This window comes from Celeribacter halophilus (assembly GCF_900114135.1).
GTDB classification, from domain to species: Bacteria; Pseudomonadota; Alphaproteobacteria; order Rhodobacterales; family Rhodobacteraceae; genus Celeribacter; species Celeribacter halophilus.
In genome coordinates this window covers 57,061-112,352 of record NZ_FORY01000002.1, presented here as the reverse complement: position 1 = coordinate 112,352, position 55,292 = coordinate 57,061, and the positions used below count along the sequence as shown (strand labels likewise).

Below are 55,292 nucleotides of genomic sequence, written 5' to 3'. Positions count from 1 at the left end.
TAAAAGCCGCCTGCGACCAAGGCTCCCGCAGCGGCGATCTTCTTGATCGGCCACGTGAGTGCCGCGCCGGGGATCATCGCCAGCATCAACCGCAGCGCATAGAACACCGCCCCCGTCAGCAGCCCCATATGCAGACCGGAAATAGCCAGAAGATGCGACAGGTTGGCCCCGCGCAGCGCCTCGGAGGTGTCAAAGGAAATGGCCGAGCGGTCCCCTGTCAGAATGGCGGCCGAAAAGGCACCGGTCTGGCCGGAAAGACGGGATTGCAAGGCTGTCGAGAGGCTTTGGCGCAACTGGTGCACCCAGAGCAAGGGCGTGGGATCGCTCTCCGCCACGCGCAGCACAGGCACTCGCGTGTAACCCACCGCGCCCAGCCGGTCGAACCACGCCATGCGCTGGAAATCGAAGCCCCCCGGCTCCGTGGGCCCCGGCGGCGGGGAGAGATGTGCGGTCATGGCCAGACGCATACCGGGAGCGGGGCTAACGAAATCCTGCCGCCCGTGCAGGGACACACGCACCCGAGCAGGCACCCGTTCCGGTGAGACATCACGCAGCACCACCTCGTCCAGCGTCAACCGCAGCGCATCTGAGGCGGAGCGGTCGATCTTGATGACCCGCCCCTCGACAGGGCCATAGTAGCGAAATCCGAGCACAGGTTCGGCCACCAGATGCGTGCGCAGACCGGCGTTCACAAATCCGCAGATCACAGCCACCACCGCGATCAACAGTGGGGCCGCGCGGGGCGGCATCCGGCGCAAGGCCAGAAGCGCCAGCGCCCCCGCCCCTGCAAGCGCCCAAAGCAGAACACGGGACGGTTCAAGTGATTGCGCAAAGAAAAGACCGATGCCCACGGCAAAACAGACCGGCAGCCAGAGGAACAACCGCCCATGCTGTCGGTCGACGATGTCGAGGGGGAGCTGTAGCAATGACGTGAGGGCGCGCACCCTTGTTTCCCCTTCCACCTTCGCTTATGCCGAGTGACGAAAATCATCCGCCAACATGGTTACCAAAAGGTTAATTCTCCCATGTCCCCAGCCCAGTCCGAAACCGCCTCCCATACGCCTGTCGTCACTCGCATCGCCCCTTCGCCCACAGGGGACATGCACATCGGCACCGCCCGCACCGCCCTGTTCTCATGGCTTTATGCGCGCGGGCGTGGCGGCAAGTTCCTGCTGCGGATCGAGGACACGGATCGCGCGCGCTCGACGCCCGAGGCGACGCAGGGCATTCTCGACGGCATGGCATGGCTCGGACTGGACTATGACGGCGAGGCGGTGAGCCAGTTCGAACGCGCCGAGCGTCACGCCGAAGTCGCCCGCGAGATGCTGGCGATGGGCAAGGCCTACAAATGTTTCGCCACCCAAGAGGAAATCGCCGCCTTCCGCGAAGAGGCCCGCGCGAAAAAGGAAAGCACCCTGTTCCGCTCGCCGTGGCGTGATGTGCCCGAATCCGACCATCCCGATGCGCCCTATGTAATCCGCGTGAAAGCCCCGCGCGAAGGTGTCACCGTGGTCAAGGACAAGGTGCAAGGCGATGTGACCTTCAAGAACGACCAGCTTGATGACATGATCCTGTTACGCTCGGACGGTACACCGACCTATATGCTGGCTGTTGTTGTCGATGACCACGATATGGGCGTGACCCATGTGATCCGCGGGGACGACCACCTCGCCAATGCCGCACGGCAAATGACGATCTACGACGCAATGGGTTGGCCGCTACCGGTCTATGCACATATCCCGCTGATTTTCGGGCCGGACGGCAAGAAAATGTCGAAACGTCATGGCGCAGTCGGCGTGAAGGAATATCAGGCTATTGGCTATCCGGCTTCGGGCATGCGCAACTACCTCGCACGGTTGGGCTGGTCGCACGGGGATGACGAGTTTTTCACAGACGAACAGGCGATGGAATGGTTCGATCTCGATGGAATCAACAAGGCACCTGCCCGCTTTGACACCAAGAAGCTGGAGAATATCTGCGGACAGCATATCGCGATCCTGCCGGATGCCGAAATCTTGAGCGAAATTGACGGCTATCTGGCAGCCTCTGGCGCACAGGCCCTCTCGGCAGAACAAAAACAGCGACTTTCCGAGGCGCTGTCCTGCTTGAAAGGTTCCGCGAAGACCTACCCGCAACTTATTGAAAAAGCGCGGTTTGCGCTTGTGTCGCGTCCGGTCGACATGGATGAGAAAGCACAAAAACAGGTCAATTCAGTATCCAACGGTATACTGGAAGAATTGACGCCGCACCTGCAAAATGCTAGCTGGAACCGCAACGCATTGGAGGAGGCGATTGGCCGCGTGATGGAGACGATGGAGCTTGGGTTCGGGAAGATTGCCGGACCTTTGAGATCCGCTCTCGCAGGCCGGGCTGTCACCCCAAGTGTTCTTGACATGATGTTGGTCCTAGGACGCGAGGAAACTCTGGCGCGGATCAACGATTTCCGGGAGTTTGTATCGGAAAACATGACATCGGAATAAGCGACCGGATCCTTCGGAATTGGGATCGGGTCACGCGGGTGACCGGATCAAAACGGTCACGGCAAGAGTTGAACCGGAGCGCCTGCTTCGGAACGGGCCGAGAGGCTCAGGGAATTGCGACGTTTGAAACACGGCACGCCCCTGATCCGTACCGGCCACAGACGGACCCGCGTGAGGGTCCACGCCCATAGGATGTCCGGGAAAACGCCCGGGCGCCCGCCAGACCACCAGCGGCCTCTCGGCCCATCTGATAAGGACGACGAGAGGACCGCTGCCAACCGAAGGAATGACGATGGCAGACACTCAGAAAACCGCGACCCTGACGCTCGACGGGCAATCTTACGATCTTCCTGTTTACTCTCCCACTGCGGGCCCGGATGTCGTTGATATCCGTAAACTCTACGCGCAAGCCGGCGTGTTCACCTATGATCCGGGTTTTACCTCCACCGCGTCTTGTGAAAGTGCGATCACCTTCATCGACGGCGGCGAAGGCGTGCTCTTGCACCGTGGCTACACGATCGGCGATCTGGCCGAGAAATCCCACTTCCTCGAAGTGTGTTACCTGTTGCTTTACGGGGAACTGCCGACCGCGGCACAGATGGAAAAATTCGAGAACACCGTGACCCATCACACGATGGTGCACGAGCAGATGCTCAAATTCTTCTCCGGTTTCCGCCGCGACGCCCACCCGATGGCCATCATGGTCGGTGTGGTCGGGGCCATGTCCGCCTTCTACCACGACTCCATCGACATCGCAGATCCGCACCAGCGCGAAGTGGCCACCATCCGCCTGATCGCCAAAATGCCGACCATCGCGGCGATGGCCTATAAATACACGATCGGTCAGCCCTTTGTGTATCCGCGCAACGATCTCGACTACGCGTCGAACTTCCTCAACATGTGTTTCTCGGTTCCGGCCCAGACCTATGAGGTCAACCCGATCCTGTCGCGCGCAATGGACCGTATCTTTACGCTTCATGCCGATCACGAGCAGAACGCCTCGACCTCGACCGTGCGTCTGGCCTCTTCTTCGGGTGCCAACCCGTTTGCCTGTATCGCTGCCGGGATCGCCTGCCTCTGGGGGCCGGCGCATGGTGGTGCGAACCAGGCCTGCCTCGAAATGCTGCGTGAAATCGGCACTGTGGACCGTATCCCCGAGTTCATCGCCCGCGCCAAAGACAAGAACGATCCGTTCCGCCTCATGGGCTTCGGGCACCGCGTCTACAAGAACTTCGACCCGCGTGCGACGGTGATGAAACAGTCTGCCGACGAGGTTCTCGAACTTCTGGGCGTCGAAAACAACCCGACGCTTCAGGTCGCCAAAGAGCTTGAAAAAGCCGCTCTGGCTGATCCGTATTTCGCGGAGAAGAAACTCTTCCCGAACGTCGATTTCTATTCCGGCATTATTCTGGAGGCCATGGGCTTCCCGACCGAGATGTTCACCCCGATCTTCGCGCTCTCGCGCACCGTCGGCTGGATTTCCCAGTGGAAAGAACAGATTGAGGATCCGGCCATGAAAATCGGTCGTCCGCGTCAGCTCTACACCGGCGCCACCCAGCGCCCCTATGTGAATGTCGAAGATCGCGACTAAAGCTCTCTCGACATGTTGAAATAGCAAAACCCGCCTCTTTCGAGGCGGGTTTTCTTTTGAGTATTTAAGGCACAAAGGAAACAAAACCCTCTGTCGCCGTGCGCCTATGGGCGGATTAGCGCCCCTCGTAGCGGGGGTTACGCTTTTCAAGAAAGGCCATGACACCCTCTTTGAAATCACGGGTCTGGCCGCAGCGGTTTTGCAACTTGGCCTCCAGCGCCAGTTGTTCCTTGAGCGTATTGTCATAGGAGGCGTGCATGGCGTCTTTGAGGTAGCGGTAGGAGGCGGTCGGACCTTTGGCGAGGTAAGCGGCGCGGGCCTGCCAATGGGCCTCAAAATCGGCATCCGCGACGGCCTCGTAAATCATCCCCCAATTCATGGCTTGCGTGGCGGTGATCTCGTCGGCGAAAAGCGCCGCTCCCATAGCGCGGGCCAGCCCGGCAAGGCGCGGCAGCATATAGGTGCCGCCTGCGTCGGGGATAAGGCCGATACGCGAAAAGGCTTGCAGGAAGACTGCGGAATGTGTGGCGATCACCACATCGCAGGACAGTGCGAGAGAGGCCCCTGCCCCCGCCGCAGTGCCGTTCACAGCAGCGATGGTGGGCACAGGGCTGTCGTGGATGGCATGGACCATAGGCTCATACTCATCGCGCAGCGTGCGTTCGAGATCGGCCGTGGCGGCATCCACGCCATCGCCCAGATCCTGACCGGAGCAAAAGGCGCGCCCCTCTCCCGTCAGCACGATCACGCGGGCGGTTTTGGCCGCATCGCGCACCGCATAGGTGATCTCGGCGCGCATCTGGGTGTTGAGCGCATTGAGCACCTCGGGGCGGTTGAGCGTCACCACGGCAATGTTGTTGTCCTCGGTGTAGCGGATGGTTTCATATTGCATGGTGCGTCTCTCTCCCGTTGCTTGCGTTCAAGATAGCGAAGCACCGGACAAAAGGAAGAGAAACGCCCCGTCACGACACTGTAGACTTACAATGCAGGTTGACGGTGCAGAGTGTTTGATACGCGCTTTACTCCTGAAGCAGACTTTCGAGGCGGCGCTTTTCCTCATCCGTCAATTCCGCAACCTCGGGTTCTTTGCCGCGGCGGCGAATGAACCCGATGCCAATGCCCAGAGCGAGGATCAACATGGCGGGCCCCGCGACCCAGAGCAGTTTGTTGGCCCCTGTCAGCGTCGGCTTCAACAGCACATATTCGCCGTAGCGGTCCACAACATAGTCCACGACCTCTTCATCGCTATCCCCCGCGACCAGACGTTCACGCACCAGAAGGCGCAGGTCGCGGGCCAGTTCCGCGTTGCTTTCGTCAATATTTTCGTTGCGGCAGACGAGGCAGCGCAGCCCTTGGGAAATGTCGCGGGCGCGAGACTCCATGACAGGATCGGGCAGCACTTCGTCCGGCTGCACGGCAAGGACCGGCGCGGCTGTCAAAAGCGCGATGACAAGGAGCAGATGTTTCATTCGGCAGGCACTCCTTTGGCCGTGACCTTGCGCGGGGTTTGCGCCTTGCGCGCCCCTGCAGCCACACGGTAGCGGCGGTCTGTGAGCGACAGGAAGCCGCCAAGCGCCATAATGATCGTCCCGCCCCAGATCCAGTTGGCCAGAGGCTTGATATAGGTGCGCACGGCCCAGCCACCATTGGACTGGATGTCCCCGATCACCAGATAGATGTCACGCAGGAAACCGTTGTCGATCCCCGCTTCGGTCGTGGGCATCTGGGCCACCGGATAAGAGCGTTTTTCGGGATGCAATGTGGCGATGTGCTTGGCGTCTTTGAACACCTCCATCGTGGCCATTGTGGTGATGTAGTTCGGCCCCTGCTGACGTTCGACCGCCTCCAGCGCGATAGTATAGCCCGCCACATCAAAGGACTCGCCGATCTGCACCACGCGAATGTCCTCGACGGTCCATGCGGTCAGCCCGGAGATGCCGGCCATAGTGATGCCAAGCCCGCCATGGGCCAGAAGCCGCCCCCAGTCCGCGCGCGGCAGACGAGAGAGACGCGACAGGTTCACGCTCTTGCCGGTGCGCAGCAGGATATCTTGCACCGCTCCGGCCACAAGCCATGTGCCAAGCGCAAGGCCAATGGGGCCAAGCAGGGTTTTCTGTGTCTGGATCGACCAGATGAGGCCAAGCACCGCAAACGCCAGAATGAGCGACGGGAGGAGCTTTTTGACGCTCGCGCCCAGCTTGGCACGTTTCCACGGCAAGATCGCCCCGATCGGCAGAAGGATCGCCAGAGCCACGAAGAAAGGCGTGAATGCCGCGTCAAAGAACGGCGCCCCGACGGAGAGTTTACGCGCCCAGAGAGCTTCGGCCACCAGCGGCCAGATCGTGCCGATAAAGACGACGAGCGAAGAGACCGCGAGCAATATGTTGTTCATGACCAGCGCGCTTTCGCGGGAGACCAGAGCGAAGACGCCCTTGGCCTGCATGACACCGGCGCGCAGGGTGAAAAGCGCCAGTGCCCCGCCCATGAACACAGCAAGGATCAACAGGATAAAGACGCCACGTTCGGGATCATTGGCAAAGGCATGCACCGAAGTGATCACGCCCGAGCGCACGAGAAAGGTGCCGATGAGCGAAAAGCCGAACGCCATGATCGCCAACAGGATGGTCCAGCTTTTGAGCGTCTCGCGTTTCTCGACCACGATAGCGGAATGCAACAGCGCGGCGGCAAAGAGCCACGGCATGAGCGAGGCGTTTTCCACCGGATCCCAGAACCAGAACCCGCCCCAGCCCAGCTCGTAATAGGCCCACCACGAGCCAAGGCCGATGCCGATGGTCAGAAAGACCCAAGCCGCCAGCGTCCAGGGCCGCACCCAGCGCCCCCAAGCGGCGTCCACACGGCCTTCGAGCAAGGCCGCCACAGCAAAGGAAAAGGTCATGGAAAGACCGACATAGCCGAGATAGAGAAACGGCGGGTGAAAGGCGAGACCGGGGTCTTGCAGAAGCGGGTTCAGGTCCTGCCCGTTCATCGGCGGTATGGCGAGGCGCACAAACGGGTTGGAGGTAAAGAGGATGAAGGCCAAAAACGCCACGCCGATAGAGCCCTGAATGCCGATGACCCGCGCGCGCAACGTGGCCGGAATATTACCGCCGAACAGCGCCGCCGTGGCTCCGAACAGGGCAAGGATCAAAACCCAGAGCAGCATGGAGCCCTCGTGGTTGCCCCAAACGCCGGAGACCTTGTAGAGCATCGGTTTGAGCGTGTGGGAGTTTTCCATCACAACCTTGAGCGAGAAATCCGAGGTCACAAAGGCATAGGTCAGCACGCCAAAGGAAAAGGTCACCAGCACGAACTGGATCATCGCCGCAGGTTCCCCTACGGCCATAAGCGCCGGATTGCGGGTCTGCGCCCCCCAAAGCGGAAGAACAGTCTGTGCCAAGGCCACAGCAAAGGCCAGCACGAGGGCGAAATGTCCGAGTTCAACGAGCATGGTGGCTTCCTCTTTTGCCTCGTTCTATCCCAGCGCGACGCCTCCGCCAATGGGCTGTGCGCCAATGTCGCAAGCAAAGTGCGCCCTCAATCCTACCTGCCGTCAAAACGCAGCCGGAAACGCCATGAAGAAAAGGGGCCAAACCGCCCCCTTCCCCGTCTCTTCCCACCACCCATGCGCCTCAAAGCGCCAAAAGGACCCCGAAAGAGACAAGCACCGCACCGAACACCGGCCAGAGAAACGACAGACCCGACAGGCCGAAACTGCCCTGAATCACCGAAAAGTGAATCACGGCACCGCAGATCAGGAGCGAGAGGAACACAAACAGCACTGCGGCCTCCAGCCCCCAAAGCGGATTCTGTGCGATCTGCATCGCCCACCAGCACCCGATGGTCAGCCCCGATCCCGCCCATGAGAGCGACATGCCCAAGGCCAGAGGCGTGGCACGCAACTGCCATAGCCACAGAAACGTGGCCGAGATCGTCAGCGCCATGAGCGCAATCGCCCCGTAGGCCAGCAAAAGCGCCTGCTCCAGCCCCAATGAGCCCGCCGCAAGACAACCCGCGCCCAGAACGAGGCCATACAGTGTCATCACCTGTTTCATTGTTCCAACATCTCCTTGACGACCGCGTCCAATGCCTCCGCCGCAGCCCTGTTGCGCGCCACAGCCCTGCTCAGCGCCTCGCCCAGCCAGAGGCTGTGCAATCTCTGCCAGATCCAGCACATATGATGCGTCATATCCGTCCCCCTCTCGGCAGCCGTTCGCGGATCATCGTGGTCATCTCCACAAGGATCTGCGTGTTCTTGTCGAGCACCGCGCGGGTCGCCTGATCCTTTTGCAAGTCACGGTAGAGCAGAAAGAACACCATGAGCGCCCAAGGCCCGTGGTCGGACAGCGCACGGATCAAAACGTCACTCATCATGCCCTGCCCTCCATGCCGTGAGCGCGGGGTTGGGTGCTTCGCTGCCCGGCACCGAAGGCGGTTCGGACTGCGACCTGTCCACGGAGCCGATGCTTGCGGGCATCCCGACCCCGCTGGCCCCCGCATCCAGCGCCTTGAGGGCCGCGATATTGGCTCTGACTTGTGGAACCTGCGCCACGGAAGCGGCGACAGAGCGTTGAAATTCCTGCGATTTCACTTGATAGCGGGCGCCGAAATAGAAAGAGACGATAGTGCCCAATAGCCACCAAAGCGGCTCGGGGACCAGCGCGATGCCCTGCATCCGTGAGGCGAACCAGACCGGATCAACCATGGCCGAGATGCAAAGCCCGATGGTGCCAAATGCCATCAACGGGCGCGGCACGCGGTTGAGCCCGTCCATGAACCGGTCGAAATGGCCTTTGCGCTCCATGGCAAATTCTGAGGCGAATTGTTCCAGAGCCGCAGCACGGCTTTTGGCCTCACGGGCTGCGGAGTTTTCCGAGTTTTCGAAAAATACCTCCGCCGTTTCCTTGAGCACATTGCGCCCTTCGCCAAAAAGCAGGTCGAAGGCTTTGCCCATCATCCCCATGAGGCCACCCGCGCAGCATGTTCGGCATCTGTCAGATGATAGCGCGGCGAGATGAAATCTTCCGCACGGGTGATCCAACCACCCTTGCCGCCATCAAGCCGCCGCGCATATTTGCGCGAACTGGGGCGTTTGTCCGCCAACGCATAATAATAATTCCGCCGTGCAATCCCGTAGGCATCCGCCAGATGATGCGGTGCCGGAGATTGTGCCAGAAACGCCGCCTCGATGGTCTGTGGCCCGATCACCCCGTCAATGGCGATACGCTGCCCCATATCATTGAGAAGTCTCTGTAAAATCCGCACCGCATTACTGCCCGCGTTCACATACATGTCGAAAACACTCGCCTGCAAACAGGGGGGCAATTCGTCGATACGCGGGCGGTGGAAATAATGCTCCACGAAAATGTCGCGGGCTTTCACACGGGTCAGCCGCTTGACATCACGCGCAGTCACTTGTCCGTCGCCATCGAGATCAATCCCGAGCCGTTGCAGCGTGCCCAGCGTGACCCCGTATTTGGTCGCCCCGCCCGGATCATCCGGATCGTTGACATAGCCACCCTCGCGGGCGACGATTTCCATCGCGATTTGCTGTACTGTTTTCATATGCCTCAATCCCACCAATTGACGGGATCAGGCTGACGCAAAAAAGTTAATACCGGCGGAAACCACCGCACGCCTGCGGATTTACGGTTTGGTTACATTTACGGTTTGGTTTCCATGTCCCCCATCAGGGAAGCGCCACCACTGAGGCTTCAGGCGTTCTCTTGTCGCTCTTTCTGCTTGGCATCGTATTTGTCCCAAATGTGCATCCGGCCCTTTTGACGGGCATCCGCCAGCCAGAGCTTCTTGCGCACATCAGGCACTTCCAACGGTTTATACACGCCATCGGAAAATTTCGGCCAGTCTATCGCAAGACCGAGTTTCACCATTTCCGCAGAGAGGTCACGCCCGTCCGGCAAATAACATTTGGCCACCGTGCGCCCATGCGCATCCACATCCGTGACCTCGGCCTTGACCTCCTGACCCTTGCAGAGTTTCACCAAGGCCCATTTCGCCTTTTTCCCGTAGGGGTGGTTCATTTCGGGGGCATCCACGCCAAAGAGCCGGATTTGCGTTTTCCTGATCACAACCGTATCGCCATCCACGACATAGGCCCGCCCCCGAATGACAGGCTTTTCGACCGCGTCCCGTGCTGTTTTCTCATTGAACGGGCTGGGCGTTGGTGGCGCATAATATGTTGGGCGGTTCTCGGATGGAGGCTTCTTGGGGAATGGGATCACAGACGGCGGGTTTTCTTCTCGCTCGGAGCGTATTGGATCCTTTTTCTCCCACAGGAAGAAAAATAGGCCCGCGATAACCGCAATAAAAATAAGTCCCTCAATCAAAATCCCGCCTCCCCTGAAATCAGGAGATATAAAACGCGGGCTTTATTTGAATTTCAAGGAAAACATCGATTTTTATGAGGGCCGTCGTGCGCCCCCTTAGCTCTCCGGCTCCACATAAACGCCGGTTTCCTTGAGCGAATCCATCACCTCTTTGGGCATGTAGGTCTCGTCATGTTTGGCCAGAATTTCGCTCGCCACAAAGACCCCGTCCACCATGGAACCGGTGCCGATCATGCCTTGGTTCTCGCCGAAGAGATCCGGCAGGACGCCCTCAAAGGACACAGGGACGGTCTCTGCCCCGTCGGTGACGGTAAAGGTCACATGCGTGCCCTCGCCACGGACCAGAGAGCCCTCTTCGACCAGCCCGCCCAAGCGGAAAATCTCGCCTTCGCGGGGCGGCTCTGAGACGACTTTCGACGGGTCACGGTAGAGGTTGATCCCGTCGCGGAAGGCGTAGCCAATGAGCGACACCGAGACGAGCAGAGCCAGAGCCGCGATGAAAACCACCTGAATACGGCGTTTCTTTTTCAAGTTTTTCAAGCCTGCCATGGTGTCTCTCCTCAGCCCCGCTCGGGGTGCGATCAAGGGTGGATTATGGATACACGGGCGCGTTCATGAGACCGGTGGTCTCGTCGAGGCCCAGCATCAGGTTGGCGTTCTGGATGGCCTGACCGGACGAGCCTTTGGTCAGGTTGTCGAGCGTGCCGATCACAATGGTGCGGCCAGAAATCCTGTCCGCGACCACGCCGATATGACAGAAGTTCGAGCCGCGCACCTGTTTCATCGCGGGCGTCTGACCGAAGGGCAGCACCTGAATGAAAGGTTCGTTCATATAGGCCTCGGCCAAGGCGTAATGCACGGCACCGGCTTCGCCCTGCACATAGGCGGTGGCGAGGATGCCGCGTGTGGCGGGCACGAGATGCGGGGTGAACTGGATACGCACATCCCGTCCGGCAATCTTGGAGAACTCCTGATCGAACTCGCCCAGATGGCGGTGCTTGCCCCCGACCGCATAGCCGAAGGCATTGTCTTCCAACTCTCCGAAGAGCAGGTGTTCTTTCAGGGAGCGGCCCGCGCCGGACACCGCGACCTTGAGATCAAGGATGATCTGGTCGAGGTCAATCACACCGGCAGCGATGAGCGGGCGCAAGACGAATTGCCCCGTGGCCGCGTTGCAGCCTGTGCCGGCCACAAGCCGCGCGGTCTTGATCTCGTCGCGGTAGAATTCGGTGAGACCATAGACCGCCTCGCCTTGCAGATCGGTGGCGGAATGCGGTTTGCCATACCATTTCTCATATTCTTCCGGATCACGCAGACGGAAATCTGCCGAGAGATCAACGACTTTCGTGGTGGCGGGAAGATCCTTGATCACCGCTTGCGATGTGGCATGGGGCAAGGCGCAGAAGGCCAGATCAACCTGCGAAAAGTCGATGTCAGAAATCTTGCACAGTGCGGGCAGGTCCATGTGGCGCAGATGCGGGTAGACCTCCGCCATCTCCATGCCCGCCTTGCGGTCACCGGAGAGCGCCACAATCTCCATCATCGGATGGGTCGCGATCAGGCGGACAAGTTCGGCACCGGTGTATCCGGAAGCTCCAAGAATGGCGATTTTATAAGTCATGTCTGTCGTCTCTCACATCGGCCCAGCCTGTCCCTTGACCGTGATCAAGTCGGGCCCTCAATTTAGAAGGATTCTGAATTCGGCGCAATTGCGACCCGTGGGCGCAGGCTCCTAGCCATGCGAGGTCAGCGGCCATACGGGGTCACGCTTTGGTAAACTCGACTTTTCGTCGCAAAAACTGCGTCGCTCCGCGCGATACTTTGGCCGGATCACCTGTGGTCAGAAACAGGCTCTCTGTCCCCTCGCCCAGCATCTTCGGGTGCCGCGCCAGATAGTCGGCAAGGCTTTCGGCCACCAGATTGGCCTGACTGAACACACGCACGTCCTCGCCAAGCGCCTCCTGAAAGGCCGTTTCCATGATCGGGTAATGGGTGCAGCCCAAAATCGCCGCATCCGGTGTCGGCATCTTACGTTTGAGCGCATCGACATGGGAGCGCACCAGCGCATCGGCAAGGATCATATCGCCCTCCTCGATGGCGTCCACCACACCGCCACAGGCCTGCGCCTCGACATCGACACCGATGGCGCGGAAGGCCAGCTCCCGCTGAAAGGCGCGCGAGGCCACCGTCGCGGGCGTGGCAAAAAGCGCGATATGTTTGACTGCCACCTCACGCGGCGGGGAATTGTCGCCCCACTGGCGTTCGGTAAGCGCCTCGATCAGCGGCACAAAGACGCCCAGCACACGTTTCTCCGGCGGAATCCAGCTTTCCTGCATCCGGCGCAGCGCGGCGGCCGAGGCTGTGTTACAGGCCAGGATCACAAGATCACAGCCCGCTTCCCATAAACGTTCGACGGCAGAGGTGGTCAGGTTGTAGATGTCATCGGCCGTGCGCACACCGTAAGGCGCATGGGCATTGTCCCCGAAATAGACCAAAGGCACATCGGGAAGACGTTTCGAGACCGCGTCATAGACCGTCAACCCACCCAGTCCGCTGTCAAAAATGCCCACTGCCATATCAATACCGATCCTTCAGACCCTTGCGAGGCTTGGCCCCATGTTCCGCCTTGCGGTCCGTTCTGTGTTTCGCTTCGAACTCAAAGCCAAGCCCGGCATCCGCCAAGGGCTTTTGAGATAGTGAATAGGTCTCGGCACGCAGAAAATCCATCAACTTTTTCGGGTCTCCGCGAAATTCGGCCAAACGCTCCGGCCCGATGGGCTCGCCGATCGCCACGCGCACCGGTGTGCCGATCCGCGCGCGGAACTCGCGGATCAACAACCCCATGCGCAGGGTCGAGTGAAGGTGGCTGGCCAACTGGAACAGGCGTGAATTGGCCCCGTCGAAATAGACCGGCACCACAGTCGCACCGGATTTCGCCACCATTTTCGCGGTAAACGCCCGCCAGTTCGGGTCCATCGGACGCCCCAGTGGCTTGGCCGCCGTGGACACCGTGCCGCCCGGAAAGATGCCAATACAGCCGCCCTCGGAGAGATAGCGCAGCGCCTCCTTGCGGGTCTCCAGATTGAGCGCCACGGCGTCTTTGCTCTCCTCGAAAGAAATCGGCAGGATCACGCGGTCGATATCTTCGGCCTTCTTGAACACCCGATGGGCCAGAATGCGAAAGTCTCCCCGCGTGACCGAAAGCATATGACCCAGCATCAACCCGTCCAGAATACCGTAAGGATGATTGGCCACCACGATCAGCGGCCCCTCTGCGGGAATATCCGTCAATGCGCCGCGCACGACGTCAAGGCTCAACCCGTAGCGCTCCGCCATCACGGCCCAGAAATCACGCCCTGCCGCGACCTCCTCATCATAGCCTTCTGCGCGCCGGATCAATCCGATCCGCCCCGTGGCATTCTCCATCAAACGGATCAACGTCCGCCCGACGCCGGTCGCCGCCGAACTCGCATAGGAAATGTCGCGGGCAACCTGCCGCATATCCAGCTTTGCTCCGGCACCGACCTGCGCCGGCTCGGCGTCCGCCTCACGGTCTTCGACTTGCGTCATCTGTCACCCTTCCCCGATCGTCCGGCGAAGATAGGCAAACATATACACAATGCCAAGACACGGACACCGCCGCCCTACGCCCGAAAAACTTGCATTTGCCCAACATGTCTGCGGCAATTTGTGTGACCTAACTGCAATTTGCTTGCGATTTATGCAAAAACATCGAAATAAGCGGCCAAAACACATCGTCGTTCCTATGTCCTATGATTATATGAATGACGTTGTATGAGAACAGGTGACGGGTATGGACTGGGACAAGCTGAGAATTTTTCACGCGGTGGCGGATGCGGGGTCTTTGACTCACGCAGGCGACACGCTGCATTTGAGCCAGTCCGCCGTCTCGCGTCAGATCCGTGCGCTCGAAGAATCGCTGTCCACCACCCTGTTCCACCGCCACGCCCGTGGCCTGATCCTGACGGAGCAAGGCGAATTGCTTTTCGAGGCGACCCGCGCCATGGCGAAACGCCTCGACGCCGCCGCTGCACGTATTCGTGACAGCGAAGAAGAAGTCTATGGCGAGCTGCGTGTCACCTCGGCCACTGGTTTCGGCACGCTCTGGCTCGCGCCGCGCCTGTCGAAACTCTATGACAAATACCCTGAACTCAAAATCGACCTGATGCTCGAAGAACGCGTGCTTGATTTGCCCATGCGCGAGGCGGATGTGGCCATTCGGATGAAAGAGCCGAGTCAGGCCGATCTGATCCGCAAGCGCCTGATGAACATCCGCATGCGTCTTTTTGCGACTCAGGAATATCTCGACAAACACGGGATGCCCGAAAGCGTGGACGATCTCTCGTCGCATCGCCTGATCTGTCAGAACCCGAATGCCCATCAGGTCGCCGCAGGCGCCCGCCTTGTCGAAGAGCTGAACGAACATGACATCCGCTCCAAGCTCTTTGTGAACAATTATTTCGGTGTGCTTCAGGCCGTGCTCAACCATCTGGGGGTCGGGGTTCTGCCCGACTACCTCGTGGAAAGCGCGCCGCATCTGGTGCGTGTGCTGCCCGATCTGGAAAGCGGCGAAGTGCCTGTTTTCCTCGCCTATCCCGAAGAGCTTCGCCATTCGAAACGGATCGAGGTTTTCCGCGACTTCATCACCGAGGAAATCAACGCCCACCGCCGCAACATGCGGGACGAAGATGAGGCCAAAGCCTGACGCATCTCCTGCCGCATCCCACATGCGACACTGGCGGATAACGCAGAACGCGCCGATGGGGACGTGCCTGCGCCCTGAGCGCCTCCATCTCGCCCCGACAGGCTCAGAGAAATGACCCTCACAACAACCGCTCCGCAGCCTGCCCGTCAGGCTATGCGATTTCTGCATGGCGGCATTGCGCCGCATGCGCAGAAATTTCCTTGAACGATTCACAAACTGCCCCTAAATGCAGCATTGAGGCCGCCAATTGAGGAAACTCGCGGCGGTTTTACCTCCCTGTTGGACTTGGGCCGAGCTTTGCTCGGCCTTTTTTTTGCTCTCGAGTATAAACGGCGGGTTTTACCATGCCTACTACCGTTCAAACGCGGTTCCAACGCCTTTGCCCCTTCCCCAAAGCCGCCAAACATCTTATGAGGACGCCAAAGACGACGCTTCCGCTTAGGGGACCCCAATGACCGAACCAGCCATCACCGAGGACATTATCGCCGCTCATGGTCTCAAGCCGGAGGAATACGCAGAAATCCTGCGCATTCTGAACCGCGAGCCGACCTTCACGGAGCTGGGCGTCTTTTCGGCGATGTGGAACGAGCATTGCTCCTACAAATCCTCCAAGAAACACCTGCGCGGCCTACCCACATCCGGCCCGCAAGTGATCTGCGGTCCCGGCGAGAACGCCGGCATTGTCGATATTGGTGACGGGCAATGTGTGGTGTTCAAGATGGAAAGCCACAACCACCCCTCCTACATCGAACCCTATCAGGGCGCGGCCACGGGTGTTGGCGGCATTCTGCGCGACGTGTTCACCATGGGCGCGCGTCCGATTGCGGCGATGAACTCGCTCTCCTTCGGCGTCAAGGATCACAAGAAGACCAAACAGCTTGTGCATGGCGTGGTTGAAGGCGTTGGCGGCTACGGCAACTGTTTCGGTGTGCCGACAGTCGGGGGCGAGGTGCGCTTCCATGAGGCCTATAACGGTAACTGCCTTGTGAACGCCTTTGCCGCTGGCCTCGCCGATACGGACAAGATTTTCTACTCCGCCGCCTCCGGTGTCGGGATGCCCGTGGTCTATCTCGGCGCGAAAACCGGCCGTGATGGCGTTGGTGGTGCGACAATGGCCTCTGCCGAATTCGACGACACCATCGAGGACAAACGCCCCACCGTGCAGGTGGGCGACCCGTTCACCGAGAAATGCCTGATGGAAGCCACGCTCGAACTCATGGCCACAGGGGCTGTTATTTCTATTCAGGACATGGGGGCCGCAGGCCTGACCTGTTCGGCGGTGGAAATGGGGGACAAGGGCAAGCTGGGCATCCGTCTTGATCTCGAAAACGTGCCGCAGCGCGAAGAGAACATGACCGCCTACGAGATGATGCTCTCCGAGTCTCAGGAACGGATGCTCATGGTGCTCAAGCCGGAAAAAGAGGCCGAGGCCCGCGCCGTGTTCGAGAAATGGGATCTGGATTTCGCCATCGTCGGCGAAACAATCGCAGAAGATCGTTTCCTCATCATGCACAATGGCAAATGTATGGGCGATCTGCCGCTGTCCACACTGGCTTCCTCCGCTCCCGAATACGACCGCCCGTGGGAACCGACCCCCGCCGCCGCCCCCGTCGAGGACGTGCCGCAAATCGATCCGGTCGACGGCCTCAAAGGACTGATTTCCTCGCCCAACTACACGTCGAAAGCATGGGTCTACGAGCAATACGACACACAAGTCATGGCCGACACGGTCCGCGCCCCCGGCCTTGGTGCTGGCGTTGTCCGCGTGCATGACACCGGCAAGATGCTGGCCTTCACCTCCGATGTGACCCCGCGCTACGTCAAGGCCAACCCCGTCGAAGGCGGCAAACAGGCCGTCGCCGAAGCCTTCCGCAATCTCTGCGCCGTGGGGGCAAAACCGCTGGCAACCACAGACAACCTGAATTTCGGCAACCCCGAAAAGCCCGAGATCATGGGCCAGTTCGTCGGCGCGCTGGACGGGATCGCCCAGGCGGTCTCCTTCCTCGACATGCCGATCGTATCGGGCAACGTCTCGCTCTATAACGAAACTGACGGCGAAGGCATTCTGCCCACCCCCACCATTGGCGCAGTGGGGCTGATCTCCTCGGAAGAAGACCTCATCTCCGGTCTGGCACAAGATGGCGATGTGGCCATTCTCGTTGGCGAGACCGAAGGCTGCCTCGGTCAATCGGCCCTGCTCTACGAAGTCTTCAACCGTCAGGACGGCGATGCGCCACATGTGAATCTGGCTGATGAAAAGCGCAATGGCGACTTCATCCGCGCCAACGGGGCGCTCTTCCATGCCGTGACCGACCTCTCTGATGGCGGGCTGGCACTGGCCGCGTTTGAACTGGCCGATGAAGCGGGCCTCGGCGTCCACCTCGACAGCGATGACACAGCAACGCTCTTCGGCGAAGATCAGGCGCGCTACCTGATCGCCTGTTCCTTTGATCAGGCCGAAGCCCTCATGGTCGCCGCAGCCCAAGCGGGCGTGCCCGTGGCCTCCGTCGGCAAGTTCTCCGGCGACACGGTAAGCTTCGGCGCCTCCAGCGCACCGCTTGTTGAGTTGAGCGCGATCTATCGCAACAGCTTCGGCGAGATCTTCGGCTAAGTTTCCTTTGTGCCAAAATACTCAAAAAAGGCCCGTTCGCGGGCCTTTTGCTTTATGAGACCGCTATGATCCACCTGCCCGAGCTCACCTCCGATTGTGCAAACTGCGCGGCCCTGTGCTGCGTGGGGTTGACGCTCGACAAAGGCGCATTGTTTTCTTTCGACAAGGCAGCGGGCACCCCCTGCCCCAATCTGCGCGGGCATCTGTGTTCCTGCCATGAGACGCTCGAAGAAATCGGCAATCGCGGCTGTGTGCTCTATGACTGCGCGGGCGCTGGTCAAAGGGTCACACAAATGCGGTTCAACGGCGAAAGCTGGCGGGATGATCCGACGCTTTTGCCCGCGATGATCCGTGATTTCGAGCAACTCAAACCCCTGCACGAGCGGATGAAGCAACTGCGGGAGGCCGGACAGGTTCCTCTGCCCGCAGATCTCGAAACCGAACGCCAGCGGCTCCTGAGCAAATGCGCGCGGCTTTGGGCCGACACGCCGGCACTGGCCGCAGATTACGACCGGTTCCTGAGCGCGCTTGCACAGCATCACACCGCCTGAACGCTTGCAGCGCCGCCTGACAGTGCTTACATTTCACAACGACGACCAACGAAGGAGCGCCCTACATGGCCATCACCGCCGCCGATATCGAAAACCTGATCCGCGCTGGATTTCCGGACGCCAAAATCATTGTTCAGGGAGATGACGGTCAGCATTTCGCCGCAGAGGTGGTAGATGCCTCCTTTGCGACAATGAACCGGGTGCAGCAACAACGCGCCGTCAATGCGACGCTGAAAGAAAAGCTCGCAAGCGGCGAGTTGCATGCGCTGGCGCTCACCACCCGCGCCCCCGATTAAACGTCCCTCTGGCCGAAGCGCGGGAAACGCCCTATATACTGCACAAAATGGCACCGAAACGCCCGCGCCGGCCTCGATAAATTCCGACTTCGCGGACACCGTGGAGATCATCCAAAGGACATTGACCATGACTGCTCAAGAAACCATCCAGAAAACCGTCTCCGACAATGATGTCGTTTTGTTCATGAAAGGCACCTCGCAGATGCCGCAATGCGGTTTCTCGTCGAAAGTGGCCGGAATTCTGAATTTCATGGGGGTCGACTATACCGATGTGAATGTGCTGGCCGATCAGGACATCCGTCAAGGGATCAAGGATTTCTCCGACTGGCCCACCATCCCGCAGCTTTACGTCAAAGGCGAATTTGTCGGCGGCTGTGACATCGTGATCGAAATGACGCTTTCGGGTGAACTCGACCAGATGTTCGCAGACAAAGGCATCAATTTCGACACGGAAAAAGCCGAACAGATCCGCGCCGCCAACAGCTGATTGGCTGCAAGTCGAAGCACATAGAAAAGGCCTGCGGTCACACCGGCAGGCCTTTTTTACATCTTTGCTCTGTCGAGAAGATCAGTCCTCGAAGGTGTCCGTCACGCCCAGACGTTCTTCGAAAGCCGCCGCCATGCTTTCGGCCCGTGCGGCCATTTCCGCCAGACTGTCCATGACTTCGCCCGGCACCACCGGCACCTCGATCTTTTGCGGTTCGGGTTCGGGACGCGCGCGCATTTCTTCGATCAGCGCCTCTTGTGCGCCAAGTTTGCTTTCGAGATTGCGCATCTGTTCTTCCATGCCCGCGGTCTTGTCCGCCAGCATCAGCCCCGCCATCAAAAGCATCCGCTCGGCGGGCAAACGCCCGATCTGGCTCGACAGGACCGAAGCCTCATTGTCGAGAAGCTGCGCCGCCGCTTTGAGGAAATGTTCTTCGCCCGCCTGACAGGCCACTTCAAACTCGCGTCCGCCGATGGAAATTTTCACTTCGGGCATGATTTAAACCTCCTCATCCGGGGTGATCTGCGCAGCGGCGGGTTTGGGGGCGGCTTCGAATACAGGAGTTGAGGTGTTGGGCGCCGGCGATGCGGGCGCGGTCTCTGACCCCTCTTCCGGCGCAACCTCAGAGGCCGACTCGTCAGACACGGTCTCCGTATCCTGCTGCTGACGCGCCATGACGACTCGCAGCTCGGTCAGGATCGCGTCCAGTTCCGTCACATCCGCCGCGCGCGTCACCTTGAGCGCCTCAAGCTCTGCCCGCATCCCGCTGTCGATCAGATCGGCATTGCCAAGCCCTTCGGCATTGGCCTCGCGCAGGGCCGTGTTGTTCTCGCGCAGCTGCGTGTTCACAAGGCGCAGTTTCTGCATCTCTCGGTCATGATCCGCCAGTTGCCGCCGGAGTGTCTCCACCTCGGTCTCAAGCGCGGCCACATGGGTCTCCTGACGCTCGTGAATGGCTTTCACGCGGGTCTCCAACTGGCTGTTGGCCGCTTTTTCCTCGTCCAGCGCGTCACGCAAGCGGGCAATCTCCGCTTCAAGTTCCTCACTGGCGATTCCCCCCGCCGCCTCTGCGGCGATGGTCTCGGCGCGCTCTTCAGCCACCGCAACAGCCCGCCCGATCCGCTCAAGCGCTGCTGTAATCCGGGCTTCGAAATCGGAAATCTCGCTCATTGCCGTCCACTCATACTCTGCTCAATCGGCCCTCTCGCGTCCTTTTGACGCCCTGTTCGGAGCCATGAAAGCCGAAACTTCCTTTGTCCTCAAGGGCGAAGCGCGCGGGCTTCATCCGTTTTCTCTTGATTCGCGAGCCTAGCCTATAGGACCGGAATTACCAATATGCGACCGCAAAACCGGCGAAAACCAACCGCACCCCCTGTTTCCTTTGGTCTCACAGGCCGCTGGCGGCTTGCACTTTGACGCTACATCGGTAACAGAGGGCGCAGAGGCCGGAATACGCAGATTTGCTGCGGTTTTGGCACTGTTGGAGCCAAAAGGAGATCCGCCCGTGGATATCGCAAAGCTGCGCGAGGCGCACCCCGATCACTGGATGCGTGCTGCCGCCATCCGCACCCTGACGCTCGATGCCGTCGCTGGTGCCAATTCCGGTCACTCCGGCATGCCGATGGGCATGGCTGATGTGGCCACCGTGTTGTTCGGCAAGCATCTCAAATTTGACGCCGCCGCCCCCACATGGCCGGACCGCGACCGGTTCATCCTGTCGGCGGGCCACGGCTCCATGCTGATCTATTCCCTGCTCTATCTGACCGGCTACAAGGAAATGCCGATCGAAGAGATCAAGAACTTCCGCCAGATGGGTGCGAAAACCGCAGGCCATCCGGAGAACTTCCTTCTCGATGGCGTCGAAACCACCACCGGCCCGCTGGGTCAGGGCATTTCCAATGCCGTGGGTTTTGCTATGGCCGAAGAGGCCCTGCGCGCGCGTTTTGGCAAGAAGCTTCAGGATCACTACACCTATGTGATGGCCGGTGACGGCTGCCTCATGGAAGGCGTGTCCCAAGAAGCCATCGCGCTGGCCGGTCGTCAGAAACTCGGCAAGCTCGTTGTGTTCTGGGACAACAACAACATCACCATCGACGGCACCGTGGACATCGCGGACCGCACCAACCAGCCGATGCGCTTCAAAGCCGCCGGTTGGCATGTGCAGGAAATCGACGGGCACGATCCGGAACAAATCGACGCAGCCATTGAGGCCGCGAAGAAATCCAAGAAGCCGTCGATGATTGCCTGCAAAACCCACATCGCTCTGGGTCACGCGGCACAAGACACCTCCAAAGGCCACGGCGCTCTGACCGATGCGGACCAGCTTGCCGCTGCCAAAGCCGCCTATGGCGTGGACTGGGGCCCCTATCAGGTCGCCGCAGACGTCAAGGCCCAGTGGGAAGAGATCGGGGCCCGCGGTCGCGAAGAACGCACCGCTTGGGAAGCCCGTTTTGCCGAGCAAAGCGAGCGCCGTCAGGCCGAATTCAACCGCGTTTTCGCAGGTGAAGCGCCGAAAAAGCTCTCCGCCACGATCAAGGCGTTCAAGAAGCAGATTTCCGAAGAACAGCCGAAAATGGCCACCCGCGCCTCGTCGCAAAAGGTGCTCGAAGTGGTCAACCCGATCATGCCCGAGACCATCGGCGGCTCTGCGGATCTGACCGGTTCGAACAACACGCTCACCGGCGATATGGGGGTCTTTGACGAGACCAACCGCAAAGGCCGTTACGTCTATTACGGAATCCGCGAACACGGCATGGCGGCTGCGATGAACGGCATGGCGCTGCATGGTGGTATCCGTCCTTACGCGGGCACGTTCTTCTGCTTCACCGATTACGCCCGCCCCGCGATGCGTCTGTCGGCCTTGATGCAGATTCCGGTGACCTATGTGATGACGCATGACTCCATCGGTCTTGGCGAAGACGGTCCGACCCACCAGCCGGTCGAACATCTCGCCATCTGCCGCGCAACGCCCAACACGATGACGATCCGTCCGGCCGATACGGTCGAGACGGCGGAAGCATGGGAAATCGCGCTCACCTCGCAAAAGACGCCCTCTGTTCTGGTGCTGACCCGTCAAGGCGTTCCGACGCTGCGCACGGAGCACAAGAACACCAACCTCGTCTCTAAAGGCGCCTATGTGCTGGCCGAGGCCGAAGGCAAACGCGAGGCGATCCTGATCGCTACCGGTTCCGAAGTGGCCATCGCAATGGAAGCGCGCAAGATGCTGCAAGACAACGGCATCGGCACCCGCGTGGTCTCCATGCCCTGTATGGAACTGTTTGCCGAACAGGACGAAGCCTACCGTCGCAAGGTTCTGCCCGCAGGTCCGGTGCGCGTCGGCGTCGAAGCCGCTGTGCGTGCTGGTGGCTGGGATCGCTGGCTTCTGGGCGAGCGTGGCCGCGAAGCGAAACAAGCCTTCGTGGGCATGACCCGCTTCGGGGCCTCTGCCCCTGCCGGTGAGCTTTACGAGAAATTCGGCATCACCGCCGACAATATCGTGGCGCAGGTGAAAGCCCTTCTCGGCTGATCGCCTCACAGGGTTCGGATCCTTTGGTTCCACCCAGCCCTTTTTCAGGAAACGCCCGCCGATTCGGTGGGCGTTTTTTGTGGCATATGATCCAGATCATCGCCGCAAAGCCTCTGCGGCAGGACACTCCCTCCATTCAATCGCCTCAAAGACCACAGGGGTTTCAAGGCGATCTATCAAAAGGGAGGCTTCTCATGCGTTATCTTCTTATTCTTCTGAGCTTCGGAGTGCTGGTCGGCTGTATGGAAAAAGAGCCGGAGGTTTACCCGGTGACCCACGAAACCTGCGGGCCTGAAGATCCGGTCAAAGATGTTGATGTGATCGATTGCGTTCCGGCGGCCATTTAACCTCCGCCGAGCCTTCGAACCACCGCTGCAAGCGTTACCTGCGCTTGTGGCGGGAATGTTTGCGATAACACGCATGTTTGCGCCAACATGTTGGCGTTAAACACTTTTCCGAGACCGCACACCTTTGTATACGGCGTTTATCGCCTGCAAAACCTCGGAGACGCATCATGACCATCAAACTCGGTATCAATGGCTTTGGCCGCATCGGACGCTGCACGCTGGCGCACATCGCGGAAGCTGGCCTGAACGAGGTGGAAGTGGTCAAGATCAACGCCACCGGCCCCATCGAAACCAATGCGCATCTGCTGAAATATGACTCGGTGCACGGACGCTTTAACGGATCGGTCAAAGTGGCTGGCAACACGATGGATCTGGGTCAGGGTCCGATTGAAGTCATGTCCACTTACAATCCCGAAGAGCTGGATTGGGAAGGTGTCGATGTCGTGCTGGAATGTAGCGGCAAGTTCAATGATGGACACAAGTCGGATGTCCACTTGCGCCGTGGCGCCAAGAAAGTGCTGATCTCTGCGCCCGCGACCAATGTGGCGCGCACCGTGGTCTTTGGCGTGAACCACCGTGATATTCTGGCCGAGGACAAAATCATCTCCAACGGCTCCTGCACGACCAACTGCCTAGCTCCGTTGGCCAAAGTGCTCAACGACGGGATCGGCATTGAAAGCGGGATCATGACGACGATCCACAGCTACACCGGCGACCAATCCACCCATGACCGCCGCCACAAGGATCTCTACCGCGCACGCGCGGCAGCCATGGCGATGATCCCGACCTCCACAGGCGCGGCCAAGGCACTGGGTCTGGTGCTGCCGGAGCTTCAAGGCAAGCTTGACGGGTCCGCCATCCGCGTCCCGACCCCCAACGTCTCCTGCGTGGACCTGACGTTCCAGGCTGGCAAGGATGTGACAGTCGAAGATGTCAACGAAATCGTGCGCGAGGCCGCCGCCGGTCACATGGGCGCGGTGCTGGGCTATGACGAGGAGCCGAAAGTCTCCATCGACTTCAACCACACCACCGAATCTTCCATCTTTGCGCCCGACCAGACCAAAGTCGTGGGCCGCACCGTGCGCGTTCTGGCATGGTATGACAACGAATGGGGCTTCTCCGCCCGCATGGCGGATGTTGCCGCGGCTATGGGCCGCCTGTCCTAAGCGCTGGCCCAAACGGGGCGGAGGAAGAGGAGCCTCCGTCCTGTCTTAACCCGCACACTGCGCAGGACTGGGTGCGGGACTCATTTTTCTCACGACCTCCCTCACTATGAAGGGCCGAAGGAAAACCTTGGGCTCTTATCGCATCTGTCACGGCTTGCGGACCCAGTTCTCAAACACAGCCCCTCATCCGAAGTCATGCCCCCTGTCGAAAAACGCGGCATGTTCCGGCTCTTACGCAGGCGGGTTTCACGAAACCCGCGACAGATTTGACGAAAAATACTTTAGCCCCTTTTTTTCTCCCGCCCTCTGACGCATTGTGCCCTCAAGACAGATACAAAGCGTGGAACATGACCAACCCTATTGCCGTCGGGCTTGCCATCGTCATCTTGATTGCGCTCGCCCTTGATTTCGGGATCAACGCAGGCGCCGGATCGCTCTTTCTGGCGCGTGAATTTCTCCGATTGATCCATTGGGTCGCGTTCTGGCGCTGAGTCTCTGATTTCCCGTGGTGTTTCCGCTAACATCGCGCTAAAACTACGGGGACACATAAGGACCGCGAGGCCACGGTGGTCTCCGGTTTTCGTTAGCGAGGGAACATCCTCCCGTTCCCTCTCCTGCCAAAGCGTCAAGGAGGTGCTGTTATGGCCGTGAAAGTCGCAATCAATGGATTTGGACGTATCGGACGCAACGTGTTGCGTGCCATCATCGAATCGGGTCGGACCGATATCGAAGTTGTGGCGATCAACGATCTGGGTCCGGTGGAAACCAATGCCCACCTGTTGCAGTTCGATTCCGTACATGGCCGGTTTCCGGTCGAGGTGAAATTCACCGAGGACACGATCGACGCCGGTCGCGGCCCGATCAAAGTGACCGCCATCCGCAATCCCGAAGACCTGCCTTGGGGTGACGTGGATATCGCGCTGGAATGCACCGGTATCTTCACCGCCCGAGAAAAAGCCGCGCTGCACCTGAAAAACGGGTCCAAACGCGTTCTGATCTCTGCTCCGGGTGCCGGTGCCGACAAAACCATCGTCTATGGCGTGAACGACAGCGAACTGACCGCCGATGATATCGTCGTGTCCAACGCGTCCTGCACCACCAACTGTCTTGCCCCTGTTGTCAAAGTGCTCAACGACAACATCGGCATCGTCAAAGGCTTTATGACCACGATCCACTCCTACACGGGGGATCAGCCGACACTCGACACGATGCACAAGGATCTCTACCGCGCCCGTGCTGCCGCCTTGTCGATGATCCCGACTTCCACAGGGGCCGCGAAAGCCGTGGGCCTGGTGCTGCCGGAACTGGCAGGCAAGCTCGACGGTGTGGCCATTCGCGTGCCGACACCGAATGTCTCCGTCGTGGACCTGACCTTTGAAGCGCCGCGTGAGACCTCGGTCGAGGAAATCAACGATCTGATCCGCAAAGCCGCTGATGGCCCGTTCAAAGGCGTTCTGGGCTATACGGACCGCAAGCTCGTCTCCACGGACTTCAACCACGATCCGCACAGCTCGATCTTCCACACCGACCAGACCAAGGTCATGGAAGGCACAATGGTGCGTATCCTGACTTGGTATGACAACGAGTGGGGCTTCTCGAATCGTATGAGCGATACCGCAGTCGCCATGAGCAAGTTTCTCTGAAGCCACTGTATCGGAGGGGTGGAAGCCCCGCCAGAGCCTTTCCCGCGCGAACGGGAGCGCCCCGAAGCATAGCTTCGGGGCTTTTTTCTATGCTGTTTCCATACAGGGCACCTTCCAGCCCTCCCCGTGAGCCGCGACACAGCGGCATTTCACGACGCCTCTATCCCACGGTTTTGACAAGAGTTTTCAATCTCCGCGCTGAAAACATATGCAAAATGTGAACAACCCATGCACAAATCGCATATCGAACTTGGTGATCCGGCATTGGTGTTAGCGCTAAATCAGGCGCATATAAAAGGCAGAAAGAAACACACCAAACCCGAAAGGACCGGTACGATGAAAACTCTCTCCTCCCTCGCCTCGGCCGCCCGCAAACGGGCCGCCTATCGCCGCACACTTGCCGAACTGAACGGCCTGCCGAGCAAAGTCAAAGCCGACCTCGACATTGACGAAGCCCGCGCATGTGAACTGGCCCGCACCGCCATCTACGGCTAAGGCACAAAAGTTTCATTACGCACAGACGCAAGAAAAAGCCCCGGACGGGGCTTTTCTCATGTTCAGGGCTGAGGCTCCGGCCTCAATTCCCGAACTTTTCCCGAATCCGCGTTTCGACCTCGGGGGCGACGAATTTGGAAATATCCCCGTCGAGACGGGCGATCTCTTTCACCAGTTTCGAGGCAATCGCCTGATGCCGCGCGTCGGCCATGAGGAACACCGTTTCGATCTTGCTGTCGAGGGCGCGGTTCATCCCCACCATCTGATATTCATATTCGAAATCCGCCACAGCGCGCAGACCACGCACGATGATTGATGCATTCACGTCGCGCGCGCATTGGATCAGAAGGTTCTCGAACGGATGCACCACGATCTCGCAGCCGGTCTCACGAGACAGCCCCGCCGTGTATTCGGTCAGCATCTCCACCCGTTCCTCCAACGAGAACAGCGGCCCCTTGTCACGGTTAATAGCAACACCGATCACCAGTCGATCAACCAAAGCACAGGCGCGACGAATGATGTCGCCGTGTCCGTGGGTCACTGGGTCAAACGTGCCTGGGTACAATGCAATGCGCCTTGGGCCGGTTGGCATGGGGGATCCTCCTCTTTTCTGCAGCGCACGCAACAATATTGCAGGTGCGAAATCAAGAGGATTGACGCACGAACGTTTCGTTACATGTCATAAACTTGTCGCATCCTGCGCCCCGAATGGGGTCAGTGGCCCATGATCATGCCTTCGAGCGCATTGTTCTCCATCGCAAGCTCTTCGAGCCGAGCTTTGACCACATCACCGATCGAAACAACGCCGAGCATATCGCCATCATCCATCACCGGCATGTGGCGGAAGCGCCCTGTGCTCATCTTTTCCAACACCGCAAGCGCCGTTTCATCGGGACGGCAGGACACGAGCTTTCGGGTCATGAAGTCCGACACTTTATGCGTCAGGATTTCACTGCCTGTCTTGCCCAGTTCGCGCACGATGTCGCGTTCCGACAGGATGCCTTCGGGATGTTTGGGGTCTGTTGCCACGATCAACGCGCCGATCTTGCGGCTGGACAACAGTTTGGCCGCCTCTGCGACCGTCGAGTCCGGACGGACCGTGATGGCTTCCCCAATGGCTTTCGTTTTTAGAATCTGACCTACGAGCATAACACCTCCCTGAATTTTAATATGCTGATTTCCCAGCGGCTTTCCCTCTGTCTCCCTACCCTCAGCGTCCAACGCCTGCGCCATTCTGTCAAGCTTCACGTTCGAGCTTGTCCACTTCGTCGCGCATCCGGCGACAAAATACATCGGCAAAGCGCGACAAACGCTCCACCTTCCGGTCATCTGCGTGGCGCACCAGATAGAATGCCCGTTTCAGCCGCAACTCCTGTGGCAGAACGCGGATCATCTCGGGCACGAAGGGCAGGCAGAAATCATGCACAACGCCAAGCCCCAGCCCTGCGCGGATCATATTGAGCTGCACCGAGACCGAGTTCGACGTGTAATCCGCCTCGCTCGCGCCAGTTTCCTCCAAGTAATCCAGTTCCTTGTCGAAAATCAGGTCGGAGACATAGCCCACGAGCTTGTGCTCCTGTAAATCCCCCAACCCCGCGATCTCTGCGTGCTGTTCGAGATACCAGCGCATCGCCGCCAGTGAGAGATGGTAGTCAGTGATCTTTTGCACCAGAAGACGGCCCGAGGTGGGAGGGGAGACGCTGACGAATAGATCGACTTCGCGTTTCGACATGTTGAACAGCCGCGGCTGGGCGATGATTTGCATCTCCAGATCGGGATGGTCCTCGGCGATTCGGGCCATGACCCGTGGCAGAACATAGTTCGCACAGCCGTCAGGGGCACCGATGCGGATCACCCCTTTGAGCCGCTCGTCCCCGTCGCCGGACAGATCATCCTGCCCCAAAGACACCGCCTGCTCCGCCGCCTCCGCATGGGCCAGAAGCCGTCCTCCGTCGCGGGTCAACTCGTAGCCCTGCGGAGATTTCGCAAACAGAGACACGCCCAGCCCCTCCTCCAGCCGCGCGATGCGCCGGCCGACCGTGGCCGGATCAATCTTGAGCTGCCGCCCCGCGCCGGAGAGGCTTTCGGTGCGTGCAACGGCCAGAAACACCCGCAAATCATCCCAGTTCATCGACATATCCCGCCCGCGCCTCCCGCATTGCGTCTTAGCACCTACGCCAGACATTTGTCGTAGATGATCACAGATCATTGCAAAAATGCAAAATGTTTTTGAAATCTTCTCTCTTTTGAAGCCAAAAACGCAAAGTTAAGCTGTCACCAACAGATCAGGAGGATCCTATGGAAGAACTCAAACATTTCATCAACGGCACATATGTCGCCGGCACATCCGGCCGCTTCTCCGAGGTGCGCAATCCGGCAACGGGCGAAGTCATCGCCAAAGTCCCGCTGGCCACCCCTGCCGAGCTTGACGCCGCCGTAGAAAAAGCCGCCGCCGCGCAAAAGGAATGGGCCAAGGTCAACCCGCAGCGTCGGGCACGGATTTTCATGAAATTCGGCGCGCTGCTCAACGAGAACATGGACCGCCTTGCCGAATGTATGTCGCGCGAACACGGCAAGACTCTTCCCGATGCGCGTGGCGATGTCCAGCGCGGTCTGGAAGTGGTCGAGGTCTGCATGGGCGTGCCCTCGCTCATCAAAGGCGAATACACCGCAGATGCGGGCACCGGCATTGACCTCTATTCCATGCGTCAGCCCTTGGGCGTTGTCGCAGGCATCACACCGTTCAACTTCCCCGCGATGATCCCGCTTTGGAAAATGTCCCCTGCGATTGCCTCCGGCAATGCGATGATCCTGAAACCCTCCGAGCGCACACCGATGACCTCGCTGATGCTGGCCGAGATTTTCAAGGAAGCCGGTCTGCCCGACGGTGTGTTGCAGGTTGTGCATGGCGACAAGGAAGCCGTGGATGCCATTCTCGACAACGAGACAATTCAGGCCGTGGGCTTTGTCGGTTCTACCCCGATTGCGCAATATATCTACGGGCGTGCAGCGACCAACGGCAAGCGCGCGCAGTGTTTCGGCGGCGCGAAAAACCACATGATCATCATGCCGGACGCGGATATGGACAAGGCCGCCGATGCGCTGATCGGAGCCGGTTTCGGGGCCGCAGGCGAACGCTGCATGGCGATTTCTGTGGCTGTTCCTGTAGGCAAGGAAACCGCCGATGCGCTGATCGAACGCCTTGTGCCGAAGATCGAAAAACTCAAGGTCGGCCCTTACACCGCAGGCGATGACGTGGACTACGGCCCAGTCATCACCGCGCAGGCCAAAGAGCGGATCGAGGGGCTGATTGCCTCCGGTGTGGAGCAAGGGGCGAAACTCGTCACCGACGGGCGCGACCTGAACATTCAAGGCTATGAGAACGGCTATTTCGTCGGCCCTACCCTGTTTGACGAGGTGACGCCGGAGATGGAGATCTACAAGGAAGAGGTCTTCGGCCCTGTGCTCTCTATGGTGCGCAAGGACAGCTATGAAGATGCGCTTGGTCTGATCCTCGACAACCAATATGGCAACGGCACCGCGATCTACACCGCCGATGGCGATGTGGCGCGTGACTTTGTCAACAAGGTCGAAGTGGGCATGGTCGGCGTGAACTTCCCGATCCCCGTGCCGCTGTCCTATTACTCCTTCGGCGGCTGGAAGAAATCGGCCTTTGGTGATCTGGACCAATACGGGCCGGATGCGTTCAAATTCTACACGAAGACCAAGAAAGTCTCCGCCCGCTGGTTCTCCGGCATCAAGGATGGCGCGGCGATGAATTTCAAATCGATCGACTAAAATTGTCCAAATCGAACATTTCTGGCGGGGCCTCAAAGGAGGTCCCGCTTTTATTTGCGAAAATCTGATATTTCCGCCACGCCCTTGCCTCTGTCGGCAATGTTATAAATCCCTGCCCTGATAACCTTGCGGGGGTGAGTTTGTCACAGACAGAACGCCGCGCGAGGCGTAGACTCTTTTCAAGATTCATGAGTCACATAGGAGAGTTCCATGAAAAAGAATGTTGGCAACCTCGACCGTATCCTGCGCATTGTCGTAGGCCTTGCTCTTTTGCTGGGCTTCTTCCTGACCCCCGGCGCCTCATTGCGCTGGCTCTATCTCATCGGGATCATCCCGCTGGTCACCGGATTGATGTCGAGCTGCCCGCTCTATTCAATCTTCGGGATCAACACCTGCAAAAAATAAAACGTTTCGCAATCGACTTGAAACACAGGTCGGTTGCGAAAACTCTACAGTATCAATACGTCGTGCTGCGCGTCTTGAGGTCCTGTGCTACAGGGGCTTCGTGAAGGGCTTGTGTCATCCGGAATTCGCAAGCGCGTCGAGCGCCTCGCGATCAATGAGTCGGACCTCACCGCGGGCGGTTTGCACCCACCCGCGACGCTGGAATTCCTGCAACTGACGTGAAATCACCTCGCGCGCCGAGCCAAGCTCTGCGGCAAGTTGCGCATGTGTCACCTTCAACACAGGCTCCCCGTTCGTCAGTTCCAGAAGCTTTTGCGCCAACCGGATATCGACCTTTTGAAAGGCGATCTCTTCGATCACATGGAACAGGTCGGTGATCCTGCGTGAATAGGCCGAAAAGACGAAATCCCGAAAACTCTGGGAATGCGCGATCAGATCATCAAAGACCCGACGCGGAATGGCCACCGCATCCACATCCGTCTCCGCGATACCCTCGGCAGTGTAATCCTCATAGGCCAAAAGGCAGGCGGTGGTCATCACACAGCTTTCGCCGCCATGAACACGGTAAAGCACGATCTCGCGCCCGCCTTCGGTGGTCTGTTGCACCCGCGCCGTGCCCTCGGTCAAAAGAAGCAGGTTTTCAGGGCGCTTCCCCGGACCAAAAAGCACCGTGCCAGCAGGCAGATGGACGATCTGGGATTGGGCCACAAGGCGCGCGCGCAGCCTTGGTTCCAATGTCGAGAGCCCCGCAAACCGGTCGATCCAATCCATCATTTACCCCTTGTCCGTGAAAGCCCTTCTTCGAAAGGCGTTAAGGGGTCTTAAAAGCTTATTGCCTCCTGGACAATCTCTGTCAGCAAACCTTCGCCCGCGCATTGATTGCAGAGGGACAGGACTGGCGTCAGATGCAGTCGCAGCACTTAACCAATGGCGATCTCTTGGGCCATCTCATAGACAGAGCCATCGTCGGCATACCACGTGAAGTTGAACACACCGGCCTCAGGCACAGTGGCGGCAAATTCGAAATCCGGATTGGCCGACACCGACGGCTCAAGCCGCACGTCAATCACGCTTTCGCCGTTAAACTCACAGGTAAACCGGTTGATGATTGAGCGCGGGATGGTGTTGCCATCGCTGTCCTTGCGCTGTCCGGATTCCATCGGATGCGGAATCAGGGTCTTGATCGTGATCTCCGCGCCCGCCGCAGCGGAGACGGGCATTTTCACACGCGGTTTGTCACCTGATATCATGGGGCGCCTCCTGAAATTAAGCCGTTCAGCTTCCGTTGATCACTTTGACCATCACAGAGGTTCTCACAAACGCACCGTCAGCCAGCTTCGCAACCGCCACCACGTCTTGCGTCGCGGTAAGCCGAATACGAGTGGAAGCAAAACGGCGACCGGCCATTGGACCAAAGTTAAAGGTCGCCACCTCCGGCGTCGGATTGCCCGTGGCAAAAACCGCAATGGCCATCGCGCCGGGAGCTTCGACCGAAATCGGCACCCTGTTGCCATTCTCGACGGTCTCGGGAGTGGTCAGGGTTATATCCCCTGCTCCTGCCTCTACCCCTCCGGTAAAGACCGCGATGGCGTCTTCGGCAGCGGCAGTTGCGCTCATCGGCAAAAGCGCGGCTGCGGTTGCACCAAGACCCAGTGTCAGAGCGTCACGTCGTGTCAGTTTCATGTTCAACTCCTCCGTACCATCGATCTAATCCGCAGTATCAGCACATCAGCGTCCCCGAACAGGAACCACATCCCCGACCTTCTACGCCTTTTGTTTTCACTATACCAGAATTGCACCGCGCGCATAGCGTCGCGCATCATTATGGCGCAGGGCAAGAAACAAATTCAAAAAATCCGATTATTCTGCCCTTCAACACTCTCAACCCATCCCATGCTCTCAGGGGCAGTCTTGTGGTTGACGCCGCAAGAGCTATAGTGGCCGGCATCGGTGTTTCCCCGGCTAAAATGCAGACTGTGCCTGAACAGGCATTGACGCCAACATGGATGACATCGCGTTTTGAACCAGAGCAACTCTTCGAGGACATACAAGGTGGACAAAGTGACTTCGCCTGCCCCCATCACCTCCGGCACCATGTCAGAGACAGAACTGGACGTGATGATGTCAAATGCCTGCGAAGCCTCGCAGCTTTTGAAAGCCCTCTCCCATGAAGGCCGCCTGATGATCCTGTGTCACCTTGTGACCGGTGAAAAATCCGTCACGGAGCTGGAAGAACTGCTGTCGGCACGGCAGGCGGCGGTGAGCCAGCAACTTGCCCGACTGCGCCTTGAAGGTCTGGTGACACCGCGACGTGAAGGCAAGGCGATCTATTATTCCCTGACAGATGATCGCCCGAAACGCATCCTCGAAGTGATCCACGACATGTACTGTTCGACTGACGGGACGAAACAGGCGCAAGGCGACTAAACCCTTTTTCAGGCCCGCGCGCCGGAACACGGGAATATGCTCGTCATGCTGGAAGTGGAGAAACTGCACTGCTTGAGCTGCGGCAGTTGATCTATGGGTTTGCTTTCGCGCACTGAGGCTTGCGTGTTTTGCAACAAAGAAACTTACAAAGCGCTTATTTGCGGATCAGCACCTGAAGATCGGCGACATTGGTGCCCGTCGCACCGATTTGCAGCAAGTCGCCCGCCGCCTCAAGCCCGTGATAGCTGTCGTTACGCGTGAGAACTTCTATGGGATCGAGCCCTGCGGCCCGCATCCGGTCCAGAGTGCCGGAATCGACCAGACCGCCCGCCGCATCGGTCGGCCCGTCACGTCCATCTGTGCCGCCAGACAGGAACACATAGTCATTCAGTCCCGCCTCTTCGGCCAGCACAGCCACACGCAGCGCCAGTTCCTGATTGCGACCGCCTAAACCATCTCCTGCGAGCTTTACCGTCGTCTCGCCTCCGAAGAGGATCACGCTTGGCGCCCCCGTTTCAACAGCCGTATCGACGACAAGACGCGCGGCCTCGGAGACGTCGCCTTCGAGCGGCGTCGGGATCACATGCACATTCTCCCCCTCCCCCGCCACACGCGCCATCGCCGCAACAGAAATCCGGTTCGAGCCGATCAATGCCACCTCGCTGTCGGGCAAGGCACCGAGATCAGGCTGCGGACGGCTGAGATAGGCGGAGACTGAGGCCGGAAGTTTCTCCCAAAGCCCCAGATCCCGCAACACTTGTGCGGCGTCTTCGCGCGTCCCGATGGGAGAGACGGTCGGACCGGACGCGATGGCGCGCAGATCGTCCGACACCACATCAGAGAGCAAAAGCGCAGTCACCTTCGCGGGGGCCGCCGCACGCAACAGCCCGCCGCCCTTGAGCCGCGACAATTGCTGGCGCACGAGATTCATGGTGACAATATCGGCCCCGGAGGCCAGCAAAAGCCGGTTGACCTCGGCCTTGTCCTCCAAGGAGACCCCCATCACCGGCGCGGGCAGAAGCGCCGAGCCGCCGCCGGAAATCAGCGCGATCACATCGCCCTTGGCGTAGGAGAGCGCCTCCTCCACCCGAAGCGCGGCCCGTGCGCCTTCGGCATCGGGCACAGGATGGCCTGCGGCGCGGATTTCCGCACCGTCCAGCGGCTTGGCATTTTCGTAATTCGTGACCACGATCACCGTGTCAGCCGACACATGTTTCATCGCCGCTTGCGCCATCGTGCGCGCGGCCTTGCCCACTGCAATGATCAGCGGATCCTTGAAGCTTCGGCCCTTCAAAGCCGCCTCGACCGCATGGGCCGGATCGGCAGCCTCGACACCTTCGAGGAAAATTTCACGCGCCTTGGCACGCATCGACTCAAACGGAGAAGCATCGTATGTCATGGCGCGATGTTGACACGCCCGCCGCGCCGCGTCCAGCACCCTTGCCAAGCAGATCACTTAACGTCAGTTTTACGCCACAAACAGGCCCGTACAAGCTGCGACAGATTGGACCGCCGATGACCGCCCACCTAGCGCCACGAAACCTCGTCCTGATCGGCGGCGGACACAGCCATGCGTTGATCCTCAAACGCTGGGGGCTGTCGCCGCTTCCCGATGTGCGGGTGACGGTGATCAATCCCGGCGCTGCTGCGGCCTATTCGGGGATGTTGCCCGGATTTGTCGCCGGACATTACCCGCGCGAGGCGTTGGAGCTTGATATTCTCCGGCTGGCCGAATTCGCAGGCGGGTGCGCGGTGATGGGACGCGCCACGGCCATTGATCGCGAAAACCGTCTCGTGCATATCGAAGGCCAGCCGCCGATCCCCTATGACATCGCCTCTGTCGACATCGGCATCACCTCCGCCATGCCGGACCTTACAGGCTTTGCCACCCATGGCATCCCCGCCAAACCACTGGAAGCCTTTGCCACCCGCTGGGACAGATTCAGACATAAGGTCCATGCCGGAGAGATCACGCCGGAGGTTGCCATCATCGGCGGCGGAGTTGCGGGCGCAGAGCTTGCCTTGGCGATGGCCTATGCGCTCCGATCTGTCAAAAACACGCAGGTTTCCCTGATTGATCACTCGGACATTCTGAGCGAGATGCGACCAGCAACGCGGGGCGCTGTCTTGAAAGCGCTGGCAAAAGCCGGGGTCCAACTGCGCCCGCAGTCTCGCGTTGCGGAGGTCCGTGCTGATGAAGTGGTTTTCGCCGATGGCAGCACACTTGCGGCGCAGTTCACCTTAGGCGCGGCAGGTGCGCGGCCCTATGGCTGGCTCACCCAGACGGGGCTGGCGCTACAGGACGGATTCATCAAGGTTGGCCCGACGTTGCAATCTTCGGACCCACGTATCTTTGCCTGTGGCGACTGCGCCCATCTCACCCACGCCCCGCGCCCGAAGGCCGGTGTGTTTGCGGTCCGGGAAGCGCCCGTGCTCTTCGCCAATCTACAGGCCGCGTTGCGCGACGGGAGCGAGGCCAGACTGCGCCCGTATCATCCGCAAAAGGATTATCTCAAACTCGTTTCCTTGGGCCGCAAATCCGCTCTGGCCGACAAATCCGGCCTGCGCGTCTCGGGCCCGTTGATCTGGCGCTGGAAAAACCACATCGACCGGACCTTCATGAATCAAGTTAAAGATCTTCCGCAAATGACTGATAAAATGAATTAATTCATAAATCCATCAGACGTAACTATAGCCAAAGCTGATCTCGAAACTGTCCGTCGGGACAGGCCGGTTTCCGAGTTGCGCCTGCTTGAGCCAAAGACGACCATGCACCAGCATGTCGCCCGTCTCGATGGAGGAAAACCGCGTGTGATCAAGCCAAAGCCCGCCGAACCACTCGGAGCGGGCAAGCTGTGTCTCGCCTGCGATCTCTGCGTTTTCCAAGGAGCAGTTGCCAAAGCCCTGCACCGCAGAGAGGCCCAACGTGCCACCGATACGCGCGCTGTCGAACTGGCTCACACCACGGAATTCGGCCTTGGTGAAATCGGCGTCTCCCGCGATCTGCACCCTGTCAAAACGGGCATCGTTGTGAAACAGCGCATCCGTAAAATCCACGTCCCGCGCTGTGATCTCGTGAAACCAACTCAGACCGAGAAACTCGGTGCCGAGAGCGCTGATCCCCTCGGGGAAATGCGCGCCGGTGAAATCCACCCCCGTGATCCGCGCACCGTCCAGCACGAGACGCCCCTCACAGGTGATCCCGCGCAGATCGACACAGGCGCCAAATTCATACGGGATGGTGATGCGGCTCAGGATGTCTTCCGGTGTCATGCGTCCGCTCCCACAGCTTCGACCACAGCCTCCGCCCACGGCAGGGCGACATCTTCAGCCATATCATCGCCGGAGGCATCATGGGTCACGCGCTCGCCGATCCGTTCGGCCCCTGCTGCCACGAGCATCTCTTCGATCTGTTGCGAGCCCATGTTGAAGGTCTCATATTCGCTGTCGCCCAGTCCGAAAATGCCAAAGCGCAAGCCGCTCAGATCCGGCGCATCTTTCATTGCCTCGCCGAAAGGCTGCGCGGAGGCAGGCAATTCGCCATCACCATAAGTCGAACAGACCACAAGATGCAGGCGCGACACGTCCAGATCGGCAGGCGCAACATCGGAGAGGTTCTCTACCAAAACCTCATGCCCCGCATCTTCGAGCGCGGACTGGACGTCCTCGGCCAGCATCTCGGCATTGCCCGTTTCGGTGCCATACAGAATAGTAATGTCCATCACTTCAACTCCTCAATCTTCTGCGCCAGACGCAGCATGTCCGACCGCGTCGGGATTTTTGTTCTGCACCGTCCGGCCATCGCCTGTGCTTTTTCGATCGCGTCAAGCCGCTGCCAGCCCGCATGATCCACGGTTTCACAGGTCAGGCCAAGCCCGTCATGCCCTGCGCGTGACGTCTCAGGCGTGGCCTCCAGATCGCCCACGATCTTGGCCGCAAGCGCTAGACTGTCAGCGCGGTTTTCCGGAATAGTGCCACGCGGACCACGCCGGAACCAGCCCGCAGCGTAAAGCCCCTCTGCGATCCGGCCAGCCTCGGCATCTTCGGCCCCTGACATCACAGCATCCCGCCCGAGGCGACCATCGCAGCAAAAACCGATAGCTGTCACCAACGCATTACAGGGAAGATGTTCACTCTCTGCACCGTCTCGACCAGCGACAAGACCCGTCACTTTTCCATCTTTTGTTTCAATACTTTGCAATGGCATATTAAAGCGGAAGGTGATTGGCAGAGGCCCTGTCGACAGGCCGTCAATTTCGCACAGGGCAGAGAGCAGCTTCTCTTGGCCAGCATCCGTCATCTCTCCCTCCGGCAAATCCGCCACACGGATCGTCACCGCCTGAAGCTTGGCCAGTTCGCGGATCATCACCGGATCGAACTTTGCCAGTTCCGCCGCAGAGCGCCCGACAATCGTAAGGCTGTCGATCCGGCGCGACGTCAACCACTTTGTTGCACGCGGCGAAAGGTCGGAGCCTTCCAACTCGCTTTCGCTTTTCGCCAGCAGACGCAGCAGATCCACAGAGACATTGCCATTGCCGAGGATCACCACATGCCCGCCTATATCGGGCAAATCCCCCGCATCGGGATGGTCATAAAGCGCGCGCGTCAATGCGCCTGCGCCGATCATCCCCTCCGGCGTGGCTCCATCGTCCACCAGCTCGGGCACACGGTCGCCTGCAAGCCCTGTGGCCAGCACAACCGCGTCATAGGCCGCACGCATCTGCTCCAGCGTCACTTCACGGCCCAGCGTCACATTGCCAAAGAACCGCGCGCCCTGCCGCTCGAACACCCGTTCGAACTGCCGCGCGATGCCCTTTGTCCCCTGATGGTCGGCGGCCACACCGTAGCGCACCAAACCATAGGGCACCGGCAGGCTGTCATAGACATCCACCTGCCAGTCCGGTCGTGCCTTGAGCAGGCCCTGCGCGGTGAAACAGCCCGAAGGCCCTGCTCCGATGATCGCCACTTTGCGCATGTCAGACCTCCGCAACCGTTGCCGCGGCCCAAGGGTGCGGCTCTCCTGTCAAATCGACATAGACCGCCTTTTGCACCATATAGGCCCGCAGACCGTCGCGGCCCTTTTCGCGGGCCATGCCGCTGTCTTTCTCGCCGCCAAACGGGGTCGAGACCGAGAATTGTTTGTAGGTGTTGATCCAGACCGTGCCCGTGGTGATCGCCCGACCGATACGCAGGCTGCGCGGGAAATCGCGGCTCCAGATGCCACAGGCCAAGGCGTAGTCATTGTCGTTGGACTTGGCGATGACCTCGTCCTCGTCGTCGAAAGGCATGACCACAAGCACAGGACCAAAGACCTCTTCGCGACAGATTTTATCGGTATTGGACACATCCGCCAGAATTGTCGGCAGGTAGTAAGCCCCCGAGGCCAGTTCCGGATCATCAGGGCGTTTACCACCGGCAAGCACGCGCGCCCCTGCGGCGACGGCCTCTTCGACATATCCTTCGACCGAGACGCGATGATCGGGATGCACGAGACAGGACACCTGCGTCGCGGGATCATGGGGGTGGCCGACCTTCAGCCGCTTGGTGGCCGCCACGAGACGCGCCACGAAACTGTCATAGATCGAGCGCTGCACAAACAGCCGCGCCCCCGCGATACAGCTTTGCCCCGTCGACGAGAAAATGCCAAAGAGGATGCCGGAGAGCGCCAGATCCTGATCCGCATCCTCAAAAACGATGGTCGGAGATTTGCCACCCAGTTCGAGCGAGACCGGCATCAACTTGTCCGCCGCCTGAGCCGCCAGCCGCCGCCCTGTGGAGGTGCCGCCGGTGAAAGAGACGCGCCCGATATCGGGGTGTTCGACCAGAAGGTTGCCAATCTCGCGCCCAGCTCCCGGCAGGACGGAGAACAACCCTTCGGGCAGGCCGGAGGCCTCGACAATCCGCGCCAGTTCCAGCGAGACCAGAGGTGACCAGCTTGCCGGTTTCAAAAGCACCGCATTGCCCGCCGCAAGGGCCGGCGCGACCTTTTGCGCGTCCGAGGCAATCGGCGAGTTCCAAGGCGTGATCGCCGCCACAAGCCCGATGGGTTCCCACACCGACATGGTCAGCGCCGTGCCGCGCTGCGTGGTCAGCGCCTCGTCCGAAGTCTCAAGCACCGCGCCGAAATAGCGAAATGTCCCCGCCGCAGAGGCGGCCAGTGCGCGCGTCTCGGTCAGGGTCTTGCCCGTGTCCCGCGTCTGGATCCGCGCGATCCGTTCGATATTCTCTTCGATCCCGTCGGCGATGCGGTAGAGATAGCGCGCCCGTTCATGGGGTTTGAGGTTGCGCCACGCCGGATCGGCCTGTGCCGCCTTTGCCCGCGCAATGGCCCGTTCCCCATCGGCGCGCGAGGCGCCCTTGAGCACGCAGTTGACAGAGCCGTCTGCGGGAAAGATCGAGGTGATCTCCGCCCCCGTGCCCTCTTCCCATTGCCCGCCAACAAACAGTTTGCCATCGGGCAGGTCGATTTTGATCTCGTCTTTCATCTCGCTCTCCTCACATTACCCGTATCCCAACAGGACCCGCGCACATATGCGTTCTTCAAATGGCGATCGGCCCAAGCCGGTTACGGATTTCGCGCAGCACCGAATAAACGGTTGCCAGCGAGGTTTTCACATTGCCACCACTGGCCTTGTTGGCGATCTCGACCGACACGCTGGCCAGCGGGGATGTCAACTCGTAGCGGTGGGCGTTTCCGGTGGCTTCGGGATCGGCCACCAGCGTCACCTGCGTGGTCTCGAAACCGCCGCCCGCCAGCGCCAGCGCCGCTGCCACATTGGCATTTTTCGGATAGGCCAGCGCCGCTTCCCGTGCCGTGCCGTGGAAAAACTCCAAGGCATGATCCAGAGCATCCAGATCAACCGTCTCCGCCACGGGCGTGCCCGCCCATGCTTTTGGCGGTTTGGTCCCGAAATAGCGCAGGGTCATATCCCCTGCGGGAGCAAGACCGGCCAGAATGTCCAGCCCCCCGACCGCCCCCGAAGGCAGGATCAGACGAGCCTGCCCCGCTTTGGCAGCCGCAAGAAGCGTGTCATGCAGGCTCTGGTCGGACAGCGCACCGATGGACACCACCACCAGATCAGTGCCCGTTTCCAACACCTTCGCGGCATAAGCCTCAACGGCATTGTAACCGGCCACTTCCACCACGAAATCGGGGGCGGCTGCGAAGAAATCCGCGTCCTGTTCCACAAACGTGGTGCGTGCGACCAAGTCCGGCGCGATCTGTTGAAGCGCCTCTGAGCTTGTCTCGGCACGTCCCGCACGGACCAGCACCGTGATCCTTGCAATGTCCAGACCTCCGAGCAAGCCGAACAATTCGCGGCCGATGCTCCCGAAACCGATCACTCCCAGATGCATGGCTTACTCCGTCTTCCCTGCGGCACCGGCAGGCGGGCCTGCAAAGCTTTGCGCAAAGGGCCCGATGGCGCACATATCCACCTCGACCACATGCGGACCGTCCTTGGCCATCGCCGCCTCGAACACAGCTTCAAAATCCCCAATGGCGCTTACCTTGCTGTGCGGCATACCGATGGAGCCGCAGAAGGCCTCGAAATTCGGGGTGTGAAGCGCACTGTAGTGGTGGCGCGAGTCATATTGGGCGTCCTGAATGTTCTTGATCACACCGTAGGCCTGATCGTTCATCAGGATATAGACAAGCGGCGCGTTTTCTTCGACTGCGGTGATCATCTCCGCAATGCCGAGCATCGTGCCCCCGTCGCCCAGAAGCGTCACCGTTTTGGCAGATTTACAGGCCAGCGCGGCACCGATCCCCATGGCAACACCTTGGCCGATGCCACCGCCCAGAGCGTGAACCCCGTGACGCGGATCAGCGATGCGGACATGGCGGTTGCCAAAGGTCGAGTTGGAAATCGTCACATCACGCACCCACGGATGCCCGCCAGCCGGAACCCGTTCGGCAAGGAAATCCGCCAGTTGGCGATACGGCCCAAGCTGGTCGCGCAACACGCCTTCGCTCTGCGCCCGCGCCTTGGCGATGTCAAAGCGCAGCCCTTCGTCCGTGTCCAGTTTCTCCGGCAGAAGCGCCAGAAGCCGCTCCAGCGTATCGCAAGCATCGCCGTGAATGAATTGCTCCACCGAATAGTTGCGACCGCCTTGGGAGGCATCGGCATCAATCTGCACCAGTGGGCGCGGCAGCGGCATCTTGTTGTTGCGGGTCTCGTTGCCACGCAGACGCGAGCCGACCACGATCATCAGATCACAGCTCTCGTAAAGCTCCACTGCCGCAGGTGTCATGTTGTAGGCACCAAGGTTGGCGGGATTGTCCTCCGGCACCACGGCACGGCCATTGGTCGAGGACACCGCCCCGAAACCGCGCCGGACCAGTTCGCGCGCCGGCTCACAGGCAGCGATCGCACCGCCCCCGAGCCAGAGCATTGGACGGCGGGCGGACTTCACCCGTTCGGCCAGTTCCTCAAGCGCCTCGTCGCGGGCCTGCGGACGTTGGACCAGCGGCGGATAGGCCCGTGCGGAGCCTTCGACCGGCCCGCGCTGCACATCCACCGGAATTTCAAGGCTGACCGGACCGGAGGGCGCAGACATGGCAGCCGAACAGGCCGCTGTCAGCGCACCGATCGCGCTTTGACCGTCCCACATGCGGAAAACCGCCTTGGACAGACCGCGCAGCATTTCAGGCTGGCGCGGCACATCGTGAATCGCCGCACGGTCGCGGTCGGCAAATTCGCGGTCCACCTGTGTGGTGATATGCAAAAGCGGTGTGCCCGCTGTCAGGGCTTCGGCCTGCGCGCCTGCCGCATTGCCTGCCGCCGTGCCGGTCGAGGTCAGACAGACGCCCAACTCGCCGGACACCCGCGCAAAGGCATCGGCCATATTCATCGCACCGGCCTCACCGCGTGCAGGCACAAAACGGATGCGGCCCTGACGCGCCACGGCGTCCAGAATTGGCATGTTATGGATCGAAATGACCCCGAAAATCGTCGAAACGCCGATGTCGGCGAGGTAGCGGGCGATGAAATCCCCCACGGTTTCGGTTTGAAGCGTGCTGTCCATTTTCATACTCAAGTCCTTAGATGTAACGCGACAGCCCGCCGGAAACTTCCAGCTGTGCGCCTGTGATATAGCTTGCGGCCCGAGAGCCGAGGAACGCGATGGCATGGGCGGCCTCTTGCGGATCGCCCAGACGCCCGAGCGGGATGCCCTTGCGTTTGGCGAGCGCGCCGTACCATTCTTCGCGGGACACGGATTTGTCTTCCCGTTCGGCAAAACGCCGTGTCCACTGGCCGGAGCCGACTAGGCCCAGCAGGATCGAATTCACCCGCACATCGGGAGCCAGTTCGACCGAGAGGCTTTTGAGCAGGTTCTGAACCCCTGCACGCGCCGAAGAGGTGCAGACCATATGCGGCTCGGGTTGATAGGCCAGCAGCGAGTTCACCGCGACAATCGCGCCTTTGGCCTCTTTGAGCATCGGCATGAAAGCGCGGGTCGGATAGACTTGGCTGAAGATTTTCAGCTCGTATTCTGCGCGCCAGTCCTCATCAGAGGTGTCCGCAAAAGTGGACAAGCGCCCCTGCCCTGCATTGTTCACCAGAAGGTCACAGCCCCCGAAACGGGCCTGCACCTCGGCGGCAAATACATTGACGGCCTCCGGTTCGAGCACTGAGAAGGCTTGGGTGTAGACATTGTCCTCACCAAAATCGCGTTTAAGAACCGCGCTGACATCGCTCAAACGATTTTCGTTGCGCGCACAGAACGCCACCTTGGCCCCGCTGGCCAGAAGCAGCTTGACGGTTTCAAGCCCGATCCCCGATGAGCCGCCGGTCACGACGGCCACGCAGCCTTTGTAATCATATGTATTCATTGAAAAGCCTTTCCGACAGTCGCCTGTTGGGCCAGTTCCGGCCATCCTGCATCCGGTCGCCCCTGCATCACCGCACGTTGCGCGGGGGTGGGCGGACCTGCGGTCATCCATTGATCCATTTTCTCGGGCACATCGCGCGGCCAGACCTGCGCCTCGTGGGTGGTCTCGTCGATCTGTTGCAATTCCGTGGTAAATTCGATCACGAAGCCCGAAGGAGACACGAAATAGGCGAAGGGATTGTCCCCCGGCCCGTGCCGCCCCGGCCCCCAGCTCGGCACATGGCCCTTCTGTTTCATGCGACCAATCGCACGCATGAATTCGTTGATTGTGGGCACTTCGAAGGCGACGTGGTTCACGGACGGATAATGCGCCCGCACCAGAGCAATCGAGTGATGGTTCGAATTGCAGCGCAGGAACACCATCTGGTCGGCGGAATAGTCGGAGGCACGGAACCCCAGAACCCGTTCCCACCACGCTTCGCGCCCCTCAAGGTCGGGCGTGTTGAGCACCACATGGCTCACCTTGCGCGGCATAGCCCATTCCTCGCGGTCGTCCAGCTCACGCGCCTCGCAGCGGAAGCGCAAGCGGCGCATGTCGGGATCGAGCATCTCGAACCCGTAACCGCCAATCCAGTCGTCAAACTCGGCAGGGGCTCCGAGCACGGTCTCGCCCATGCCGCTGACCTGTTCATAAAGCGCATCCATATCGGCACGACTGTCCATCGCGAAATGGATATATTCGATGCCGAACACCTCCCCCTCTTTGAGCCCGTAGAGACAGGGTTCGGGGCCGGTGCCGCGCAGATAGGCGACGCCTTCTTCTTTATGGGCCAGAGAGAGACCCCACATATCTTCGTAAAACGGGAGTGTCTCAGGCAACCCCGGACCGCGCATGACAATGCCACGCAGCGCTCCCACACGAACCATCTCGGTCATGATGACCCTCCTTCAGGTGTCAGGCAGCGCACAACGGCGGCTGCGAATTCATTCGGGCATTGTTGATAGGCGGCATGGCCCGCGCCCTGGATGGCAACCATCTCGCGGCGATAGGCGGCGGGGATGGCGGCATGGGCCTTGTGGCTGCTCAAAGGCGGCGTGACCACGTCTTCCACCCCATAGATCACCGAGGCTGGCACCGCGCAGTGCGCCAGATCTTCGAGCAACCGGCCAGAGGCCAGCATCCGTGCTGCCTGCCCGTAGCCGGGCATGGAGACCTGCGCCATGCCATCGGTGACGAAACGCGCCACCTCGGGATTGGCCTCAGGCGCAAACACAAGACGCGGCGCACGGGCGGCGGCAAAAGCATCCGGCCCCATCTCTTCCAGATCCGCGATCCGTGCCTTGGACGCGTCCGACAATTCCGTTCCGGCCTCGACCCCGTGCCCCAAAGCACAGCAGGCCAGAACCATCCCCTGCACCCGTTCGGATGCACGCCGGACAAAAGACGCCGCCATCAGACAGCCAAGCGAATGGCCCAGAAGCATGACCTTGTCCAAACCCAGCCGGTCAAGAAACGCCTCAAGCGCCGCCGCATAATCCGCCGCTTCGGGCCAGTCCTGCGCCAGCGGCTGCGACGTGAGATAACCCGGCGCATGCCATGCGATCACGCGCCAGTCGGCAGGCAGCTTGTCCTCAAGCGGCGCAAAAGAGCCGCCATTCGATCCGATCCCGTGCAGACACACCAGAACCGGCCCAGACCTTGCACGTTCCAGATAGGACAGGCCCTCAGAGATATGTGCCTCGAACCCCATCAGCGCCTCACTTGAACACGAAACCGTTGTTGACCGGCAGCACCTGCCCCGTCAGCGTCAATGCGCCTTTAGTCAGCAGAAACGCGATCACATCGGTGATTTCTTCCGGCCCTTGCGGACCGGGCACAGCACTGTTCTCCTGATAGAGTTGATGCCGCGCTTCCGGCACATATTCGGTGCTTTGCGTGGTCAGGATACCCGGTGCCACAGCCGTGACCCCGACACGGTCAGGACCAAGTTCGCGGGCGTAGGAGCGCGTCATCGACATGACGGCCCCTTTCGAGGCGGTGTAAGCCATAAGGCGCGGCGCGCCCCAAAGGGCGGTGTCGGAGGCAAGGTTGACCACACGACCGGAGCCCGAAGCCTTGAGCATCTCTGCGCAGGCACGGATCATCAGCCATGTGCCACGCACATTGACCTGCATGACCTTGTCCCAGACATCAATGTCGATCTCGTCATAGGTGATCCCGCCGATACCCGTGGCAATCGCACCACAATTCACCAGCCCGTCGAGCTTGCCTTCACACAGGGCGGAGGCTTTCCCGGCCAGTCCCGAAATCGACGCGGGATCGGCCAGATCAACCGGCAGGAACTGCGCACCAAGCCTTTGGGCGGTGGCTTTTCCCTCCTCGACCAGAAGATCGGCCAGAATGAGCTTCGCCCCTTCGGCGGCGAGCTTTGAGGCGATTTCCGCCCCCAGCCCGCGCGCGGCTCCGGTCACAAGGATATGTCGATCTGCAAGGATCATTCCGCTGCAACCTTGAGTTCGGCTTCAACCTGCTTTTTCGCAGCCCGTGTCAGAATCTGGCGCAAGCGGCTGACACCGAGGTCGTGCTGGTAGAGCATCTCGCGTTTGCGGGCGTCGTCGGGCATGCCCTCCAACATGACACGGTCCTGTTCGAGCACATCCCAATGGGTCTTTTCCATCTTCGCCCGATAGAGGAAGCGCCAGCTTTCGCGCGCGAACCCTTCGACCTGACGCATCCGCCAGAAGAAGACCTTGCACTTGCGCGGCCCCATCGGGGACACGAACCCGATGATGCGGAACACGCCGCCCGGACCTGCGGCTGGCGGATAGGGAATATCGAGGAAACAGAACATATTGCCCGGATGCACTTCGAATTCCGTCCAGTCGAAATTCGCCCCGACCTGCCCCACGCGGCGGATGAGGAAACCGTCATCCGTCTTGTTCAATTCCATGAGGTCCTGTTTGGACCCGAACGCCAGCGTGAAACTGTCCGCATGGAGGTAACAGCCGTGCATCGGATCAGCGAGGTTGTCGAGCGCGTAGCGGTAGTTGCATTCCCAGACCGAGGTGCACAGGAAACCGGCCCATTCGTCAGAGGAGAACTCTTTCGGCAAGGTCAGTTCCGGCGGCTCCGGCTGTTCAACGGAAGGCACATAGACGAACACGGCGTCATAGGCTTCGGTCACGGGGAAATGGTTGAGCGCCTTGCGGCCTTCCAACGCACATTCCGGCATGGCGGGCACACGTTGCACAACACCTTCGCCATCGACGATCACGCCGTGATATCGACAGCCGATGTTGCCGTCATGGATTTCACCGTAAGACAGCGGCGCACCACGGTGCGGGCAGAAGTCCTCGATACATTTCAGCGCGCCATTCTCGTCGCGCCACAGCACGATCTTCTCGCCAAGCAGCTCGGTGCCATAGGGGCGATCCTTGCGTATCTCGACAGATTTCGCGACAGGATACCACTGGCCCCGCAGGCCGGTATTTACGCGTTCTTCGATCAAAGATTTCTTGTCGGTCATCGTCTTTCCTTTCGACAGGAAGTGTATGGTAGGGACCGCGCGCGGCGTCTCGGCGCGGCCGAAGTGTTCAGATGCTGATCAGTGCTGGGCCTTGGGCAGGTAATGGAGCACCCGCGTTTCCACCCGTTCGAGCACCATGTAGAGCGCGGTGCCGATCAGGGTGAGCAGACCGATGGCGTTGAAAACCATCGCCGCATTGGCCTGACCGCCGCCATAGGAGATCAGATAGCCAAGCCCCACGTTGCCACCGACCAGTTCGCCCACGGTGACACCGATCACAGCCAGTGTTGAGGCGATGCGCAGCCCCGCCATCAGGTTCGGCAAGGTCGAGGGCATTTCGATCTTCACGAAAATCTGCCAGCGGCTCAGGGAATAGGCCCGCGCCAGATTGACCAGATCACGATCCACCGTGCGCATGGCTTGCAAGACGTTCACCAGCACAGGGAAGAACACGATCAGCACGGTCACAAGGAGCTTCGGCATCGCATTATAGCCGAACCACATGATGAACAGCGGCGCAAAGGCGACTTTCGGAGCGATCTGGAGAGCCAGAATATAGGGCGAGACAACCTTTTCCCAAAACGGCGACATGCCAAGCAGATAGCCGATGGCCGCGCCCAAGGCAGACCCAACCGCAAAGCCGATCACAGTATAAAGCGCGGTTGAGGCCGTATGGGACACAAGCCGGTCAAAGGTATACATCCGTCCCAACTCGGCCAGACAGTCGCTCAGGGTGGGAATGATATAGCGCGGAATATCAAGCGCCGTCGGCAGCACCTCCCACAGCACCAGAACGACAAGCAGAATACCTGCCGAAACATAAAGATGGGTGCGGGACGTGGACATAGCGGAAACCTTTTTCTTGGATTTCAGAGGGAGCTGTGGAGCCGCCGCTCCTTGTGTCGTATCGGTCATTCGATGAACTCATTGGTGTAGAGGTCTTCCACAGGGGTTCTGCCGCGCACGATCCCCGCGTCGACGTAGAAATCCTGCACTTCGGCCATCTGCTCGGCAGAGAATGTGCCAAGCGGGCGGTCGGCGGCTTCGGCGTAGACCTTTTCCGCATAGGCGCGCATGATGGCTTCGATCTCGTCTTCCTTGCCGGCGTGCTGCGGAACAAAGGACACGTAATCCGCCGCAGCCTGCGCGGGATCAGCCTTGATGTCCTCAATGGCGTGAATCACCGCATTCACAAAACCGGAAACCACTTCGGGGCGCTCTTCGATCGTTTCATCAGAAGCAAAAATCGCCTGAGCCATGGCCGGAAAATAGGTATCGACTGGCACTTGCTGCATCTCGACGCCCGCGCCTTCAACGGCAGCAATCCATTCCGGCACACCGGACATCCCGTCGAGATCGCCGGAGATCGAAAGCTGGATCACACCGCCTGCACCGACAGCCTGAATATCGACATCATCCTTGCTCAGGCCAACGGAGGAGAGCACGCCCAAGAGATTGTAATATGTCGTGTCCTGATAGGCGAGCACACCAAAGGTCTTGCCTTTGAAATCCTCGGGCCCCGACATGCCACGATCAGCGCGCCATGCAAGCTGGGTCAACCCGCGACCACCAAGTAGGGCCACCCCTTTGATCTCAAGACCATTGGCCCGCACGATGATCGGCGTATCACCAATGCCGCCACCCAGATCGGCGTTTCCGACAGCCACCTGCGTGGCAACATCCGCGCCGCCCTTGCCGATGCGGAAGGTCACATCCAGACCCGCCTCGTCGAAATAGCCCTTCCCCTTTGCCAGATGGAACGGCGAGAAGGCCGGAAGGAAGTCGGGGGCCGGAAAGAGGTAGGTCACGGCTTCGTTGGCATAGGCCGCAGCGGCTCCGAACAGGACCGCAGTGGCGGTTGTCGCAGAAAGAATGAAACGTTTCATGGTTTTCCCTGTTGTTGGAATGGCGCCTTGTTCAGAAGGCTTTTTCTTCGAGCTTGAGGTGGGCAAAAATCTGCGCCGCATATTCGGACACTTCCGGCAGAGCGCGGCGTTTGAGCGGCTCGTCGCGGTGCGGCAGGTCGACATTGATCTCCGCGATCACCGTCCCCGGACGTTCCGAGAGCACGAGAATACGGTCGGACATCAATACGGCTTCCGACAGATCATGGGTGATGAGCAGCGTGGTTTTCTTCTGCTCGGCGATGACCTTCGAAAAACTGTTTTGCAACAGAAGCTTGGTTTGGGCATCCAGCGCGGAGAACGGCTCGTCCAGCAGGATGATTTCGGGGTCGATGGCCAGCGTGCGTGCCAGAGCCGCGCGTTGGCGCATACCGCCGGAGAGCTGATAGGGGTAGTGATGCTCGAACCCGCCGAGGTGACAGGCTTCAAGCACTTTCATCGCCCGCGCACGGCGCTCGTCCCGTTTCAACCCGCGGGATTCGAGACCGAACTCCACGTTGGAGACAATATCCCGCCACGGCAGCAAAAGGTCTTTTTGGAGCATGAAGCCCACATGGGCATTCGGCCCGTCAACCTTTTCGCCGGACACAAGCACTTCGCCCTCGGTCGGCTGATACAGCCCCGCAGTCATGCTCAGGATCGTGGATTTCCCGCAGCCCGAAGGCCCGACCACGGAGACGAACTCACCCTGCTCCACACGGAAGTCGACGTCATTCACCGCCGTGAGCGTGTCGCCCGTCTTGGACGGAAAGCGCTTGATGACATGGCGGAATTCAAGCGCCATAACCGTGCTCCTGATAGGCCGCATCGAGATCGGCATTGATCGCCTTCAACTCTTCTTCGAGCAGATCGGCGGTCCAGTCGGAGCGGCCCGAGACCGGCCCCTTGACGCCTTTGTCGGCCAGACCGGAGGCAAGATCGGCGGCTTCGGTCACGCCTGTGCCGTAGACCTCCATCATCGCCTCGGCAAAAGCCATTTCCGCGTCGGTCAGAGCACGACCACACGATTGGTGTCCAAGCGCCGGGCGCGACGTATCCTGTGCGCGTTGAGAAAGGCGATCTTTGAATGCGTCCATCTGAGTTTCCTCACCTGCTGTTGGGGCAAATGTGCCGGACTTTGTGAATTGTTCTATATCGAACACTATGTTCATAATGGGCGAGATGATTTTCCCCTGTCAACCTTTTCGCACCCACAAAAAGGTAATTTTTTGATCACCGCCCAAAACTCAAGCAGTGCGGAATCTTCCACTTGTCATAGGTTTCAGGCAAAATCAGGTGATCGCCATAGCCCATATTCCGCATTGATGACGTCGCGTCTTTTTCGGCTTGGACATGGGGTAATTATCGTTCATTATTGAATAAATAGTTCTAATAATAACTCTTAGCCCTCTGGAGTTTTGCATGGCCGCACCCACAAGCGAAACAACCGACCCCAAGACCAATGCCTATGACGTGCCCCCCGTGACGCGAGCAATCAACCTGCTGCGCTACATTGCGGCGGGGAACCGCTGTCGGAACACCTCCAAAGCCGCGAGTGCCCTTGGCATCAATCGCACCACCTTGATTCGCCTGTTGCACACGCTGGAGCGCGAACAGATGATCGAAAGCGATCACGAAGGCGGCGGCTATATCCTGTCATACGGCTTGCTCGAACTGGCGGCGAATATGCTCTCGGGGCGCAATGTCGTCCGCCTTGCCCGCCCGATCCTGTCGCGGCTCGCCACCGAGATTGGCCTGTCGGCGCATTTCGGCGTGCTGTCCGGCACAGAAGTGATCGTGCTGGTGCGTGAGACGCCCAACGTCCAGATCATCAGCAATGTCCATGAAGGCTCACGGCTTCCCGCCCATGCGGCGGTGATGGGGCGGATCATTCTGGCCAACATGCCGCGCGAAGAGGTGCTTGCCCTCTTTGCCGATCATCCCATGAGCGCGGTGACCAGCAAAACCCCCACCTCTCTGGAGGATCTGAACACTCAACTTGACCATGATGCCCGCGAAGGCCTCGCATGGTCTGTGGCCTTTTTCGAAGAAGGCATCGGCTCTTGCGCGGCGGTGGTGCTGGATCACTCCAACACACCCGTCGGCGCCATCAGCGTCTCCGGCCCACAAGCCACATTCGATCTCGGCGCAGACAAACGCGACCAGATCGCCGTAGCCATCCGCGCCGCTGCCAAGCAGCTTTCGTCACTGATGGGACATGCCGGGTAAGTGGAAGGTGTCCGCGTTTTTGAAGCTGCCCGCCCTTTTAGCCCGCCTCAGGCATCGTCGCGCGGGTCCCATCCCAGCAGCCTTGATATCCGGTGCGCTGTGGAGGACAGGTCGTCGCGGACCTCTGCTTGCAATTCCTGCTCTGTCTCCGCGGATTTCGGAGCAGTCACATTGATGGCGGCCACGACCTGTCCTGTCATGTCACGAACGGGGGCGGCGGCTGAGACGATGCTGGCTTCGAAATCACCGGTATGGATCACCACTGCGTGCTGCCTGTCACGCGCGGCTTGCTCCAGAATCCCCGGAAGTGCGGGGCCTTTGCCCTTAGGGCCGGAAGCGAGGTCTTTGCGATAGAGCGCGATCAGTTCCTCCTCTCCCAAACCGGCCAGAAGCACGCGACCCATCACCGTGCCCCGCGCAGGAAGACGGCTGCCAACCTGAACGATAGAGGGGTCGCGGCGCGGGGCGGGCACGCGTAGGACATAGAGCACAGAGGTGCCGTCCAGAATCCCCATATGCGACGACCAGCCCGTGCGCTGGCGCAGGCGTTCCAGTTCCGGCTGGGCAATTTCCACGATCTCGCGGGTGGCCACATAGCCATAGGACAAACGCAGCACCGCAGGGCCGAGCACATAGCGCTGTGCCCGCTCGTCGAGCAACAGATACCCCGCTTCGGACAGGGTATAGACCGTGCGAAAGGCCGCAGAACGGGTGATGTCCAGTGCCTTGGCGATCTCCGCCAGACTCATGGCGGGGCGCTCCGGTGTGAACAGCCGGATGACGGACAGCCCGCGCATCAGCCCCGGAACCAGATAGCGATCCTCGTTTGTCTTCTCTGCCATAGCCTCTCCACATCCTCTTTTGCCCGCGCCCGCTCTGATACGGGAGGGATCATGCCTCGCAGGCCATGCCCCGCTCGCCTCATAGCGCCTATAGGCAATACGTTTTACAGGCAAAACGCAACATCACACACAAAACATTTTTTCCTATAGTGAGTCCGGTAAGGAAAAATTTCCGCCACCAACAGCTCAGAGGATCACGCACATGACTGTACAAGATAAGGACTTCGCAACGCTTGCAGATGCGCTCAAAGCGCACACCGGTCGCTTCACCGACAAAAAGTTCGACTGGAAAGCCTTCCCCTCGAATGTCGGCTATGATGATCTGGCCCGCGCCCAGATGCGCTACATCGGCGCTGGCGGTTCTCCGAAAGTCGGCGACACCAGCACGCTCAAACCCGAACATTTCACCCTGTCGCTCATCTACAAAGAGCCCGGACGCTACGCCGCCTGTCACAGCCACGAGATCGAAGAGAGCTTTCTCATCATCAACGGCGCTCTGATCGTCGGTTGGGAGAAAGACGGCGAAGTGGTCGAAGTGAACCTCGGCCCGAAAGACATGATCCTCAATGCCCGCGAAATCGGTCACGGTTTCCGCGTGGATGGCGTCGAGCCTGTGATGATGTCGATCTCTGTCGATGTGGGCAAACCCCTGCCGCCAGTCTATCACTACCACCCGAAAGATTGCGCCCCCGAACTGGCACGGACCTTTGGCGCGGAGCCGGGCAAAACCCTCAAATTCGACCCTGAGGGCGATCACCCGCTGCAAAAGCTCATGACGAAATATGTCGTGCGCCACTCCGAACTGGAGACCCATTGGGAAGACGCCGGTTTCACCCGTAAAATCTACTGTGGTCCGGGCGGCGTTGAAACCGACACCTGCCGCAAGGAGATGCTCGGCGTGCCGTCCCGTGTGGGCGTCAAACCCTTCTCCCGCGATGTCGAAGACGCCTTCCTCGTGCTCGAAGGTTCCCTGATTGTCGGCTGGGAAGAAGATGGCGAAACCGTCGAAGTCGAACTCGGCCCCCGCGATCTGGTGCAAACCCCCGCAGGCCGCAAACACTGGTTCCGCAACAACGGCGCAGGCCATGCCACTGTCTGGTATGTCGTCGGCACGGCCGAACCGGAAACGGTCAAATTCGAAGCGCTCTAATCGCGCGCGACCAGAAACGAAACAATGCCGCAGGTCCCCCCCCCTGCGGCATTTTTATATGTCCTGCACATAAGACCCGGCGCCATATCGGGTGGCGCTATGAGGCGGGAAGATCATCAAGGATGCCTTCCGCACCCCGTCAATCCGCGCCCCTGTTCTGCGGAAGCACATCTGTCACAAAAGGCCGATGTCGCACGATCAGCCACAGCGTCGCGCAGGAGGTGCCGATGATCATCAACAAAAGACCATAGTTGCGGATCAGGTCATGGGCATTGGCCGAGACGATCTGCACCGCCGCCGCGCCCATCATGGTGCCGCTGAACTGGATCAGGGCCGCCGCAGAGCCGGTGTCCGTTGTCTGCTGATCCAGCAACAGGTTTGCCCCCGGCACACGCACAACGATCACCGCGATGGTCGTCATGGCGGCCAGTGCGGCAAATATCCACGGCGCGAGCCTGCCGACCGACAGCATCGTTGCCCCCGCGACCACCACCACAAGGAAACAGCCGAGGATGATCGTCTGCACCGGAATCCGGCGCGAGAGCCGCAGGTAGAGAGACGGACCGACCGCCGCGCAGACCGCGTTGAAGGCAAAGATGGAACTGAAGGTCTGCTCCGACATGCCAAACCCGTCGATATAGACATAGGCCGCGCTGCCGATGAAGGCGGTCAGGCACATGGGCACCAGCGAGAACAGCAAAAGCAGATAGGCAAAATGCGGGTTCTTGAGGACCACGCCCAAACGGTTCCATGATTTCAGGATCGGGGCGGTGGATTTTTCCTCGACGGTTTCACGAAAGAGCATCACAAGCCCGCCCGCGACACAGGCAAACAGAGCAAGGACAACAAACATCGCGTGCCATGACGCCACCTTCAACAGAAAGGCGCCAAGCACCGGCGCGACCATAGGGGCAATGATGACCAGAGACATGACCGTTGCCATGACCTTTTCGCGTTCACGCCCGTCGAACATATCCTTGACAATCGACGTGCCGACAACCGTCACCCCACCGCCGGAAAGCCCTTGCACAGTGCGAAAGGCAATCAAGCCTTCGACGCTGGAGGACAGGGCACAGAGCAGGCTGGAAATGATGTAGATTGCAAGGGCCGTGAACAGGATCGGCTTGCGCCCAGTCCTTTCGCTCAGCGGGCCCCAGAACAACATCCCGACCGAAAAGGCGACCATATAGGCCCCGAGGGTCAGGTTGATCATGGCGTGACTGGTTGCGAAGGTATCCGCCATATGCGGCAGCGCAGGCAGGTAAAGGTCCATCGTCAGTGGCGGGAAGGCCCCCAGAACAATCAGCAACGTCAGCGTGCCGCGCCGCCCCAATCTTGGTTGTTCGACATTCATATCACTCTGTTCCATCCTTGATGACGCGGCGATGAATCGGGAATGATCAATACATTCAACGCGGTAACATCAGGCATGTGCCACAGAAGGACGGAAATGACGAGACATGTATTCCATCACAATTTTGTGGACGAATGGCATGTCTGTTTAAGAAAGGGCGGAGTTGCTCACCCCGCCCTAATTGCCAAGCCACCCCGCTCAGAGGGAGGCTTGCAGCAGTTCCTGTGAATAGGGATGCTGCGCTTTGAGTTGCCGCAACTCTGCGACATTCAGGATCTCGACAATTTCCCCGCTTTTCATCACGGCCAGCCGGTCACACATATGCCCCACGACGGAAAGGTCATGCGAGACCATCACATAGGTCAGGCCCCGGTCCTTGCGCAGATCAACCAGAAGGTTGAGAATCTCGGCCTGCACCGACACATCCAGCGCCGAGGTCGGCTCGTCCAGCAGCAAGAGCTTGGGCTCCGGTGCGAGCGCCCGTGCGATGGCGACACGTTGCCGTTGCCCGCCGGACAGTTGGTGCGGATAGCGGAAGCGGAATTTCTGCCCCAGCCCCACATCGTCCAGAAGCTTGACCACACGCGCGTCGAGGTCACGGAACCCGTGCAGCGACAGGGTTTCTCCCAAGACCTGATCGACCGAATGGCGCGGATGAAGCGAGGCATAGGGGTCCTGAAACACCATCTGCACAGTCTTGTAGAAACTCTTCTCGCGTTTCTTGCCCAGTTGCATCCCGTTGACGCTGATCTCGCCCGACCATTGACCCGCCAGTCCCGTGATGGCGCGCAAAATGGTCGATTTTCCGGACCCACTTTCCCCGACAAGGCCAAAGCTCTCCCCTTCAGCCACCGAAAAAGTCGCCCCTTTGACGGCATTCACCCGATTGTGGCTGTGGCCAAACCAGACGTTCAGGTCTTTGATTTCGAGCATATTCATATCCGTCCACTCACACTCGGGGCTTCGGACCACGCAGGGTCGCGTTGCAAGACTTCAAGCCGGTCGCGGGGCTTGTCCAGACGCGGCAGGGAATTCAAAAGCCCGCGCGTATAGGGGTGTTTCGCCTCGTGGAGCTTGTCCGCCTCGCAGACCTCGACAATCCGGCCCGCATACATAATCAGCACGCGGTCGCAGAAGTCGGAGACAAGGTTCAAGTCATGGCTGATAAAGATCAGCCCCATGCCGCGCTCCTTGACGAGACGGTCCATGATATCGAGCACCTGACGCTGCACCGACACATCCAGAGCCGAGGTCGGTTCGTCCGCAATGAGGATTTCGGGGTTCGGGATCAGCATCATGGCAATCATGATCCTCTGCCCCATCCCCCCCGACATCTCATGCGGATAGGCCCGCATCACGCGTTCGGGATCACGGATCGACACGGCTTCGAGCATCTCGACGGATTTCGTATAGGCCACCGATTTCGACGCGTTGGTGTGGAGCCGATAGGCCTCCATGATCTGATCCCCGATGGTCATCACCGGATTGAGCGAGAATTTCGGGTCCTGCATGACCATGCTGATCCGCTGGCCCCGCACGTCCCGCATTTCTTTTTCGCTCATCTTGAGCAGGTCCTGCCC

General features: G+C 59.8%; 61 protein-coding genes (2 of these 61 only partly in view). 19 read left to right on the top strand and 42 right to left on the bottom strand.

The features are described 5' to 3' along the window. A protein-coding gene (locus tag BM152_RS02285) for a ComEC/Rec2 family competence protein (RefSeq protein WP_066605971.1) crosses the window boundary here: on the bottom strand, positions 1-944 show its start. It extends 1,231 nt beyond the left edge of the window; the window shows 944 of its 2,175 coding nt (coding positions 1-944); the start codon lies at positions 942-944; its stop codon lies off the left edge, out of view. Positions 945-1,025: 81 nt separating this feature from the next. Between BM152_RS02285 and gltX the strand changes: the two genes are divergently transcribed. Further along, a complete protein-coding gene (gene gltX, locus BM152_RS02280; protein ID WP_066605968.1) occupies positions 1,026-2,480 on the top strand; it encodes a glutamate--tRNA ligase in 1,455 nt (484 codons plus the stop codon). A gap of 292 nt (positions 2,481-2,772) precedes the next feature. Next, positions 2,773-4,071 carry a citrate synthase gene (gltA, locus tag BM152_RS02275; RefSeq protein ID WP_066605965.1) on the top strand — a complete coding sequence of 433 codons (1,299 nt, stop codon included), beginning with the start codon at positions 2,773-2,775 and terminating at the stop codon, positions 4,069-4,071. 115 nt (positions 4,072-4,186) lie between these two features. On the opposite strand, the gene BM152_RS02270 is transcribed toward gltA, so the two are convergent. From BM152_RS02270 to BM152_RS02215, 13 genes are all read right to left on the bottom strand, one after another. Beyond that, the gene (locus BM152_RS02270) at positions 4,187-4,963 is read right to left on the bottom strand and encodes an enoyl-CoA hydratase-related protein (RefSeq protein ID WP_066605959.1); all 777 of its coding nucleotides are present in this window, start codon (positions 4,961-4,963) and stop codon (positions 4,187-4,189) included. 127 nt (positions 4,964-5,090) lie between these two features. Beyond that, positions 5,091-5,540 carry a cytochrome c-type biogenesis protein gene (locus BM152_RS02265; RefSeq protein ID WP_066605958.1) on the bottom strand — a complete coding sequence of 150 codons (450 nt, stop codon included), beginning with the start codon at positions 5,538-5,540 and terminating at the stop codon, positions 5,091-5,093. Beyond that, positions 5,537-7,519: a heme lyase CcmF/NrfE family subunit gene (locus tag BM152_RS02260; RefSeq protein WP_066605957.1), complete on the bottom strand. Its 1,983-nt coding sequence runs from the start codon at positions 7,517-7,519 to the stop codon at positions 5,537-5,539. The genes BM152_RS02265 and BM152_RS02260 overlap by 4 nt, the downstream gene beginning before the upstream one ends. A 181-nt stretch (positions 7,520-7,700) precedes the next feature. Beyond that, positions 7,701-8,123 (bottom strand): hypothetical protein, encoded by a 423-nt coding sequence (locus tag BM152_RS02255; RefSeq protein ID WP_066605956.1) that lies wholly within the window; start codon positions 8,121-8,123, stop codon positions 7,701-7,703. Beyond that, entirely contained in the window at positions 8,120-8,257 is a 138-nt protein-coding gene (locus BM152_RS19170; RefSeq protein ID WP_156444370.1) for a hypothetical protein, read from the bottom strand. Before BM152_RS19170 ends, BM152_RS02255 begins: the two co-directional genes overlap by 4 nt. After that, positions 8,254-8,442, bottom strand: a complete 189-nt coding sequence (locus tag BM152_RS02250) for a hypothetical protein (protein ID WP_066605951.1) — start codon at positions 8,440-8,442, stop codon at positions 8,254-8,256. Before BM152_RS02250 ends, BM152_RS19170 begins: the two co-directional genes overlap by 4 nt. Beyond that, a complete protein-coding gene (locus tag BM152_RS02245) occupies positions 8,432-9,031 on the bottom strand; it encodes a holin family protein (RefSeq protein ID WP_066605949.1) in 600 nt (199 codons plus the stop codon). The genes BM152_RS02250 and BM152_RS02245 overlap by 11 nt, the downstream gene beginning before the upstream one ends. After that, a complete protein-coding gene (locus BM152_RS02240) occupies positions 9,022-9,633 on the bottom strand; it encodes a holin-associated N-acetylmuramidase (RefSeq protein WP_066605947.1) in 612 nt (203 codons plus the stop codon). The genes BM152_RS02245 and BM152_RS02240 overlap by 10 nt, the downstream gene beginning before the upstream one ends. A gap of 149 nt (positions 9,634-9,782) precedes the next feature. Then, positions 9,783-10,310, bottom strand: a complete 528-nt coding sequence (locus tag BM152_RS19495; protein ID WP_231730556.1) for a thermonuclease family protein — start codon at positions 10,308-10,310, stop codon at positions 9,783-9,785. A gap of 201 nt (positions 10,311-10,511) precedes the next feature. Continuing rightward, positions 10,512-10,955 carry a cytochrome c maturation protein CcmE gene (ccmE, locus tag BM152_RS02230; protein WP_170845853.1) on the bottom strand — a complete coding sequence of 148 codons (444 nt, stop codon included), beginning with the start codon at positions 10,953-10,955 and terminating at the stop codon, positions 10,512-10,514. Between the two features lie 52 nt (positions 10,956-11,007). Continuing rightward, positions 11,008-12,036 carry an N-acetyl-gamma-glutamyl-phosphate reductase gene (argC, locus tag BM152_RS02225; protein ID WP_066605942.1) on the bottom strand — a complete coding sequence of 343 codons (1,029 nt, stop codon included), beginning with the start codon at positions 12,034-12,036 and terminating at the stop codon, positions 11,008-11,010. Between the two features lie 142 nt (positions 12,037-12,178). Next, positions 12,179-12,991, bottom strand: coding sequence for a glutamate racemase (gene murI / locus BM152_RS02220; RefSeq protein ID WP_066605939.1), 813 nt, complete (start codon positions 12,989-12,991; stop codon positions 12,179-12,181). A 1-nt stretch (position 12,992) separates the two neighbouring features. Further along, positions 12,993-13,916, bottom strand: a complete 924-nt coding sequence (locus BM152_RS02215) for a lysophospholipid acyltransferase family protein (protein WP_066606474.1) — start codon at positions 13,914-13,916, stop codon at positions 12,993-12,995. A gap of 313 nt (positions 13,917-14,229) precedes the next feature. Here BM152_RS02215 and BM152_RS02210 point away from each other — a divergent pair, with 313 nt between their 5' ends. From BM152_RS02210 to grxD, 5 genes are all read left to right on the top strand, one after another. Next, complete coding sequence (locus tag BM152_RS02210) at positions 14,230-15,141, top strand: LysR family transcriptional regulator (protein ID WP_066605936.1); 912 nt, start codon at positions 14,230-14,232, stop codon at positions 15,139-15,141. 451 nt (positions 15,142-15,592) lie between these two features. Continuing rightward, on the top strand, positions 15,593-17,752 hold the full coding sequence (purL, locus tag BM152_RS02205; RefSeq protein ID WP_066605934.1) for a phosphoribosylformylglycinamidine synthase subunit PurL: 2,160 nt from the start codon (positions 15,593-15,595) through the stop codon (positions 17,750-17,752). Positions 17,753-17,817: 65 nt separating this feature from the next. After that, positions 17,818-18,303 carry a hypothetical protein gene (locus tag BM152_RS02200; protein WP_066605933.1) on the top strand — a complete coding sequence of 162 codons (486 nt, stop codon included), beginning with the start codon at positions 17,818-17,820 and terminating at the stop codon, positions 18,301-18,303. A 65-nt stretch (positions 18,304-18,368) separates the two neighbouring features. Next, positions 18,369-18,599 (top strand): BolA family protein, encoded by a 231-nt coding sequence (locus BM152_RS02195; RefSeq protein WP_066605931.1) that lies wholly within the window; start codon positions 18,369-18,371, stop codon positions 18,597-18,599. A 127-nt stretch (positions 18,600-18,726) separates the two neighbouring features. Continuing rightward, positions 18,727-19,086 (top strand): Grx4 family monothiol glutaredoxin, encoded by a 360-nt coding sequence (gene grxD, locus BM152_RS02190; RefSeq protein ID WP_111481317.1) that lies wholly within the window; start codon positions 18,727-18,729, stop codon positions 19,084-19,086. A gap of 81 nt (positions 19,087-19,167) precedes the next feature. Here grxD and BM152_RS02185 read toward each other — a convergent pair whose 3' ends face one another. Continuing rightward, positions 19,168-19,581: a cell division protein ZapA gene (locus tag BM152_RS02185; RefSeq protein ID WP_066605929.1), complete on the bottom strand. Its 414-nt coding sequence runs from the start codon at positions 19,579-19,581 to the stop codon at positions 19,168-19,170. A gap of 3 nt (positions 19,582-19,584) precedes the next feature. Beyond that, positions 19,585-20,256 (bottom strand): hypothetical protein, encoded by a 672-nt coding sequence (locus BM152_RS02180; protein ID WP_066605928.1) that lies wholly within the window; start codon positions 20,254-20,256, stop codon positions 19,585-19,587. A gap of 334 nt (positions 20,257-20,590) precedes the next feature. Here BM152_RS02180 and tkt point away from each other — a divergent pair, with 334 nt between their 5' ends. From tkt to BM152_RS19155, 6 genes are all read left to right on the top strand, one after another. Continuing rightward, positions 20,591-22,612, top strand: coding sequence for a transketolase (gene tkt / locus BM152_RS02175; protein ID WP_066605926.1), 2,022 nt, complete (start codon positions 20,591-20,593; stop codon positions 22,610-22,612). A 194-nt stretch (positions 22,613-22,806) separates the two neighbouring features. Beyond that, positions 22,807-22,959 carry a hypothetical protein gene (locus BM152_RS19165; RefSeq protein WP_170125643.1) on the top strand — a complete coding sequence of 51 codons (153 nt, stop codon included), beginning with the start codon at positions 22,807-22,809 and terminating at the stop codon, positions 22,957-22,959. 167 nt (positions 22,960-23,126) lie between these two features. Further along, positions 23,127-24,125: a type I glyceraldehyde-3-phosphate dehydrogenase gene (gap, locus tag BM152_RS02170; RefSeq protein WP_066605918.1), complete on the top strand. Its 999-nt coding sequence runs from the start codon at positions 23,127-23,129 to the stop codon at positions 24,123-24,125. Between the two features lie 347 nt (positions 24,126-24,472). Beyond that, the gene (locus BM152_RS19160; protein WP_170125642.1) at positions 24,473-24,616 is read left to right on the top strand and encodes a hypothetical protein; all 144 of its coding nucleotides are present in this window, start codon (positions 24,473-24,475) and stop codon (positions 24,614-24,616) included. A gap of 150 nt (positions 24,617-24,766) precedes the next feature. Next, complete coding sequence (gap, locus tag BM152_RS02165) at positions 24,767-25,768, top strand: type I glyceraldehyde-3-phosphate dehydrogenase (RefSeq protein ID WP_066605915.1); 1,002 nt, start codon at positions 24,767-24,769, stop codon at positions 25,766-25,768. 336 nt (positions 25,769-26,104) lie between these two features. After that, positions 26,105-26,263, top strand: coding sequence for a hypothetical protein (locus tag BM152_RS19155; protein WP_170125641.1), 159 nt, complete (start codon positions 26,105-26,107; stop codon positions 26,261-26,263). Between the two features lie 82 nt (positions 26,264-26,345). Here BM152_RS19155 and coaD read toward each other — a convergent pair whose 3' ends face one another. From coaD to BM152_RS02150, 3 genes are all read right to left on the bottom strand, one after another. After that, a complete protein-coding gene (gene coaD / locus BM152_RS02160; protein WP_066605912.1) occupies positions 26,346-26,855 on the bottom strand; it encodes a pantetheine-phosphate adenylyltransferase in 510 nt (169 codons plus the stop codon). 122 nt (positions 26,856-26,977) lie between these two features. Beyond that, positions 26,978-27,412, bottom strand: coding sequence for a CBS domain-containing protein (locus BM152_RS02155; protein ID WP_066605910.1), 435 nt, complete (start codon positions 27,410-27,412; stop codon positions 26,978-26,980). 88 nt (positions 27,413-27,500) lie between these two features. Then, entirely contained in the window at positions 27,501-28,394 is an 894-nt protein-coding gene (locus BM152_RS02150) for a LysR family transcriptional regulator (RefSeq protein WP_066605909.1), read from the bottom strand. Between the two features lie 167 nt (positions 28,395-28,561). Here BM152_RS02150 and BM152_RS02145 point away from each other — a divergent pair, with 167 nt between their 5' ends. Beyond that, a complete protein-coding gene (locus BM152_RS02145) occupies positions 28,562-30,061 on the top strand; it encodes a CoA-acylating methylmalonate-semialdehyde dehydrogenase (RefSeq protein ID WP_066605907.1) in 1,500 nt (499 codons plus the stop codon). 210 nt (positions 30,062-30,271) lie between these two features. Next, positions 30,272-30,466: a YgaP family membrane protein gene (locus BM152_RS02140; RefSeq protein WP_066605905.1), complete on the top strand. Its 195-nt coding sequence runs from the start codon at positions 30,272-30,274 to the stop codon at positions 30,464-30,466. Positions 30,467-30,580: 114 nt separating this feature from the next. Here the strand turns inward: BM152_RS02140 and BM152_RS02135 are convergent, their stop codons facing one another. The 3 genes from BM152_RS02135 to BM152_RS02125 form a co-directional block, all read right to left on the bottom strand. Then, positions 30,581-31,237 carry a Crp/Fnr family transcriptional regulator gene (locus BM152_RS02135; protein ID WP_111481315.1) on the bottom strand — a complete coding sequence of 219 codons (657 nt, stop codon included), beginning with the start codon at positions 31,235-31,237 and terminating at the stop codon, positions 30,581-30,583. 149 nt (positions 31,238-31,386) lie between these two features. Further along, the gene (gene soxZ, locus BM152_RS02130) at positions 31,387-31,716 is read right to left on the bottom strand and encodes a thiosulfate oxidation carrier complex protein SoxZ (protein ID WP_066605899.1); all 330 of its coding nucleotides are present in this window, start codon (positions 31,714-31,716) and stop codon (positions 31,387-31,389) included. A gap of 25 nt (positions 31,717-31,741) precedes the next feature. Beyond that, complete coding sequence (locus BM152_RS02125) at positions 31,742-32,149, bottom strand: thiosulfate oxidation carrier protein SoxY (protein ID WP_066605897.1); 408 nt, start codon at positions 32,147-32,149, stop codon at positions 31,742-31,744. A gap of 411 nt (positions 32,150-32,560) precedes the next feature. Between BM152_RS02125 and BM152_RS02120 the strand changes: the two genes are divergently transcribed. Further along, on the top strand, positions 32,561-32,893 hold the full coding sequence (locus BM152_RS02120; RefSeq protein WP_066606467.1) for an ArsR/SmtB family transcription factor: 333 nt from the start codon (positions 32,561-32,563) through the stop codon (positions 32,891-32,893). Between the two features lie 154 nt (positions 32,894-33,047). Here BM152_RS02120 and BM152_RS02115 read toward each other — a convergent pair whose 3' ends face one another. Next, positions 33,048-34,292 (bottom strand): glycerate kinase type-2 family protein, encoded by a 1,245-nt coding sequence (locus BM152_RS02115; RefSeq protein WP_066605895.1) that lies wholly within the window; start codon positions 34,290-34,292, stop codon positions 33,048-33,050. Between the two features lie 116 nt (positions 34,293-34,408). On the opposite strand from BM152_RS02115, the gene BM152_RS02110 reads away from it, so the two are divergent. Then, complete coding sequence (locus BM152_RS02110; protein WP_066605893.1) at positions 34,409-35,560, top strand: FAD-dependent oxidoreductase; 1,152 nt, start codon at positions 34,409-34,411, stop codon at positions 35,558-35,560. A 12-nt stretch (positions 35,561-35,572) separates the two neighbouring features. Here BM152_RS02110 and BM152_RS02105 read toward each other — a convergent pair whose 3' ends face one another. The 15 genes from BM152_RS02105 to BM152_RS02035 all read right to left on the bottom strand — a co-directional run bounded on the left by BM152_RS02105 (position 35,573) and on the right by BM152_RS02035 (position 49,234). Further along, positions 35,573-36,166 (bottom strand): pentapeptide repeat-containing protein, encoded by a 594-nt coding sequence (locus BM152_RS02105; RefSeq protein ID WP_066605890.1) that lies wholly within the window; start codon positions 36,164-36,166, stop codon positions 35,573-35,575. Further along, a complete protein-coding gene (locus BM152_RS02100; RefSeq protein WP_066605886.1) occupies positions 36,163-36,615 on the bottom strand; it encodes a flavodoxin domain-containing protein in 453 nt (150 codons plus the stop codon). The genes BM152_RS02105 and BM152_RS02100 overlap by 4 nt, the downstream gene beginning before the upstream one ends. Continuing rightward, complete coding sequence (locus BM152_RS02095) at positions 36,615-37,868, bottom strand: FAD-dependent oxidoreductase (protein WP_066605883.1); 1,254 nt, start codon at positions 37,866-37,868, stop codon at positions 36,615-36,617. Before BM152_RS02095 ends, BM152_RS02100 begins: the two co-directional genes overlap by 1 nt. 1 nt (position 37,869) lies before the next feature. Beyond that, on the bottom strand, positions 37,870-39,378 hold the full coding sequence (locus BM152_RS02090) for an aldehyde dehydrogenase (protein WP_066605880.1): 1,509 nt from the start codon (positions 39,376-39,378) through the stop codon (positions 37,870-37,872). A gap of 55 nt (positions 39,379-39,433) precedes the next feature. Continuing rightward, positions 39,434-40,249 carry an aspartate dehydrogenase gene (locus tag BM152_RS02085; RefSeq protein ID WP_066605877.1) on the bottom strand — a complete coding sequence of 272 codons (816 nt, stop codon included), beginning with the start codon at positions 40,247-40,249 and terminating at the stop codon, positions 39,434-39,436. A 3-nt stretch (positions 40,250-40,252) separates the two neighbouring features. After that, entirely contained in the window at positions 40,253-41,926 is a 1,674-nt protein-coding gene (locus BM152_RS02080; protein ID WP_082715417.1) for a thiamine pyrophosphate-binding protein, read from the bottom strand. A 10-nt stretch (positions 41,927-41,936) separates the two neighbouring features. After that, complete coding sequence (locus BM152_RS02075) at positions 41,937-42,728, bottom strand: SDR family oxidoreductase (RefSeq protein WP_066605874.1); 792 nt, start codon at positions 42,726-42,728, stop codon at positions 41,937-41,939. After that, complete coding sequence (locus BM152_RS02070; RefSeq protein WP_066605871.1) at positions 42,725-43,663, bottom strand: VOC family protein; 939 nt, start codon at positions 43,661-43,663, stop codon at positions 42,725-42,727. Before BM152_RS02070 ends, BM152_RS02075 begins: the two co-directional genes overlap by 4 nt. Further along, positions 43,660-44,478, bottom strand: coding sequence for an alpha/beta fold hydrolase (locus BM152_RS02065; RefSeq protein WP_066605868.1), 819 nt, complete (start codon positions 44,476-44,478; stop codon positions 43,660-43,662). The genes BM152_RS02070 and BM152_RS02065 overlap by 4 nt, the downstream gene beginning before the upstream one ends. 7 nt (positions 44,479-44,485) lie before the next feature. Further along, positions 44,486-45,226: an SDR family oxidoreductase gene (locus tag BM152_RS02060; protein WP_066605866.1), complete on the bottom strand. Its 741-nt coding sequence runs from the start codon at positions 45,224-45,226 to the stop codon at positions 44,486-44,488. Beyond that, on the bottom strand, positions 45,223-46,254 hold the full coding sequence (locus tag BM152_RS02055) for an aromatic ring-hydroxylating oxygenase subunit alpha (protein ID WP_066605862.1): 1,032 nt from the start codon (positions 46,252-46,254) through the stop codon (positions 45,223-45,225). Before BM152_RS02055 ends, BM152_RS02060 begins: the two co-directional genes overlap by 4 nt. 78 nt (positions 46,255-46,332) lie before the next feature. Continuing rightward, positions 46,333-47,169 (bottom strand): ABC transporter permease, encoded by an 837-nt coding sequence (locus tag BM152_RS02050; protein ID WP_082715416.1) that lies wholly within the window; start codon positions 47,167-47,169, stop codon positions 46,333-46,335. Further along, on the bottom strand, positions 47,166-48,140 hold the full coding sequence (locus BM152_RS02045; RefSeq protein ID WP_066605860.1) for an ABC transporter substrate-binding protein: 975 nt from the start codon (positions 48,138-48,140) through the stop codon (positions 47,166-47,168). Before BM152_RS02045 ends, BM152_RS02050 begins: the two co-directional genes overlap by 4 nt. 31 nt (positions 48,141-48,171) lie before the next feature. After that, positions 48,172-48,942 (bottom strand): ABC transporter ATP-binding protein, encoded by a 771-nt coding sequence (locus tag BM152_RS02040; protein WP_066605857.1) that lies wholly within the window; start codon positions 48,940-48,942, stop codon positions 48,172-48,174. Continuing rightward, positions 48,932-49,234, bottom strand: coding sequence for a recombinase-like helix-turn-helix domain-containing protein (locus BM152_RS02035; protein ID WP_066605851.1), 303 nt, complete (start codon positions 49,232-49,234; stop codon positions 48,932-48,934). Before BM152_RS02035 ends, BM152_RS02040 begins: the two co-directional genes overlap by 11 nt. A gap of 325 nt (positions 49,235-49,559) precedes the next feature. Here BM152_RS02035 and BM152_RS02030 point away from each other — a divergent pair, with 325 nt between their 5' ends. After that, a complete protein-coding gene (locus BM152_RS02030; RefSeq protein WP_066605848.1) occupies positions 49,560-50,366 on the top strand; it encodes an IclR family transcriptional regulator in 807 nt (268 codons plus the stop codon). Positions 50,367-50,413: 47 nt separating this feature from the next. On the opposite strand, the gene BM152_RS02025 is transcribed toward BM152_RS02030, so the two are convergent. Continuing rightward, a complete protein-coding gene (locus BM152_RS02025; RefSeq protein WP_066605846.1) occupies positions 50,414-51,208 on the bottom strand; it encodes an IclR family transcriptional regulator in 795 nt (264 codons plus the stop codon). A gap of 202 nt (positions 51,209-51,410) precedes the next feature. Here BM152_RS02025 and BM152_RS02020 point away from each other — a divergent pair, with 202 nt between their 5' ends. Beyond that, positions 51,411-52,358, top strand: a complete 948-nt coding sequence (locus BM152_RS02020; protein ID WP_066605843.1) for a cupin domain-containing protein — start codon at positions 51,411-51,413, stop codon at positions 52,356-52,358. A gap of 139 nt (positions 52,359-52,497) precedes the next feature. Here BM152_RS02020 and BM152_RS02015 read toward each other — a convergent pair whose 3' ends face one another. The 3 genes from BM152_RS02015 to BM152_RS02005 all read right to left on the bottom strand — a co-directional run. Then, positions 52,498-53,712: a Bcr/CflA family efflux MFS transporter gene (locus BM152_RS02015; RefSeq protein WP_066605841.1), complete on the bottom strand. Its 1,215-nt coding sequence runs from the start codon at positions 53,710-53,712 to the stop codon at positions 52,498-52,500. A 198-nt stretch (positions 53,713-53,910) separates the two neighbouring features. Beyond that, complete coding sequence (locus tag BM152_RS02010) at positions 53,911-54,651, bottom strand: ABC transporter ATP-binding protein (protein ID WP_066605840.1); 741 nt, start codon at positions 54,649-54,651, stop codon at positions 53,911-53,913. Continuing rightward, positions 54,648-55,292: the 3' portion of an ABC transporter ATP-binding protein gene (locus tag BM152_RS02005; RefSeq protein ID WP_066605833.1), read on the bottom strand. Its footprint extends 213 nt past the window's final position; the window shows 645 of its 858 coding nt (coding positions 214-858); its start codon lies off the right edge, out of view; its stop codon occupies positions 54,648-54,650. The genes BM152_RS02010 and BM152_RS02005 overlap by 4 nt, the downstream gene beginning before the upstream one ends.

What these genes read in the sequence shown, in the direction of transcription:
- BM152_RS02110 (WP_066605893.1), top strand. Translation starts at nt 34,409, where the DNA reads ATGACCGCCCACCTAGCGCCACGAAACCTCGTCCTGATCGGCGGCGGA.
- BM152_RS02155 (WP_066605910.1), bottom strand. Translation starts at nt 27,412, where the DNA reads ATGCTCGTAGGTCAGATTCTAAAAACGAAAGCCATTGGGGAAGCCATC.
- BM152_RS02040 (WP_066605857.1), bottom strand. Translation starts at nt 48,942, where the DNA reads ATGGCGCTTGAATTCCGCCATGTCATCAAGCGCTTTCCGTCCAAGACG.
- BM152_RS02135 (WP_111481315.1), bottom strand. Translation starts at nt 31,237, where the DNA reads ATGGATTGGATCGACCGGTTTGCGGGGCTCTCGACATTGGAACCAAGG.
- BM152_RS02200 (WP_066605933.1), top strand. Translation starts at nt 17,818, where the DNA reads ATGATCCACCTGCCCGAGCTCACCTCCGATTGTGCAAACTGCGCGGCC.
- gap (WP_066605918.1), top strand. Translation starts at nt 23,127, where the DNA reads ATGACCATCAAACTCGGTATCAATGGCTTTGGCCGCATCGGACGCTGC.
- BM152_RS02090 (WP_066605880.1), bottom strand. Translation starts at nt 39,378, where the DNA reads ATGAAAGACGAGATCAAAATCGACCTGCCCGATGGCAAACTGTTTGTT.
- BM152_RS02270 (WP_066605959.1), bottom strand. Translation starts at nt 4,963, where the DNA reads ATGCAATATGAAACCATCCGCTACACCGAGGACAACAACATTGCCGTG.
- BM152_RS02015 (WP_066605841.1), bottom strand. Translation starts at nt 53,712, where the DNA reads ATGAATGTCGAACAACCAAGATTGGGGCGGCGCGGCACGCTGACGTTG.
- BM152_RS02210 (WP_066605936.1), top strand. Translation starts at nt 14,230, where the DNA reads ATGGACTGGGACAAGCTGAGAATTTTTCACGCGGTGGCGGATGCGGGG.
- BM152_RS02100 (WP_066605886.1), bottom strand. Translation starts at nt 36,615, where the DNA reads ATGGACATTACTATTCTGTATGGCACCGAAACGGGCAATGCCGAGATG.
- BM152_RS02085 (WP_066605877.1), bottom strand. Translation starts at nt 40,249, where the DNA reads ATGCATCTGGGAGTGATCGGTTTCGGGAGCATCGGCCGCGAATTGTTC.
- murI (WP_066605939.1), bottom strand. Translation starts at nt 12,991, where the DNA reads ATGGCAGTGGGCATTTTTGACAGCGGACTGGGTGGGTTGACGGTCTAT.
- BM152_RS02185 (WP_066605929.1), bottom strand. Translation starts at nt 19,581, where the DNA reads ATGCCCGAAGTGAAAATTTCCATCGGCGGACGCGAGTTTGAAGTGGCC.
- BM152_RS19170 (WP_156444370.1), bottom strand. Translation starts at nt 8,257, where the DNA reads ATGACGCATCATATGTGCTGGATCTGGCAGAGATTGCACAGCCTCTGG.
- BM152_RS02145 (WP_066605907.1), top strand. Translation starts at nt 28,562, where the DNA reads ATGGAAGAACTCAAACATTTCATCAACGGCACATATGTCGCCGGCACA.
- BM152_RS02010 (WP_066605840.1), bottom strand. Translation starts at nt 54,651, where the DNA reads ATGAATATGCTCGAAATCAAAGACCTGAACGTCTGGTTTGGCCACAGC.
- BM152_RS02215 (WP_066606474.1), bottom strand. Translation starts at nt 13,916, where the DNA reads ATGCGGCAGGTTGCCCGCGACATTTCCTATGCGAGTTCGGCGGCGACC.
- BM152_RS02120 (WP_066606467.1), top strand. Translation starts at nt 32,561, where the DNA reads ATGTCAGAGACAGAACTGGACGTGATGATGTCAAATGCCTGCGAAGCC.
- coaD (WP_066605912.1), bottom strand. Translation starts at nt 26,855, where the DNA reads ATGCCAACCGGCCCAAGGCGCATTGCATTGTACCCAGGCACGTTTGAC.
- BM152_RS02115 (WP_066605895.1), bottom strand. Translation starts at nt 34,292, where the DNA reads ATGACATACGATGCTTCTCCGTTTGAGTCGATGCGTGCCAAGGCGCGT.
- BM152_RS02080 (WP_082715417.1), bottom strand. Translation starts at nt 41,926, where the DNA reads ATGAAAATGGACAGCACGCTTCAAACCGAAACCGTGGGGGATTTCATC.
- grxD (WP_111481317.1), top strand. Translation starts at nt 18,727, where the DNA reads ATGACTGCTCAAGAAACCATCCAGAAAACCGTCTCCGACAATGATGTC.
- BM152_RS02065 (WP_066605868.1), bottom strand. Translation starts at nt 44,478, where the DNA reads ATGGGGTTCGAGGCACATATCTCTGAGGGCCTGTCCTATCTGGAACGT.
- argC (WP_066605942.1), bottom strand. Translation starts at nt 12,036, where the DNA reads ATGACTTATAAAATCGCCATTCTTGGAGCTTCCGGATACACCGGTGCC.
- BM152_RS19165 (WP_170125643.1), top strand. Translation starts at nt 22,807, where the DNA reads ATGCGTTATCTTCTTATTCTTCTGAGCTTCGGAGTGCTGGTCGGCTGT.
- BM152_RS02250 (WP_066605951.1), bottom strand. Translation starts at nt 8,442, where the DNA reads ATGATGAGTGACGTTTTGATCCGTGCGCTGTCCGACCACGGGCCTTGG.
- BM152_RS02075 (WP_066605874.1), bottom strand. Translation starts at nt 42,728, where the DNA reads ATGAATACATATGATTACAAAGGCTGCGTGGCCGTCGTGACCGGCGGC.
- BM152_RS02240 (WP_066605947.1), bottom strand. Translation starts at nt 9,633, where the DNA reads ATGAAAACAGTACAGCAAATCGCGATGGAAATCGTCGCCCGCGAGGGT.
- BM152_RS02095 (WP_066605883.1), bottom strand. Translation starts at nt 37,868, where the DNA reads ATGCGCAAAGTGGCGATCATCGGAGCAGGGCCTTCGGGCTGTTTCACC.
- BM152_RS02125 (WP_066605897.1), bottom strand. Translation starts at nt 32,149, where the DNA reads ATGAAACTGACACGACGTGACGCTCTGACACTGGGTCTTGGTGCAACC.
- BM152_RS02105 (WP_066605890.1), bottom strand. Translation starts at nt 36,166, where the DNA reads ATGACACCGGAAGACATCCTGAGCCGCATCACCATCCCGTATGAATTT.
- BM152_RS02195 (WP_066605931.1), top strand. Translation starts at nt 18,369, where the DNA reads ATGGCCATCACCGCCGCCGATATCGAAAACCTGATCCGCGCTGGATTT.
- BM152_RS02035 (WP_066605851.1), bottom strand. Translation starts at nt 49,234, where the DNA reads ATGGACGCATTCAAAGATCGCCTTTCTCAACGCGCACAGGATACGTCG.
- BM152_RS02150 (WP_066605909.1), bottom strand. Translation starts at nt 28,394, where the DNA reads ATGAACTGGGATGATTTGCGGGTGTTTCTGGCCGTTGCACGCACCGAA.
- BM152_RS02045 (WP_066605860.1), bottom strand. Translation starts at nt 48,140, where the DNA reads ATGAAACGTTTCATTCTTTCTGCGACAACCGCCACTGCGGTCCTGTTC.
- gap (WP_066605915.1), top strand. Translation starts at nt 24,767, where the DNA reads ATGGCCGTGAAAGTCGCAATCAATGGATTTGGACGTATCGGACGCAAC.
- BM152_RS02180 (WP_066605928.1), bottom strand. Translation starts at nt 20,256, where the DNA reads ATGAGCGAGATTTCCGATTTCGAAGCCCGGATTACAGCAGCGCTTGAG.
- BM152_RS02055 (WP_066605862.1), bottom strand. Translation starts at nt 46,254, where the DNA reads ATGACCGACAAGAAATCTTTGATCGAAGAACGCGTAAATACCGGCCTG.
- BM152_RS02260 (WP_066605957.1), bottom strand. Translation starts at nt 7,519, where the DNA reads ATGCTCGTTGAACTCGGACATTTCGCCCTCGTGCTGGCCTTTGCTGTG.
- BM152_RS19155 (WP_170125641.1), top strand. Translation starts at nt 26,105, where the DNA reads ATGAAAACTCTCTCCTCCCTCGCCTCGGCCGCCCGCAAACGGGCCGCC.
- soxZ (WP_066605899.1), bottom strand. Translation starts at nt 31,716, where the DNA reads ATGATATCAGGTGACAAACCGCGTGTGAAAATGCCCGTCTCCGCTGCG.
- BM152_RS02060 (WP_066605866.1), bottom strand. Translation starts at nt 45,226, where the DNA reads ATGATCCTTGCAGATCGACATATCCTTGTGACCGGAGCCGCGCGCGGG.
- BM152_RS02050 (WP_082715416.1), bottom strand. Translation starts at nt 47,169, where the DNA reads ATGACCGATACGACACAAGGAGCGGCGGCTCCACAGCTCCCTCTGAAA.
- gltX (WP_066605968.1), top strand. Translation starts at nt 1,026, where the DNA reads ATGTCCCCAGCCCAGTCCGAAACCGCCTCCCATACGCCTGTCGTCACT.
- BM152_RS19160 (WP_170125642.1), top strand. Translation starts at nt 24,473, where the DNA reads ATGACCAACCCTATTGCCGTCGGGCTTGCCATCGTCATCTTGATTGCG.
- BM152_RS02025 (WP_066605846.1), bottom strand. Translation starts at nt 51,208, where the DNA reads ATGGCAGAGAAGACAAACGAGGATCGCTATCTGGTTCCGGGGCTGATG.
- purL (WP_066605934.1), top strand. Translation starts at nt 15,593, where the DNA reads ATGACCGAACCAGCCATCACCGAGGACATTATCGCCGCTCATGGTCTC.
- BM152_RS02070 (WP_066605871.1), bottom strand. Translation starts at nt 43,663, where the DNA reads ATGACCGAGATGGTTCGTGTGGGAGCGCTGCGTGGCATTGTCATGCGC.
- BM152_RS02020 (WP_066605843.1), top strand. Translation starts at nt 51,411, where the DNA reads ATGACTGTACAAGATAAGGACTTCGCAACGCTTGCAGATGCGCTCAAA.
- BM152_RS02140 (WP_066605905.1), top strand. Translation starts at nt 30,272, where the DNA reads ATGAAAAAGAATGTTGGCAACCTCGACCGTATCCTGCGCATTGTCGTA.
- BM152_RS02030 (WP_066605848.1), top strand. Translation starts at nt 49,560, where the DNA reads ATGGCCGCACCCACAAGCGAAACAACCGACCCCAAGACCAATGCCTAT.
- BM152_RS02265 (WP_066605958.1), bottom strand. Translation starts at nt 5,540, where the DNA reads ATGAAACATCTGCTCCTTGTCATCGCGCTTTTGACAGCCGCGCCGGTC.
- gltA (WP_066605965.1), top strand. Translation starts at nt 2,773, where the DNA reads ATGGCAGACACTCAGAAAACCGCGACCCTGACGCTCGACGGGCAATCT.
- BM152_RS02245 (WP_066605949.1), bottom strand. Translation starts at nt 9,031, where the DNA reads ATGGGGATGATGGGCAAAGCCTTCGACCTGCTTTTTGGCGAAGGGCGC.
- BM152_RS02255 (WP_066605956.1), bottom strand. Translation starts at nt 8,123, where the DNA reads ATGAAACAGGTGATGACACTGTATGGCCTCGTTCTGGGCGCGGGTTGT.